The sequence below is a fragment of the Streptomyces sp. NPDC045846 genome (genome assembly GCF_056431605.1).
In genome coordinates this window covers 1-53,940 of record NZ_JBWKKJ010000006.1, presented here as the reverse complement: position 1 = coordinate 53,940, position 53,940 = coordinate 1, and the positions used below count along the sequence as shown (strand labels likewise).

Below are 53,940 nucleotides of genomic sequence, written 5' to 3'. Positions count from 1 at the left end.
CCCGTGTTGCGGACGGTGAAGCCCACCGCGAGCCCGTCGCCGTCGGGCCGCACGCTCAGGCCCGTGTACGCGAAGGCCGTGTAGGACAGGCCGTGGCCGAAGGGGAAGAGCGGGTCCACGTCCTCGGCGTCGTACCAGCGGTAGCCGAGGTGGATGCCCTCGGAGTACTCCTCGGTGCCGTTCACGCCGGGGTAGCGGCGCGGGTCCCCGGCCATCGGGTGCCGGTCGTCGGAGACCGGGAAGGTCTGGGTGAGCCGGCCGCCGGGATCGCAGTCCCCGAACAGGACGGCGGCGGTGGCCTCGGCGCCCTCCTGGCCGGGGTAGTACATCTGCAGGACGGCGCCGACGCGGTCCAGCCACGGCATGGTGGTGCACGAGGAGGTGTTGAGCACCACCGTGGTGCGGGAGTTGGCGGCGGCCACCGCCTCGATGAGCTCGTTCTGGTGGCCGGGCAGCGCGAGAGCCGTTCGGTCGGCGCCCTCGGTGGCGTCCTCGTACGCGAACAGCACGACACTCCGGGCCGAGCGTGCGGCGCGTACGGCCTCGGCGACGTCGGCGGCGCGGGTGGCTCCGGTGGTGCGGCGCAGCCGGAAGAGCTGGCCCTTGTCGCGGCCCTTCGCGGTGACGGCGAGCCGGTGGGTTCCGGCGGCCAGGCGCAGCGTGGCGCGCCGGACGGTGAGCCCGTCGGGGGCGGCGCCGACGAGTCCCCCGGCGAAGAACTCGCCGAGGCCGGGGGCGGGCGGGAAGAGTTCGGTGCCGTCGAGGTGCACCTTGGGCCGGTCGCCGGAGTAGTGGACGCAGAAGGTCCACTCGTCGGCCTCGGTCACGGTGAGCGTGCCGTCGTAGGTCCAGGTGGCGCGGGGTTCGACGTGCTGCCCCTCGAAGTCGGCGCCGGGAGAGGTGCCGGGGAGGGGCTTGCCGTAGAGGTCCTCGCCGAGCGCGTGAACGACCCGGGCACCGTCGCCGGCCCGGGCTCTGAGGGCGTCGAGCGGGCTGTCCGCACGGGCGGGCACGACGTGGGCGCTGCCGCCGCCGCTCACGAACGGGATGGCTCCGGTGGGGCCGATCACCGCGATGGCGTGGGCGGCACGGCCGGTGAGGGGGAGAGTGGCGTGCCGGTTGTGGAGCAGGGTGGCGCCCGCCTTGGCGACGTCGAGGGCGATGCGCGCCCCGGCCCGCGGGTCGCGGTCGGGACGTGCGGGAGCGCTCCCGTCGAGCAGCCCGAAGCGGTCCATGACGGACAGGAGACGGCGCACCGAACGGTCGACGAGCTCCTCCGGGACGCTGCCGTCGAGCACGGCCCGCCGCAGGGCGTCGGCGAGGTAGTTCCCGCTCGGCATCTCCATGTCGAGTCCGGCGGTGAGGGCCGCGACGGTGCTGTGGGCGGCGAACCAGTCCGTCATCACCCAGCCCTCGAAGCCCCAGTCACCGCGCAGGACGTCGTCGAGAATTGGCTTGTTCTCGCAGGCGAAGACCCCGTTGACCTTGTTGTACGCCCCCATCACGGCGCCCGCTCCGGCGGCGACGGCCGCTTCGAAGCCGCGGAGTTCGAGTTCGCGCAGGGGCTGTTCGGCGATCCGCACGTCGATCGACATGCGGTCCTTCTCCTGGTTGTTCAGCGCGAAGTGCTTGACGGTGGCGATGAGCCCCTGGCTCTGGATGCCGCGGATCTCCGCTTCGACCAGGTCGGCGCCGAGCAGCGGATCCTCGGAGAAGGTCTCGAAGTTGCGTCCGGCGTACGGGGTCCTGATCAGGTTGACCATCGGCGACAGGAGGACGTCCTGGCCGAGCGCGCGGCCCTCGCGGCCGATCACCTCGCCGTACGCGCGGGCCAGCGCGGGATCGAAGGCGGAGGCGAGCAGCACGGGGGCGGGCAGGGCGGTGGCGTGCGCGGTGACCCGCACACCGGCCGGGCCGTCGGCGAGTCTGAGCGGAGGGATCGCCAGGCGCGGCACACCGGGGACGTAGCCGGCCTGGCCGAGGCCGTGCGGATCGTCGGCGCCGTGCAGGAGGCCGATCTTCTCGTCCAGGGTGAGACGGACGAGCAGGACCTCCACCCGGCGCGGGGCCGGGGCCGCGGGAAGGGCGCGCGCGGGGGCGGTGAGGGTTCCGGTCGCGGCCGCAGCGACCGTGACGGCGCCGCCGAGCAGGCGCAGGGCTGACCTTCGGGACACGGTCTCGGACATGGACCGTCACTCCTTTGTGTGCGGGCACGAGGTGGTGGACCGCGGCACAGCAGGCGGCGGGCCAGCGTTCGACCTGTGAACGCACTATGCGTCACGATCGAGTTGACAACCCGTCAGGCGCCACGAGGCGCCGGGAAACGTAGGACCGTCCGGTGGAAGAGTCAATGAAGGGGAGCGGAAGGGAGAGAAGTGGGAGCGGGCGGCGGTCGGGACGGGAAAAGGCGCCCCGGCCGTTGCCGGGGCGCCTTCGGATTCCGTGGTCCGCGCTGGGGCGGTCAGGAGTGGGGACGCAGGGTCCACACGACGGTCATCTCGCCGGTCACGGCGCCGTCCGCGCGCTGGATCTCGATGAACACCGGGAACTCGGGGCGCTGCCCCGCGTCGAGCTCGGCCACCACGTCGGCGATCGGGCGGCCCAGCGTCGCGGTCGCGGTGACCACGCCCATGGCGAGCTTCTTGTAGCCGATCTCGGCCTTCACGGCGAGCGGCACGGCGCGGTTCATCTGGTCGCCGAAGGCGGCGATGACGATGGCGCCACTGGCGGACTCGGCGAGCGTGAACATCGCTCCGGCGTGCGGGCCGCCGACGTGGTTGTGGTACGCGGCCTGGTCCGGCAGTCGCACCACGGCCCGCTCGGGGGTGGTCTCCAGGAACTCGAGGTCGAGGGTGCGGGCCATGGGAACGGTCGCGGTGAGCATCTCGCCCACGGTCATCTGATCAGCGCTCATGGCGTGATGTTACCCATGGGTAGCGACCGTTGGCCATCCCCTGCCGGGGGCGGCCGTAGCAGCGGCACGAAGGCACCTCTATGGTTACTGGCCATGTGGCCAGGACAGCAGCCGCCCGGGGGCGAGCAGAACCCGCAGGATCCGAATCAGAACCCGTACCAGCAGCCGGGGTACCAGCAGCCGAATCCCTACCAGCAGCCGGGGCAGCAGCCCTCGCAGCCCGGGTATCCGCCGCAGGGTTACCAGACGCCCAACCCGTACCAGCAGCCGACGGTGCCGCAGTACCCGGTGGGGAGCCCGCTCGGGGCGCCGCAGCCGCCGGACGACCCGGGTGGCAAGGACAAGAAGAAGACCACCCTCATCGCCATCGTCGCGGCCACCGCCGTGGTCGTGGCCGCCGCCGTGACCGGCGTGCTGGTCCTCAAGGACGACGGCAAGAGCACCAACCAGGCCGACAAGGACAAGAAGTCGCCGTCGGCCCAGGCCTCCGGCTCGGACGCGCCGTCCTCCCCCGCTCCCAACCCGAGGGGCGCGGGCACCCAGGTCCAGCCGGTGATCGCGGGCTGGAAGGTCGTGGTGAACCCGACCAAGGGCGACGCCTTCGACGTACCGCCGGACTGGGAGGTCGACAGCCCCGGCATGAGCGTGGGCTGGTCCGACAAGGCGGACCCCAACGGGTTCGGCGGCATGATGATGTCCGCCCCCGCCTACTACAAGTCCAAGTGGTGCACCGCCAAGAACTCCAGCGGCCGCGACGAGAACACCGCGCTGGCCAGCGTCGGGACCAAGGGTGCCAACGGCGCCAAGTCCACCGACGACGCGGCCGAGCAGGCCGACGACTGGCTGTACTACGCCTACACCCAGCCTGACAAGAACCACATCACCTCCGAGAAACCGGTCCCCTACACCACCAAGTCCGGCCTCCAGGGCAGCGTGGTGCGCGCCAAGACGACGGGCGTGAAGAAGACGGACAAGTGCTCCACCGAGGGCCAGTCCGTGCTGTTCGGCTTCAAGACCGCCAAGGGCGACCTCGCCGCCTGGAGCTTCATCGCCAACACCGGCGTGCCCGACGCGGTCCCCGAGGACACCATCCAGAAGATCCTCAGCACCATCCGTCTGGTGCCGGTCACCGGCTCCGGATCCTGACGGAGCCGCGGCTCGGGCGCGAGCCGGTGCACAAACGGTTTGGCGCCACGGGGTGGCGGCGGCGATAGTCCCTGGGTGACCTCCGCCGCCGCCCTTCCCTCGCCCGCGCGCCGCCCTTCCTGGGCGGGACGCAACTACACCCTGCTGACCGCGGCCGCCGTGGTGACGAACCTGGGCAGCCAGGGCGCGCTGATCGCCGCCGCGTTCGCGGTGTTGCAGTCCGGCGGCAGCGGGGGCGACGTGGGCCTGGTCGCGGCGGCCCGCACCGTGCCGCTCGTCCTGTTCCTCCTGGTCGGCGGCGCGCTCGCCGACCGGCTGCCGCGGCACCGGGTCATGGTCGCCGCCAACGCCCTCAACTTCCTTTCCCAGGGCGCCTTCGCGCTCCTTGTCCTGACCGGTGATCCCCGGCTGTGGCAGATGATGGTGCTCACCGCGCTCGGCGGCGTGGGCCAGGCCTTCTTCGGCCCGGCCTCCGAGGGCATGCTGATGTCCAGCGTGAGCGGCCCGGAGGCGGGACGCGCCTTCGCGCTCTACCGGATGGCGATGCACGGCGCGGGCATCGGCGGGGCCGCCCTCGGCGGTGCGCTGATCGCCGTGTTCGGCGCGGGCTGGGTGCTCGCCGTCGACGCCGCGGCCTTCGCGGTGGCGGGCGCGCTGCGCGCCTTCCTCGACGTCGCCCACATACCGGCGCGCGCGGCCGGCGGCGGCCTGGTCTCCGATCTCCGCGACGGCTGGCGGGAGTTCGTCTCGCGGCCCTGGCTGTGGGCGATCGTGGTGCAGTTCGCGGTGGTCAACGCCGTGGTCGCGGCGGCCGAGGCGGTGTACGGGCCGCTGGTGGCCCGCGACGAACTGGGCGGGCCGGGACCCTGGGGAATGGCGCTCGCCGCGTTCGGCGTCGGCACCGTCGCGGGCGCCCTCCTGATGACGCGCTGGAAGCCCCGCCGCCTGCTGCTCGCGGGCACCCTGTGCGTCTTCCCGCTGGCCCTGCCCTCGGCGGCGCTCGCGGTGCCGCTGCCGGTGGCCGCGCTCTCGGCGGTCATGCTCCTGACGGGCGTCTCGATCGAGGTCTTCGGCGTCTCCTGGATGACCGCCCTCAACCAGGAGATCCCGGAGGAGAAGCTCTCGCGCGTCTCCGCCTACGACTGGCTCGGCTCGATCGCCATGGTGCCGCTGGCCACCGCGCTGGCCGGCCCGGCCGAGAGCGCGGTCGGCCGCACGTCCGCGCTGTGGTGCTGCTCGGCGCTGATCGTGCTGCTCACCGCCGCGGTCCTGTGCGTGCCCGACGTACGCCGTCTGACCCGGCGCACCGAGACGGTGGCCGGGCGCGGGAGCGGGGTGTCAGCCGATGCCGAAGGCGCCGTCGGGCGGCTCGGGTGACGGCCGCGCGTCCGCGTCGCAGGCGGGCTCGGCGTCCTTGACGAAGCGGCGCAGCGCGTCGCCGTGCTCGACCCGCGCCGGGAAGGCGTCGCCCGCCGTGCGCCGGGCCAGCGCACCGACGTCCAGCGGGTGCGCCGAGGCGACCAGCACCGCGTTCCCGAAGCGCCGCCCGCGCAGCACGGACGGTTCGGCGATGAGCGCGACCTCCGCGAACACCGCCTGGAACGTGGCGAGTTGGGAGCGCAGGAACGCGAAGGGCGCGCCGTCCGCGAGATTGGCCGCGTAGACGCCGCCGGGCCTCAGGACCCGCCGGGCGACCCGGGCGTACTCGATCGAGGTGAGGTGCGCGGGCACGCGTGAGCCACCGAAGACGTCCGCGACGAGCAGGTCCACCGAGGCGGCGGGTGCTTCCTCGGCCCAGGCCCGGGCGTCCGCCGCGTGCACGGCGATCCCCAGTCCTTCGGGCACCGGCAGGTGTTCCAGGACGAGTCGGACCAGCGCGCGGTCGGCGTCCACCACGTCCTGGCGGGAGCCGGGCCGGGTCGCCGCCACGTAGCGGGGCAGGGTGAGCGCTCCGCCGCCGAGGTGCAGCACGTCGAGCGGGGCGCCCTCGTCGGCCGCGCAGTCCACGACATGGGCGAGCCTGCGGGCGTACTCGAACTCGATGTACGTCGGGTCGTCGAGGTCCACGTAGGACTGCGGGGCGCCGTCCACGGTCAGCAGCCAGGCCCGCTCGCGGTCGATGTCGGGCAGCAGCTTGGCGGTGCCCCAGTCGACCTCCCGGACGACGGGTATCGGCTCGGCGCGCTGGTCGTCGTTCACGGTCCCATTGTGCGCCCGGCGTCCGGGTCCGGACCGCCGGGCCGTGCGAGGGCCCCGGCCCGGCGCCGGGGAACGCCAACGGCCCGCCCCTCCCCGGGCGGTGGGGAGGGACGGGCCCGCCGGTCACAGGACCGAGGTGACCGTTCCGGCGCCGATGGTGCGGCCGCCCTCGCGGATGGCGAAGCCGAGGCCCGGCTCCAGGGGCGTGTCGCGGCCCAGCTCGACGGTCATGGTGACCCGGTCGCCGGGCCGCGCGAGGGCCGCCTCTCCGAGGTCCACGTCACCGACCACGTCCGCGGTACGGAGGTAGAACTGCGGCCGGTAGCCGGTGGTGATCGGCGTGGAGCGGCCGCCCTCGCGCGTGGAGAGGACGTACACCTGGGCGGTGAACCTGCGGCTCGGTGTCACGCTGCCGGGCGCGGCGACCACGTGCCCGCGGCGGACCGCGTCGCGGGGCACCCCGCGCAGCAGCAGCGCCACGTTGTCGCCGGCCTGCGCCGACTCCATGGGCTTGCCGAAGGTCTCCAGGCCGGTGACCACCGACTCGACGTCCGCGCCGAGCACCTGGACCCGGTCGCCGACCCGCACCGTGCCGCGCTCGACGGCTCCGGTGACAACGGTGCCGCGGCCCGTGATGGTGAGCACGTTCTCGACCGGCAGCAGGAACGGCGCGTCCACGTACCGCTCGGGCATCGGCACATAGGTGTCCACGGCGTCGAGCAGCGCGCCGATCGCCTCGGTCCAACGCGGCTCGCCCTCCAGGGCCTTGAGCCCGGAGACTCGCACGACGGGCACGCTGTCGCCTCCGTAGCCGTGTGCGGACAGCAGCTCGCGCACCTCCAGCTCGACCAGGTCCGCCAGCTCCTCGTCACCGGCGTCGGCCTTGTTGAGCGCGACGACGATGTGGTCGACGCCCACCTGCCGGGCGAGCAGGACGTGCTCGGCGGTCTGCGGCATGATCCCGTCCAGCGCCGAGACGACGAGGATCGCCCCGTCGAGCTGGGCCGCGCCGGTGACCATGTTCTTGACGTAGTCGGCGTGACCCGGCATGTCGACGTGCGCGTAGTGGCGGGTGTCGGTCTCGTACTCGACGTGCGCGATGTTGATGGTGATGCCGCGGGCGGCCTCCTCCGGGGCCCGGTCGATCCGGTCGAACGGCACGAACGTGCCGCCGCCGCGCTCGGCGAGCACCTTGGTGATGGCGGCGGTCAGGGTCGTCTTGCCGTGGTCGACATGGCCCATGGTGCCGATGTTGAGGTGGGGCTTGGTGCGTACGTATGCCGTCTTGGGCATGGCTGAATGTCCCTCGCGTGGTCGCGGAGCTGAGCTGGGACCCCTGCGTCGGGCCGACCCTCCCCCTGCGGGGTCCGCCGGACTTTCCGGGAAGGGTCAGCTTCGGGCGCCGCCGATGGGCGCCGCGGCCGCACAGGCCGCTGTGACGACGGCAGCCTTCGGCGCGTCCGCGGCTGCGGACGGCTCTGCGGGGAAGGCGTACCTGGACATGCCGCCGATCATCCCCGCCGGCCGCGGGCGCGTCGAATGGTTTTCGGCGGGCGGAAGTTGGGGGCGGCCCGGTGCGTCGGCGGGTCCCGCCGCGCCCCCGTTACGGCGATCACATCGCCGCGTCGGTTAGTCTCCCCGGATGTTCGAGCCCGCCGTCCGCCCGTCCTCCGGCCTCGCCGCCCGCTGTGCGCGAGCCGTGCTCTCGCCGTGGGCGCGGCTCGCGCTGCTCGTGGTGGTGCTCGCGGCCGCCGGGACCGCCGTCCTGGTGCTCCAGCCGCAGCGGCTGCTCGCCGACGGCTGGCCGCCGCAGGTGGGCGGGGCCGGAGCGGTCGCGCTGTTCGCGGTGGCCTACGGGCTGTGCACGGCGGCGTTCGTGCCGCGCCCGATCCTCAATCTGGCGGCCGGGGCCCTCTTCGCCACTTCGGCCGGACTGGTGTCCTCGCTCGCGGGCACGGTGCTCGGGGCGGGCATCTCCTTCGGGCTCGGCCGGGTGCTCGGGCAGGACGCGCTGCGGCCCCTGCTGCGCGGGCGCTGGCTGAAGGCGGCGGACGGCCAGCTGTCGCGGCACGGCTTCCGCTCGATGATGGCGATCCGGCTGTTCCCCGGTGTGCCCTTCGCCGCCGCCAACTACTGCGCGGCGGTCTCCCGCATGGGGTGGGCGCCGTTCCTGCTCGCGACGGGTCTCGGCTCGGTGCCCAACACCCTCGCGTACGTCGTCGCGGGCAGCACCGCCTCGTCGCCGACCTCCCCCGCCTTCCTGATCTCGATGGGCTTCATCGTGCTGAGCGGGGCCGCGGCCGCCGCGGTGGCCTGGCGCAAGCGGCACCGCCTGCGGGCGCGGTAGCGGGCGGCCGGGCTTCCCCTCCGGCCGGTCGGCCGCGCTTCCTTCGGGCCGCACGGCGTCAACCATCCGTTAACCCATGGTCGTTACGGTGCCGCTCACCGAGCAAGATCACCGGTGCGGCCGCGCCGCCCCGGTGCTCCGGCCGGTCCCCCTCGTGCCGACCGGCCGCGGCCTCGACCCCCTTGGATGGCGCAGTACCCCATGTCCTGGTTCGAATCGTTCATACTCGGGCTCGTGCAGGGGCTCACCGAGTTCCTGCCCATCTCCTCCAGCGCGCATCTGCGGCTGACCGCCGCCTTCGCGGGCTGGCAGGACCCGGGCCCCGCGTTCACCGCGATCACGCAGATCGGCACCGAGACGGCCGTCCTCATCTACTTCCGCGCCGACATCGCGCGGATCGTCTCGGCCTGGTTCCGCTCGCTCACCGACCGCTCCCTGCGTGGTGATCACGACGCGCGGATGGGCTGGCTGGTGATCGTCGGATCGCTGCCGATCGGGGTGCTCGGCCTCGTCCTGAAGCACCAGATCGACACCTCCTTCCGCGATCTGCGGGTGATCGCCACGACGCTCGTCGTGATGGGCGTCGTGCTCGGCGTGGCCGACCGCCTGGCGGCCCGCGACGAGTCGGGGGGCCGCCACCGGGCCGCCCGGGAACGCAAGTCGCTGCGCGAACTCAGCACCAGGGACGGCCTGGTCTACGGCGTCTGCCAGGCCATGGCCCTCATCCCGGGCGTCTCGCGCTCCGGCGCCACCATCAGCGGCGGCCTGCTCATGGGCTACACCCGCGAGGCGGCGGCCCGTTACTCCTTCCTGCTCGCCGTCCCGGCGGTCCTCGCCTCCGGGGTCTTCGAGCTCAAGGACGCGGGCGGCCCGGGGCAGGCGCCGATGGTGGCGACGCTGTTCGCCGCCGTCATCGCGTTCGCCGTGGGGTACGCGGTCATCGCCTGGTTCATGAAGTTCATCTCCAGCAGGAGCTTCATGCCGTTCGTGGCCTACCGCATCGTCCTCGGCATCGCCCTGTTCGCCCTCGTCGCGGCCGGATCCCTCGACCCGAACGCGGGCGGAGGGCTCTGACCGCCGTGCCCGGGGCGGCAATTGGCGTACTCAGCCTGCCGCCGGGCCGGGGCCGCCCTTCCCCTTCAGCTCCTCCGCGCGCAGGGCCAGGTCCTGGAGCACATCGGCCGACGAGGCGTCCCGCTCACCGGAGTCGTGGACCTCGGCGAGCGCCACGAAGGCCAGACTGAAGGCGGCGACCAGCTGCCGGATGGCTCCGCCGACCTCCCGGGCCACCAGGGTGGCCACCTCCTGCGGGGTGGCGTCGGCGGGGATCTCCATGCGCGGCATCGTCTCATTGAGCAGAGCCGTGACGATGCCGATCTCCCGGTCCCCGACGCCCCGTTCGCCGTCCTCCTCCAGGCGGCGGCGGTAGTCCCCGGCCTCGGTGAGAATGCCGATCACTCGCTTGAGAACCTCGCTCTGCTCCATGCCGCGAGGATAGGCGCAGGCGCAGGCCGCGGCCCGGACAACGCCCGGGCCGCGCCCGTCAGTTGCCGCACCGCTGCCGCGCCCCGGCCGGTTCCCGCCGTCCGGATCACGCCGCCGGACCGATGCGTTCCGGCCGTCCCTCCCTCCTCAACCGCCTCATGTTGGCTGAGAGTTCCCACTCCGTGGCGGTGGGTCACCTCCTGGCCGTAGGGTTGTCCCCATGCCCCCGACTCACGACCGCCGCTCCCTTCGCCCTGCCGACGTGGTGAACGCGGAGATCCGCTCCCTGTGGGAGCGGTCCGACGGACGCCTCTCGCCCGAGGAGGAGGAGCGCTACCACTGGCTCCTGGTCGAGTGGGCCGCCGCCGTACGCACGGACGCCGTCCAGGCGGCCTGACCCGGCCCGGCCCCAAACCTCCCGAAACCTGTGACCTTGACCACCTCGGACCGCTCCCACCTGGGCTTCGGCCTGTTCGGCGGGGCCGGCTGTCCGACCGGACCCGTAGCCTGGTGCCATGTCCTCCTCTCCCGAACGGCCCGGCCCGGCGCCGACCGACGCGGATGCCGCCAACGACGCCATCCGCGCGCTCGTCGACGGCGCGGACGGGCACTGGCCCGCGGAGGAGTACGAGCGGCTGCTCGCCGAGTGGGCCGCGGCCGTGGGTGACGGCGCCCCGCTCACCGCGGGAGCCGCCGCCGAGCCGCAGGCCTGAGCCGCGCGAATTCTGAATTCCAGTTGTCGTGGTCCTTGTCACGGTGTTCAAGTGACCGCCATGGACACTCACGCGCCGAACGGCGACACCGCTGACGAACTGCTGGCGGTCTTCGACAGGCAACTGCGCCAAAACGCCCTGCCCGACGGGCCCCGGGCCACCGTCGAGCGGACCGCCCGGGTCGTACGGCAGGCGGGTCCCGCCCCGGTGTGGAACGGCATCCTCTGGTCGGACCTGACGGCGGACACCGCCGACGCGGAGATCGCGGCGCAGGTGCGCCACTTCGCCTCGCTCGGCCAGGAGTGGGAGTGGAAGCTGTATGCCCACGACCGCCCCGCCGACCTCGGGCAGCGGCTGCGGGCGGCCGGTTTCGAGGCCGAGCCCGAGGAGACCGTCATGGTGGCCCGGGTCGCGGACCTCCCCCTCGACGTCGCTCCCGCGGACGGCATCATCCTGCGTCCGGTCACCGACGAGGCCGGGGTCGACCTCATGGCGCACGTCCACGACCGGGCCTTCGGCAACGACGGCTCCGGTTTCCGGGCGCGGCTGCTCGCCCAGTTCGCCGAGGCCCCCGAGACCGTCACGGCGGTCGTCGCGATGGCCGGGGACACCCCGGTGAGCGCGGCCCGCATGGACTTCCACCCCGGCACGGACTTCGCCGGCCTGTGGGGCGGCGGCACCCTGCCGGAGTGGCGCGGCAAGGGCATCTACCGCGCCCTGGTCGCCTACCGTGCCCGCATCGCCGCCGAGCGCGGCTACCGCTACCTCCAGGTCGACGCGTCCGACCAGAGCCGCCCCATCCTGCGACGCCTCGGCTTCACCCCGCTGACCGTGACGACGCCGTACCTGCGCAAGCCGTAGGCACCCTCAGCCCTGGCCCTCGAAGGCTCCGTGCCGCCCGGCTCCGGCGGCGAACCGCGCCGCGCCCTCGGCCGCCTCGCCCAGCGCGTGCGCACCGTGCCGCACCTCGTTGAGCAGGGCCTCCGCCTCGCCGAGGCCCTCCTGTTCGAGCAGCGACATCCGGTCGTGGCGCAGGCAGACCGCCGGGAAGCCGGCGATCTCCGCGGCGAGCCGCTCCGCCGCCGCGCGGGCGGTGCCGTTCGGGACGACGCGATCGGCGAGGCCGATGGCCTTCGCCTCCACCGCGTCCACCGGCCGGCCGGTGAGGACGAGGTCCATCGCGCGGCCCGCCCCGATCAGCCGGGGAAGACGCACGGTCCCGCCGTCGATCAGGGGCACGCCCCAGCGCCGGCAGAAGACCCCGAACACGGCGTCCTCCTCCATCACGCGCAGGTCGCACCAGAGCGCGAGTTCGAGGCCGCCCGCCACCGCGTGCCCGGCCACGGCCGCGATCACCGGCTTGGAGAGCCTGAGCCGGGTCGGGCCCATCGGCCCGTCGCCGTCCTCGGTCACGGTGCTGCCGCGTTCGGTGCCGATCGCCTTGAGGTCGGCGCCCGCGCAGAACGTGCCGCCCTCGCCCCAGAGGACCGCCACCGCGGCCTCCTCGTCGGCCTCGAAGGCGCGGAAGGCGTCGGCGAGCAGGCGCGCGGTGGGGCCGTCCACCGCGTTGCGGACGCCGGGGCGCGACAGGATCACCGTGGTGACCGGGCCGCGCCGTTCGACGCGTACCGGGGGAAGGGTCTCGTCGGTCATGGCGCCAGCGGTAGCACGGGGCGCCAACGGGCCACAAGTGCAGGGCTCTTGGCGTTCGGGGCCGGCTGCCGGAGACTGAGCCGATGACGCAGCGCGTGGATCTCGGCACCCTCCTTGACCGCTTGGCCATCGACGAACTCATCACCGGATACGCCGCGGCCGTCGACGACGGGGACTGGACCGCCTACCGCGCCCTGTTCTGCGCCGACGGCCGCGCGGACTACCGCCCGGCGGGCGGCATCGAGGGCCCGGCCGAGGAGGTGGCCCGCTGGCTCGCCGAGACCATGCGGCTCTTCCCGGTCCGCCAGCACCTGATCACCAACCGTCTCGTGACGCTCCAGGACCTCGGTGGCTATCCGGGCGACCGGGCCGAGCTGCGCGCCGACTACCTCAACCCGATGTGCTTCGGCGGTGACGGCGACGGTACGCCCTCCGCGCCCGACTTCGAGTCCGGTGGGCGCTACGCGTTCTCGCTGGTCCGCACGGACACCGGCTGGGGGCTGCGGTCGGTGACCGTGCACGAGAAGTGGCGGCGGATGTCGGGGGCGCTCGCCGGGGGCTGAGCGGCGGACGGGACGCGCCGGGCGCCCCGCCGTCTGTGCGCGCGGGCGCCGCTCCCCCACACTGGTCAGTGCGGGGGCCACTGATCACGGGGGTGGCGAGGAGGCGCGGTATGCGGATTCCGGTCGGCCGTCATGCACCACGACTGACGTCGGCCTGGTGGCGCGGCACGGCCGCGGTGCTGGCCGGGGCGCTGCCCGCGCTCGCCTTCCCGGCGCCCTCACTGTGGTGGTTCGCGTACGTCGCGCTCGTGCCCTGGCTGCTTCTGGTCCGCTCCGCGGGCAGTGCACGGCGGGCCGCGCTCGACGGCTGGCTCGGCGGCACCGGGTTCATGCTGGCCGTGCACCACTGGCTGCTGCCCAGCCTCAGCGTCTTCATCGTGGTGCTCGCGGCGCTGCTCGGGCTGTTGTGGGCGCCCTGGGGCGTGCTCGTGCGCTCGACCCTGGGCGGCCGCCCGAGCACCCCGCGCGCGCTGACGGCCGTCGTGGTGGTGCCCTCGGGATGGCTGATGGTCGAGCTCGTCCGGTCGTGGCAGGGGCTCGGCGGACCGTGGGGGCTGCTCGGCGCGAGCCAGTGGGAGGTCACGCCCGCGCTGCGGCTGATGTCGGTGGGCGGGGTGTGGCTGGTCAGCCTGCTCGTGGTGGCGGTGAACACCGCCGTCACCCTGGGTGTGGCGCTCCCCCACGTGCGGACCGCGATGGTGTCGGCTCTGGTGGTGTGCGCCCTCACGACCGGTGCCGTGTGGATGTGGGCTCCGCACATGGAGCGGGACGGACACCTCCGGGTCGCCGTCGTGCAGCCGGGTGTGATCGAGAACGGCGACGCCCGCTTCGCCCGCAGCGAGGCGCTGACCCGGGCCCTGGCGGGCCGGCACGTGGACCTCGTCGTATGGGGCGAGAGCAGTGTCGGGCAGGACCTGACCGCCCGCCCGGACCTGGCCGCGCGGATCGCGGCGCTCTCCCGGGACCTGAACGCGGACGTCCTGGTGAACGTGGACGCGCGCAGGTCGGACAAGCCGGGGATCTTCAAGAGTTCGGTCCTCGTCGGCCCCCACGGCCCGACCGGGCAGCGCTACGACAAGATGCGGCTCGTGCCGTTCGGCGAGTACATCCCGGCCCGTTCGCTGCTCGGCTGGGCCACCTCGGTCGGCAAGGCGGCGGGCGAGGACCGGCAGCGCGGCACCACCCCGGTGGTGATGACGCTGCCGGACGCGGTGCGGGTGGGGCCGCTGGTGTGCTTCGAGTCGGCGTTCCCCGACATGAGCCGCCATCTGGTGCGCGGCGGCGCCCAGTTGCTCATCGCGCAGTCGTCCACCTCGACGTTCCAGGACACCTGGGCACCCGCCCAGCACGCCTCGCTGGGCGCGCTGCGCGCAGCCGAGACGGGACGCCCGATGGTCCATGCGACCCTGACCGGCATCAGCGCGGTCTACGGCCCGGACGGCGGCCGGATCGGAACGTGGCTGCCCACTTCGGCCAGCACCTCCGCCGTGTACGACGTCCCGCTGGCCACCGGCACCACGCCCTATGTGCGCCTGGGCGACTGGGCCGTGTACGGGGCGCTCGTCGCGCTCGCCGGGTTCTGCGCGGCCGAGGGCGCCCGTGCGTTCAGGAGGCCTGCTCCCACGCCTCCCGCACCACCCGCTCGCACAGCTCGTGCGTCGCAAGGGCGTCCTGTGCGCTGAGCGTCTTGCCCGCCCGTACGGCGTCGAGGAAGGCGAGGACCGCCTGCTCGATGCCGCGCTGGCGGGCCACCGGCACCCAGTCGCCGCGGCGGCGCACCGTCGGCTGCCCCTTGTGGTCGACCACCTCGGCGAGGTTGAGGACCTGGCGCTTGGTGTCCTGGCCGGAGACCTCCAGGATCTCCTCGGTGGAGCCGTTCATCCGGTTCATGGTGCCGATCGCGGTGAAGCCGTCGCCGGAGAGCTGGAGCACCACGTGCTCCATCAGTCCCTCGCGGACCCGGGCCCGTACGACGGTGTGCTCGATCGGTCCCGGCGCGAGGAAGCGCAGCGTGTCCACGACGTGGATGAAGTCGTCGAGCACCAGGGTGCGCGGGTCCTCGGGAAGCCCGACGCGGTTCTTCTGCATCAGGATCAACTCGCGCGGATGGTCGGCGCACTGGGCGTAGCCGGGCGCGAGCCGCCGGTTGAAGCCGACGGCGAGGCCGACCCCGCGCTCCTCCGCGAGCGCCACGAGCCGCTCGGAGTCGGCGAGTTCGTACGCCAGCGGCTTGTCGACATACGTCGGTACGCCCGCCTCGATCAGCCGGGTCACGATCTGCGGATGCACCGCGGTCGGCGCGTGCACGAACGCGGCGTCGAGGTCCTGCGCGAGCAGCGAGTCGAGGTCGGTGTGGCAGCGCGCGGCGGGGACGCGGTGCGCGTCGGCCACCTTCGCGAGGGTGGCCGGGGTGCGGGTCTGCAGATGCAGTTCCGTACCGGGCAGCGATGTCAGGACCGGCAGATAGGCCTTCTGCGCGATGTCCCCGAGTCCGATGCAGCCGACCTTCACAGGGTCTCCTGTCGCCGAGCGTTGTCCTGCTTGCTTGCCTGGTCAGCATACGTGCGCCCGGGTGGCCGCCAGGTGGCGATGTCCTTGAACGAGCGGAGCACGAAGGAGGGGCCGCAGCGGGAGAGCGCACCGATGAGGGTGTCGCGGACCGCGAGGGCGGCCGGGTTGCGCATGAGGTCGAGGCGGGCGGTCCGGTCCGCCCGGCGCACGATGCCCAGGGTGCGCGGCGGCCGCTCGGCGCTGTGGCGGGCGAGCCCCTCGGCGGGGCCCGCGGCGACACGTGGTGGGCGAGGACGACGGCGTCCTCGACGGCCTGGCCGCCGCCCTGGCCGAGCGGCCGCGCCGTGGCGTGCGCTGCGTCGCCGACCAGGGCGACCCGGCCCCGGTGGCAGGCGGGCAGCGCCGTGGCCATGCGGTCTCCTGCGCCGCCGGTTCATGCCACGCCGAGGTGCCGTCCGAGCCGGAGATCCGCCGCGGTTTCACCGAGTTGCCGCGCGGCGTGCTCGCCGGGCCGCCGCCATGGCCGGTGCGCCGATATATCCGTTGGCCCCGGTCGTGGCCGTCGGCCAGGATGACGCCATGACGAACTCCGCAGTACCCCCGGCCGCGTCGGCCGAGCGCGCCGAGCCCGCACTCGACGCCCCCGAGCGGGCCATGCTCGACGGCTGGCTGGAGTACCACCGCGAGACGCTGGCCTGGAAGTGTTCCGGGCTCACCGACGAACAGCTCAAGACGGCCGCCGTGCCGACCTCGGAGCTCACCCTGCTCGGCCTGCTGCGCCATCTGTCCGAGGTCGAGAACTGGTGGTTCGCCATCGTGTTCGGCGGCGAGCCCGACAAGGGGGTGTACGGCACCGACGAGGACCCCGACCGCGACTTCCACTTCGGCCCCGAGGACACCTACGCCGAGGCGCTGGCCACCTGGCGCGGCGAGGTCGCGGGCGCGCGGGCCCGGGCGGCCGGGCACGACCTCGACGACCTCAGCGTCGGCACCGCCCGCGGCGGCCGGCACTTCACGCTGCGCTGGATCTACACCCACATGATCGAGGAGTACGCCCGCCACAACGGGCACGCCGACCTGATCCGCGAGGCAATCGACGGCGCGACGGGAGACTGAACGCCCGGCCGGGGGCGGACCGGCACACGGCGGCGACGTCACTCGTGCGGGCCATTGCGGGCCCACACGGTCACTCAACCACCTTCTCCGCCAGCAGAGTTGTCCGATGCACCCAACGATGCACCGAACCCGGAACGCGCTGGGACTCCTGACCGCCGCGGCCGCCCTCACCGTCTGCGGCTGCCTCACGGGCTGCGTATCCGTCGAGGCCCGGCCCGCACCGCCACAGCCGTCGCCCCCGTCGCCCCCGTCAACCCACCGACAGGGCGCGGTCGCCCCGCAGATCGTCCAGGCCCCGGCCCGCGAGGCACTGGACACGATCCTGCCCCCGGACGCCCCCTCTCCCCCGCCTCCCCCCGCCCCGAGGGCGGCCCCGCCGGACCCGGCCCGACACGAGCACCACCGCCGGGCCGAGCGGCCCCACCACCCTTCCGCCGCCCCCAGGAAGCACCGCCCCCACCCCGCGGCGCCTCCCGCGGCGGGCGACGTCTGCGCGCTCGGCCAGAGCTACGGCGGCTGGCGCGACGACAGCCTTGAGGCACGCATCTGCCATGAGGCCTAAGGCAATTGACGGCTCGTCACCGTCGCGTCACACGGCGTCCAGCCGCCGCTCCAGGCGGTGCAGCGCCTCGCGGATGCCGTTGCCGTACGCGTCGTCGGCCAGCGCGTCCAGGGCGGCATGGGCCCGGTCGAGGTGGAGCCGGGCCTCCTCGGGGCGGTGCAGCTTCACGTAGTCGGCCGCCAGGTTGAGGTGGAGCGAGGGGTAGAAGGCGCGCACCGCGAGCGAGGCGTGGTGCTCGGCCAGGCGCTCCTGGCTCAGGCCGTCGGCCGCAGCCAACGCCCGCAGATCCCAGGCCAGTTCGTCCCCCGGGTCGTCCTGGGTGTCCGCCATGTAGTGGGCCAGGGTGCAGCGGTGGAGCGCGTCGCCGTCCTCGCCGATCTGCGACCACAGGGCGCCGAACCGGTTGCGCGCCTCCTCGCGGTCGCCGCCGTGGAGCAGCATCATCGCCTGCCCGATCCGCGTCATCACGACGTCCCCCGGGGCTTCCTGCATGTCCGTCACCGCTGTCTCCACCAGTCGTCACGAAAGTCGAACGACTTCGACGCTAGCCGCCGCCACTGACAATCGGCCTCAGGCTCGGGCGGGGCCCCGGGCCTGTCAGCCGGACGCCGTCACACGCCCGGCCGACGGCCACCCGCCCCTCGGCGAAAGCGCTCAGCCCAGGTTCGGCACGCGCCAGTCGATCGGGGTGTGGCCCTGGGCCGCGACCGCCTCGTTGATCTGGGTGAACGGGTGCGAGCCGAAGAACTTCTTCGCCGACAGCGGCGAGGGGTGCGCGCCCTTGACCACCACGTGCCGCTCCTCGTCGATCAGCGGGAGCTTCTTCTGCGCGTAGTTGCCCCACAGCACGAAGACCGCCGGGTCGGGCCGCGAGGCGACCGCGCGGATCACCGCGTCGGTGAACTTCTCCCAGCCCTTGCCCTTGTGCGAGTTGGCCTCGCCGGAGCGCACCGTCAGCACCGCGTTGAGCAGCAGCACGCCCTGCTCGGCCCACGGCATCAGATAGCCGTTGTCCGGGATCTCCAGACCCAGCTCGTCCCGCATCTCCTTGTAGATGTTGCGCAGCGAGGGCGGCGTCCTGACACCGGGCCGCACCGAGAAGCACAGGCCGTGCCCCTGGCCCTCGCCGTGGTACGGGTCCTGCCCGAGGACGAGCACCTTCACCCGGTCGTACGGCGTCGCCTCCAGGGCCGCGAAGACCTCTTCGCGGGGCGGGTAGACGGGGCCCCTCGCCCGCTCCTCCTCGACGAACGCGGTGAGCTCCTTGAAGTACGGCTTCTGGAGCTCCTCGCCGAGGACGCCCTGCCAGGACTCGGGCAGCATGGCGATATCGGTCACGTCAACAACCTCCGTGGGACATTCGGTTCCCGCACGCTCGCGGTTTCCCGAACCTACCCGCCGCCACTGACAACGCCGCCCGCGCCCACCGCTACCAGCTGGTCTTGCGGTGCAGCTCCCACATCTGCATGACGGTCTGCGGGTCCATGGCGCGCTCGCCGCCCGCGATGTCGTCGCTCGCCGCGATGTAGAGCTTGCCCTGCCACAGCGGAAGGAGCCGTACGTCGTCGACGAGGACGTCCTGGGCCCGCTCGAACTGCTTGCTGACGGCGCCCCGGTCGGAGACCTCACGGGACTGGGGGATCAGCTGCGTGGTGATCTCGCGGGGCTCGTACGGGGTGCCGACCGCGTTCTCCTTGCCGACGAACGGCGCGATGAAGTTGTCCGGGTCGGGGAAGTCGGGGAACCAGCCGCGCCCGAAGACGGGGAAGTCCCCGGCCTGGAAGCCCTCGGTGTAGGTCTTCCAGGGGCGGCTGTTCAAGGTCACCTCGAACAGCCCGGAGGCGTCGAGCTGGCGCTTGAGCTCCTTGAACTCCGCCTCCATGGAGGAGCCGTAGCGGTCGGTGGTGTACCAGAGCTGGAGCGGGACCGGGGCGGTGACGCCGGCCTTGCGCAGGATGTCCTTCGCCTTGGGGACGCTGGGCGAGCCGAAGGCGTCGAAGAAGCTCGTGGTGTGACCGTTCACGCCGGTGGGGACCATCGAGTACAGCGGTTCCGCGGTGCCCTTGTAGACCTTGGCGACCAGCGCGTCGCGGTCGACGAGCTGGGCGACCGCGCGGCGCACCGCCGGGTTCGCGGCCTGCGGGTCCTTCGGGTTGAACACCAGGAAGCGGATCTCGGTGCCAGTGTTCTCGACCAGTTGGAGCGGCTTGCCCGCGGCCTTCTCGTTGCGGACGTCCTCGACCTCGTCGGCCGTGATGCCGCGGTAGGTGACGTCGATCCGCTTGCTCTTGAGGGCGTCGACCATGGCGCCGGAGTCGCGGAAGTAGCGGATGGTGACGCCGTCGTTCTTGGGCTGCGCGAAGCCCTGGTAGTGGTCGTTCTTCTTCAGGACCGCGCGGTCGCCCGCCTTGTACGACTGGAGCGTGTACGGCCCCGAGCCGGTCAGCCCGCCGTCGCCGCGGAGCTTGTCGGCGGGGTAGGCGCGGGGGTCCACGATGGACATGGCGGGCGCTCCGAGCACGTACGGGAAGGTCGCGTCGGGCTTGTTGAGGTGGAAGGTGACGGTCAGCTCGTTGTCGGCGGTGACCTGGTCCAGGCTGCTGAGCAGCCCTTTGGGGCCGGCCTTCACATTGATCTTCACGATCCGGTCGATCGAGTACTTGACGGCGTTCGCGTCGAGCTTCGTGCCGTCGGAGAAGGTCATTCCCTTGCGCAACGTGCAGGTGAAGGTGCGGCTCGACTTGTCCTGGAACTGGCAGGACTGCGCGGCGTCGGGCTGCGGGGCGGTGCTGCCGGTCGGGAAGGCCACCAGGGTCTGGAAGACATTGCGGTACAACTCCCACGATCCGTCCCAGGACGCGGCGGGGTCGAGCGTGCTCGGCTCGCTCGTCGTCCCCACCGTGATCTCCTGCTGGGCCTGCGAACCGCCCCCCGAGAGCAGTCCGCAGCCACCGAGCAGGGATATGGACGCAAGGGCCGCCATGGTGCGCCGGCAGATGGTCCGTTTGAACACGTGCACGCTCCTCGATCGGCCATGGGACCGGCAGACCATACCGCAGTGCCCCGCTGGGTCAACCGACCGTCTCAGCAGGGCACTTGGCATATTCAGGAGCAAATCCGCTCAGGGTTCCCAGGGCCGTCGGGCCCCGCCGTCAGTGCACCCCGGCGTTCAGGAAGAGACCGCCGTCGACGACCAGCGTCTGTCCGGTGACCCAGTCCGACTGGTCGGAGGTGAGGAACGCGGCGGCGCCGCCGATGTCGGCGGGCACCCCGAGCCGGCCCAGCGGGTAGGCCGCGGCGGCCTCCGCCTCGCGGCCCTCGTAGAGCGCCTGGGCGAACTTGGTCTTGACCACGGCCGGGGCGATGGCGTTGACCCGCACGGCCGGAGCGAACTCGTGCGCCAGCTGGAGGGTCAGGTTGACCATGGCCGCCTTGCTCATGCCGTACGCGCCGATGAAGGGCGAGGGGGAGAGCCCGGCGATGGAGGCGATGTTGACGATCGCGCCGCCGTTCTCCTTCTGCCAGGCCTTCCAGGTCTGCTGGGCGAAGCCGAGCGCGGAGATCACGTTCGTCTCGTACACCTTGCGCGCGACGTTCAGGTCGAGCTCGGCGATGGGGCCGAAGACGGGGTTGGTGCCGGCGTTGTTGACCAGGTAGTCGACCCGGCCGAAGGCCTCCATGGTGCGCTCGACGACGGTGGCCTGGTGGGCCTCGTCGGCGGCCTTGCCCGCGACGGCGATGACCCGGTCGGAGCCGAGCCGTTCGACGGCCTCCTTGAGGGCGTCCTCGCCGCGTCCGGTGATGCACACCCGGTCGCCGCGGGCGACGAGCGCCTCGGCGACGCCGTAGCCGATGCCGCGGCTGGCTCCGGTGACCACGGCCACCTTGCCCGACAGTTCAGGAAGTTCAGTCATGTTCCTTGTCCCTGGCCTTAGTTGAGCGGGCCGCCGGCCACGTACATGACCTGGCCGGAGACGAACCCCGCGGCGTCGCCCGAGAAGAAGGCGATCGCGTTGGCGATGTCCTCGGGGAAGCCGACGCGCTGGACGGGGATCTGGGTGGCGGCCGCGGCCTGGAACTCCTCGAAGCCCATGCCGACCCGGGCGGCGGTCTGCGCGGTCATCTCGGTGACGATGAAGCCGGGGGCGACCGCGTTGGCGGTGATGCCGAACTTGCCGAGCTCCTTGGCGAGGGTCTTGGTGAAGCCCTGGAGGCCGGCCTTGACGGCGGAGTAGTTGGCCTGGCCGCGGTTGCCGAGCGCAGAGGACGAGGAGAGCGAGACGATGCGGCCCCACTTGGCGTCCACCATGTGCTTCTGACAGGCCTTGGCCATCAGGAACGCGCCCTTGAGGTGCACGTTCATCACGGTGTCCCAGTCCGACTCGCTCATCTTGAAGAGCAGGTTGTCGCGGAGCACGCCGGCGTTGTTGACGAGGATGGTCGGCGCGCCGAGCTCGGCCGCGACCCGCTCGACGGCCGCCTCCACCTGGGCGCTGTCGGAGACGTCGCAGCCGACGGCGATGGCCCGGCCGCCCGCCGCGGTGATCTTGTCGACGGTGTCCTTGCAGGCCGCCTCGTCGAGGTCGAGTACGGCGACGGCCCGGCCCTCGGCCGCCAGCCGGACGGCGGTCGCGGCGCCAATACCCCGCGCCGCCCCGGTCACGATGGCGACACGCTGCTCGGTGGTGGACATGCTGTTCTCCTCGCCCTGGGATCCGCGGCCCTCAGTCACTGAGCAACCGCTTAGTAGCTTCAGCAGACGAGACGCTAGAAGCCCTGGCACGCGGTGTCAACGGGCCACGGGTCCCCCGGCGCATGTCACACCCCGGCGGGCGCGGGGAATCAGCGCACCAGCAGGTCGAGCAGCCGCTCGGTCTCGGCCTCCGGGTCGGCGGTCAGGCCCGTGTGGACGGGGCCCGGCTGGACCACCGTGGAGCGCGGCGCGATCAGCCAGCGAAACCGCCGGCCCGCGTCGTCGCCCGCCGCCTGCCCGGCCGCCTCGCCGCCCCCGCAGACGCCTTCGACGGCGCGCAGCGCGGCCCGGACGCCCACGACGTCCGCGGCCGGGTCGAGCGCCTTCAGCTTCGCCTCGTCCAGGTGGGTGCGCGCCGCGACGAAGGACCGGGCACGGCAGTAGACCAGTACACCCGCGTTGAAGCACTCACCGCGCTCCACGCGTGGCACCACGCGCAGCAGCGCGTACTCGAAGACATCGCGCTTGCTCAACGGTCGGCGTCCTTCTGGCTGTTCTGGCCGTTCACGGCGGTGCTGTTCTTGGTCGGGTGCGGCCAGGGCCGGGCGTGCTCGGTCAGCCAGCCGGGGGCCTGCGAGGGCTTGGCGGTGGTGGGGGCGTCCAGCGTGATCCGCTCGTGGATCGTCGCGGCGCGGGCGAGCAGCGGCTCCACATACGCGCGGCGCAGCGCGTCGGTCGTCTCGAAGCCGGGCTCGTCGACCAGCCACTCGCAGGGCACCAGGGCCGTGACCTCGGTGAGGAGCTCCTCGGTCACCAGCGGCGCGAGCTCGGCTGCCGCGGCGGCGATGTCGGGTCCGAACGGCGCGAGCGCGTGGTCGGAGGCGTTGTAGGGCTTGGCCGCCGACGCGGCGGCACCGGGCCAGTTGTGGTGCCAGATCATCGTGGCGCCGTGGTCGATCAGCCACAGTTCGCCGTGCCAGACCAGCATGTTGGGGTTGCGCCACGACCGGTCGACGTTGTTGATCAGCGCGTCGAACCAGACGACCTTCCCGGCCTCGGCCGCGTCCACCTGGTAGGCGAGGGGGTCGAAGCCGAGCGAGCCCGGCAGGTAGTCCATCCCGAGGTTCAGCCCGCCGCTCGCCTTCAGCAGCTCCTGCACCTCCTGGTCGGGCTCGGACAGGCCGATGACCGGGTCGAGCTGGATGGTGACCAGTTCCGGGACGCGCAGCCCGAGCCGACGGCCGAGCTCCCCGCAGATGACCTCGGCGACCAGCGTCTTGCGGCCCTGGCCGGCCCCGGTGAACTTCATGACATACGTTCCGAGATCGTCGGCCTCGACGATGCCCGGCAGCGACCCGCCCTCACGCAAGGGCGTGACGTACCGGGTCGCGGTGACTTCAGTGAGCATGGGCACAGGCTACTTCGCGGGCGTCGGGCGCCCGCTCCCGTTTCCTCCCGGCCCCGCCCCGGTTTCCCGAGAAGTCGCCGGATCGCTGAACGCCCCGTCCGTCCCTCGCGTACCCCTCCACGCAGTTACGCGTCGTACGTCGAGAGGACAGTCAGTATGAGCACCGAATCGCAGGCCGGGCCCGTGCGGGTACCGGCGCGCCGCACCGTCATCGCGTGTGCCGGCGCGGCCGGGCTCGCGGCCGCGCTCACCGCGTGCGGGGGCGGCTCGGACAGCGCGGGCGGGAGCGACGACACCAAGCCCGCCGGGGACGGGGGCGGCAAGAACACCGGGAGCGTGCTCGGCAGGACGTCGGACATCCCGCAGGGCGGCGGGAAGATCTTCGCCGCGCAGGGCGTCGTGGTCACCCAGCCGGCCGCGGGCCAGTTCAAGGCGTTCTCGGCGAAGTGCACCCACCAGGGCTGCGCCGTGTCGTCCGTCTCGGGCGGCACCATCAACTGCCCCTGTCACGGCAGCAGGTTCGACGTCGCGGACGGCAGCGTCAAGGGCGGCCCCGCGCCCTCCCCGCTGCCCGCCGCCGCGATCTCCGTCGAGGGCGGTTCGATCAAGCTCGCGTGACGCGGCGGCCCGCGCCGAGGCAGCCCAGGATGTCGTCGGTGGCGGCCACCGTGGCGACCAGGGCGAGGGTGTTGCGGATCATCGCGGGGGTGTAGTCGGCCGGCACCCCCGCGATGGCGTCGGCCGCCACCACCACGGTGTAGCCGAGGTTGACGGCGTCGAAGACCGCGTTGGGGATCGCCACGTTCGCGGAGACTCCGGTCACGATCAGGGTGCGGCAGCCGAGGTTGCGCAGGAGCGCGTCCACGTCCGTGCCGGCCACCGGCGACAGGCCGTGCAGGCGGCGTACGACGATGTCCTCGTCGGCCACCTCGATCGGTTCGGCGATCCGCACCGCCCGCGAGCCGGAGTACTGCTGCACCGGCAGCCGTTCGGCGGCACGGAACAGGCGCGCGTTGCGGTTGGCGCCGCGGCCGTCGGGGCGCCGCTCGGCGACCGCGTGCAGCACCTGGACGCCCGCCTCGTGCGCGCCCGCCACCAAGCGGGCCACGTTGTGCAGCGCGCCCGACTCCCGTGCCGCCTTGGCGAGTTCGGGCAGTGCGCTGTCGGTGCCGACCACGCCCTGCTGGCATTCGACGGTCATGAGGACCGTGGAGGCGGGGACGAGCTGTTCCGCGAGAAGTTCCTTCGTCGCCATGGCGCGGGAGGCTAACCGCCATTGCGCGATGAGGGAAGAGCACGCCATGCTTCCTGACGCAGCGTCAGATCGCTGGCGCGCGTGGAGCCTTGGAAAGGGGAGGCGCAGATGACCGCCACACAGCGCCGGGGTCGCCGGATCATGATGAGCGACGAGGAGCGCGACGCCTTCCTCGGCGAGCAGCACACCTGCCGCGTCGCCACCGTCTCGGCGGACGGCGCCCCCCACGTCGCCCCGCTCTGGTACGTCTGGGACGGCGCCTCGCTCTGGCTGTACTCGATCACCCGCAGCCGTCGCTGGGCCCAGCTCGGCAAGGATCCGCGGGTCGCGGTGGTGGTGGACGACGGCACGGAGTACGGGGAGCTGCGGGGGGTGGAGCTGAGCGGCCGCGTCGTCCCGGTCGGCGAGGCCCCGCGCACCGGTCTGCCGTGCCCCGAACTCATCGCGGTGGAGCGGCGGTTCGCGGCCAAGAACTTCGGCCTGGAGGAGATGGTCCACGACGGGCGGCACGCCTGGCTGCGGCTGACGCCGGACACCGTCGTGTCGTGGGACTTCCGCAAGCTCGGCGGCGGGTTCGGCCGGTAGCGGGGCGCGGCTAGGCGAGCCGCTCCCCCGCCGCGGCCAGCGCGTCGACCGCGGCCCGGATCGAGGGCCGTCGGTCGGCGTCGGCGCGCCACACCGCGTACACATGGCGGCTCATCGCATCGCGCACCGGCACCACCCGCACCCCGTCGGGGATCGGGCCCCGGCCCAGGCGCGGGGCGATGCTGACACCCAACCCGGCCTCCACGAGGGCGAGTTGGGTGGCGTGCTCGCGGGCCACATGCGCGGTCCTCGGCTCGATGCCCTTGCCGCGCAGGGTGAACATGAGCCACTCGTTGCAGAACTCGCCCTCCGGCCAGGTGATCCACTCGTCCTCGGCGAACTCCTCCAGCTCCACCACCTCGCGCCCGGCCAGCGGGTGGTCGGCGCTGAGCGCGACGTCGGCGAGGTCGTCGAGGACCGCGCGCTTGGCGAGCCCGTCGGGCAGCGGCAACGGCTTGTTGTACCAGTCGAGTACGAGCGCGAGGTCGAGGTCGCCGAGCAGCACGCCCCGCACCGACTCCTCGGCCTCCATCTCCTCGGAGCGCACGGCGAGCCGCGGGTGCTCGGCGCGCAGCGCGGCGAGCGCGGCCGGGAAGAGGCCGCGGGCCGCGGTGGCGAAGCCCGCGATCCTCAGCTCGCCGACCACTCGGCCCCGCTGGGCCTCCAACTCGGCCTGGGCGACCTGCACTTGGGAGAGGATGCGGGCGGCGTGCCCGGCGAGGAGCCGCCCGGCGTCGGTGAGCCGCACGCCGCGCCCGTTCTTGGCGAGCAGCGGCTGCCCGGCCTCCCGCTCCAGCTTGGCGAGCTGCTGGGAGACCGCGGAAGTGGTCACGTGCAGGGTGTCGGCCGCGCCGCCCACCGAGCCGTGCCGGGCCACCGCGTCGAGGGTGCGCAGGCGCTCCAGATTCAACATATAAGCGATGCTAACCGGTAGCCTGCATGATTTCTCGCTTGTGCTACGCGATGCCGCGCCTCATCGTGGGGGCATGAGCACCGCCGCCCCGTCCCGGGCCACCTCCTGCGCACCCACCTCCACCGCGTCCCCGGCGGCCGCGCGCCGCCCCGCCCTCGACTGGCGTCTCCGCTTCGCGGCGCTCTCCCTGATCTGGGGCTTCAGCTTTCTGCTGATCAAGGTGGGCACCGAGGGCTACGCCCCCTTCCAGGTCACCTTCGGGCGGCTGCTCTTCGGCACCCTGGTGCTCGCCGTGGCGATGGCCGTCAAGCGCGAGCGGCTGCCGCGCGGCCGCCGCACCTGGCTGCACCTCACCGTGGCCGCCCTGCTCCTGAACGCGGCGCCCTTCTCCCTGTTCGCGTACGCGGAACTGACGATCCCCTCCACGCTGGCCGGCATCTGCAACGCGACCTCACCGCTGTGGGGCATGGCCCTGTCGCTGGTCGCGCTCTCGGAGGACCGGCCGAACCGGCGGCGGGTCGCCGGGCTCGGGCTCGGCTTCCTCGGGGTGCTCACGGTGCTCGGCGCCTGGCAGGGCTTCCACGGCCTGGACGTCACGGGTACGGCGATGGCGCTGCTCGCCTCGCTCTGCTACCCGGTCGGCTGGATCTACGTCCGCCGCACGCTGGCAGGCAGCGGCCACTCCAACCTGTCCCTGATCGGCTCCCAGCTCGGCATCGCGACGCTCCAACTGGCCCTGGTCACCCCGCTGTTCGCGGGCCTCCCGAGGTCGTTCCCGCTCGTCCCGCTGCTGGCTGTCGCGGCGCTCGGCGCGCTCGGGACCGGTCTCGCGGTGCTCGTCCAGTACGGGCTCGTCGGCGAGGTGGGTCCGACCACGGCGCAGATGGTCACCTACTTCATCCCGGTGATCGCCACGGCCGCCGGGGTCGCGGTGCTCGGCGAGAGCCTCAGCTGGAACACCCCCGTGGGCGCGGTCATCGTGCTCGCGGGCGCGGCCCTGACCCAGAGCCGGGCGCGGGTGAAGCCCCGCGCTCAGTAGGCGTAGCGGGTGCCGGGGCCCGGTCCGGTCGCGGAGGCGATGGCATCCGCGAGGGGCTCGATCTCGTCCCGCTTCAGGCTCGACACGGTCAGCCGCACCCCGGGCGCGGAGGCCATCCGGAAGCGGGCGCCGGGCGCCACCGCCCAGCCCGCGTGCAGCAGCCGGGAGACCGCTCCCGTCTCGTCGGGCACCGGCACCCAGATCGAGAAGCCGCTGCGCCCGTGGGCCTCGACCCCCCGCGCGCGCAGCGCCCGCAGCAGGCCCTCGCGCCGTTCGCGGTAGGAGCGGGCGACCTTCGCGGGGTCGACCGCGCCGGACGTCCACAGCTCGACGACGGCCCGCTGGAGCAGCCGGCTGACCCATCCGGGCCCGAGCCGCTGGCGGCCCCGCACCCGGTCCAGGGTCACGGCGTCCCCGGTCAGCACGGCGAGCCGCAGGTCGGGCCCGTACGCCTTGGCCACGGACCGGACGAACGCCCAGTGCTCGGTGACCGGGGCGACCGGATGCAGCGGCAGGTCCACCATGCCGTGGCCGTGGTCGTCCTCGATGAGCAGCACGTTGGGATGCGCGGCGAGCACGCCCCGCAGGGCCCGGGCGCGGGCCGCGCTCACGGCGGCGCCCGTCGGGTTCTGCGCGCGACAGGTGATGACGACGGCTCGGGCGCCCGCCGCCAGGGCGCCTTCGAGCGCGCCGGGCAACGGGCCCTCGTCGTCAAGCGCCATGGGTTCGGGCCGCAGCCCGAGCGCCGGTACGAGATCGAGCAGCGCGCCCCAGCCGGGGTCCTCGATCGCCACCGCGTCGCCCGGCCGCAGGTGGGCGGTGAGCACGCGCTCGATGGCGTCGAGCGAACCCGAGAGCACCCCGACCGGCCCGTGCGGCACGCCCGCCGCGTCGAAGCCCGCGCGGGCGAGTCGGGCGAGCTCGGCGTCCACGGGCTCCTGGCCGTACATGAAGCGGCCGGGGTGTTCGGCATTGCCGCGCGCGGCGGCGGCCAGCGCCTCGCCGAGCGGCGGCAGGAGCGCCGGGTCCGGGTTGCCGTCGGCGATGTTGCGCACCCCTTCGGGCACGTCCACCCGGATGAGGTCACGGGCGGTGCTGGCGGGCCGCGGCCGCACGCGGCTGCCGCGTCGGCCCGCCGTCTCGATCACCCCGCGGTCGCGCAGCAGCCGGTAGGCGGCCGCCACGGTATTCGGATTCACCCCGAGATCGGTCGCCAACTCCCTGAGCGGCGGCAGGAGTTGACCCGGTTCGAGCCCGCCGGAACCCACCGCGCGCTCCACGCTCTCGGCAATCTCCGATGCGCGCCGCCCCACAATCCGATATTCTCCTAGCACAAACCACAGTATGCACTAGTGCAATGGAGAACGCAATGTCGGACACCGCGACCGCAGCCCCCTACCAGGCGACCGCCCGCACCGTGCCGACCCGGTCGCGCGAGCGGGCCTCCTACGACCGCGAGCTGGTGCACGGCATCCTCGACACGGCGTACGTCTGCCACCTCGGCTTCGTCCGCGACGGGGCGCCCGTCGTGCTGCCCACGCTCTACGCCCGGGTCGGCGAACGGCTCTACATACACGGCTCCACCGGCTCCCGCCCGCTGCGCGCGGCGGGCCAGGCGGACCCCGGGCTCCCGGTGTGCCTGACCGTCACCCACGTCGACGGCCTGGTCCTGGCCAAGTCGGCCTTCCACCACTCGATCAACTACCGCTCGGTGGTGGTGCACGGCATCGCCCACGAGGTGACCGACCCCGAGGAGAAGCGCACCGCGCTGGACGCGCTGGTGGACCACGTGGTCCCCGGCCGCTCCCTCGACTCCCGCCCGGCGAACGCGAAGGAGCTCGCCGCCACCGCGGTCATCAGCCTCGATCTGAACGAGGTCTCGGCCAAGCTCCGCACCGGCGGCCCGAACGACGACCCCGAGGACCTCGCCCTGCCCCACTGGGCCGGCGTCCTGCCGCTCGCCCCGGCCTACGGCGCGCCCCTCCCGGCGGACGGCCCCTACCCGGAGCGGGCCCTGCCCGACTACCTCACCGCGCTCTGAGGGGCCGGATCCCGTACGGGCGCGTTGTCTCCGGGCCGCGCGGCATCCGGCTCGAAGTCCTGGACGCGCGGGCCCCGTTCACGTACAGCGGCCGCGAGTCGGCGTACGGGAAGGACCGCACGGCGGCCGGGACCACGGACTCGCCGCACCAGCGGCACCGCTGACCTGCGGCGGGCCCCCGTCCGGCGGAGGCCCGCCGCCCTCTACAGCACCGGTGCCTCGCGACGGGTCCTGGCGGCCTGCCGGGTCTCGGCCGCCGCGAGCCCGACCACCGCGAGCAGCAGCAGGGCCGTACCCGCCGCGGTGGCCACGGTGATCCGTTCACCGAGCACCGACACGGCGATCACGGCGGCGCTGACCGGCTCCAGGAGCATGATCACGGAGACGGTCGCGGCGCGCACGACGGCGGCGCCCGCGAAGTAGAGGGCGTAGGCGAGCGCGGTGGGCACGGCGGCCACGTACAGCAGCAGGACGAGCACGCGCACCGGCTCCCCCGTGTGCGGCAGCAGGCCCTCCGTCCCCGCGAACGGCAGCAGGCACAGGGCGGCGATGCCGAAGGCCCAGGCCGTGGTCGCCGACGGATCACCGGCACCGCCGTCGCGCCCCAGCCACCTGGTCAGCAGGGTGATGGCCGCGTATCCGGCGGCCGACACCAGGGCGAGGACGATCCCGGCGGGCCGCACCGTGCCGCCGCCGTTGCCGATGCACAGCACCGCGAGCCCCGCGAGCGCGCCGGCGACGGCCGCGGTACCGGCCCAGCCGATCCGCTCGCCCAGGGCGACGCGGGCGCCGAGGGCGATGAGGACGGGGCCCGCGCCCAGCGTCACCACGGTCGCGACCGCGAGCCCGGTCGCCTCGACGGCCGCGAAGTACGCGCTCTGGAAGATCATCAGGCCGATGCCGTTGCCGAGGATGCGCAGCAGCCGTCGGCGGCGCGGTTCTGGAGACGTCCGGGCGGGACGGCGGCGCAGCGCCATCGCGCCGAGCAGCAGGACGAGTCCTCCCGCACAGCGCCAGAAGGACAGCGCGAGCGGCCCGAGGTCGCTGGCCCCGAAGACCAGGGCCGCGGCACCGCCCGCGGTGCCCCAGGCGAATCCGGCGAAGGCGAGGTAGAGCAGACCTCGCCCCACGGGCAGGGTGGTGGAAGGGCCCACGGCGAGGCCCGTTGAAGCGTTCGACACGTACGTACTCCGAAGAGGAAGACAGCTGACTGGTCGCAGGCGTTGAACGCGGGCAGCGACGAGCCGCTCGGGGACTGCCCGAGCCGGGTCTTCGTCAGGAGTGCGGCCGCCCGCGTTACGCGGCGGGAGGCGGCAGTACGGTCGCGTGCATGATCGCCACCTTAGGCGGCCGGGTGTCCGGCCGACAACTCCCCTTCGGCGGGGGCCGGTCCGCCCGAGGCGATCGGCCCCGACGACGCCTTGGGCGCCGAGGACTGGGCGATGAACGCGCCGGTCAGGACCACCGCGCCGCCGATGATCTGGGGCGCGGAGAGGTGTTCGCCGAGCAGGACCCAGGCGAAGACGGTCGCGAGCACCGCCTCCAGGCAGGCGACCACCCCGGCCACCTGGGGGGAGAGCCTGCGCACGGAGATGACCCCGGTGACGTACGCGACCACGGTGGCGATCAGCACGATCCAGCACAGCAGCAGCACGGCCGGGACCCGGGTGCCGTCCATGTCGGCGCTGCCGCCGAGCACCGACCACCTCATGCCCCAGGGCCGGGCCACGGCGGTCAGGACGAGCGAGCCGATCAGCAGCCCGTAGGCGATCACGCCGAGCGGGTCGACCGCGTCCTCGCCCTCGCCGCCCTGGTCGGACAGGACGAAGTAACCGACCTGGCAGCATGCGGCGCCGAGCGCGAGCAGCAGCCCGACCGCGTCGAAGCTCAGGCCGGACCAGACCTCGACGACACTGGCGAGCCCGCCCACGGCGAGCACCACGCCGACCGCGGCGGCCCGGCTCACCGGCCTGCGCTGGACGAACCGGACCCAGCCGAGGACGAGCGCGGGCGCCAGATACTCCACGAGCAGCGCGACGCCGACGGGTATGCGCGATATGGAGGCGAAGTAGCAGGCCTGGACGCCCGCCACGGCCAGCAGTCCGAACCCGGCGAGCAGCGCGGGCTTGCGCAGCACCAGGCGGCGGTGGCGCCAGGCCACCGGAAGCATGACGAGCGCGGCACCGGTCACCCGCAGCCACACCACGTGCAGCGGGTCGAGGCCCGCCTCGATGAGCGGCTTGGCCGCCACCCCTGAACCACCGAACGCGAAGGCCGACACCAGGGCGAGTCCCAGGCCGACGCTTCTTCCCTGAGACGCGTGCATCGGCACATCATGGCAGCCCGCGTCAGCACCGTCATCCGCGTGACACCTGTCGAGACGGCGGGGTCGCGGACGGCTCGTCGAGGGCCTTCGGCGAGCCCGGCGACGAGGCCCTCAGGCCTGCCGGGAGGGCTCTCCCGTGTGGTGGGCGCGGCCGCGGCCGGAGGGCTCGATCAGTTCCTCGGGCAGCCCTGGTCCGCACGGCTCGGCCGGACTCGCGGGCCCCGTACCGGACGGTTCCCCCGGCCAGTGGTCCGCCCCGTGGCCGGACCGCTCCCCCAGCCGTTCCGCCAGTGCGGCCGCATCCACCCCCGCGTGCCGCAGGACCTGGACGGCCCGGCATTCCGGGTCGGCGGCCAGGGCCGCGAGGAGGTCCCGCCCGGTGACCCGCTCGCCGCCGCGGGCGCCCGCCCTGCGCAGCGCGTACTCCATCGCCGTCAGGGCGCTCGGCGACCATCCCGGCTGCGTCATCAGCGGGACCGCCCCGGAGTCCTCGACGGATCCCTGCCAGCGCAGGCCGTAGCCGATGCTGCGCTGCACCAGGTAGCCGAGCACGCGCGCGACCTGCGGACCGTCCTCGAACGCGGCCCGCACCTCGGGATCGCTCTCCATCAGCGAGTGCAGCAGATGCGCGGTGTCCAGCTGCCGGTCCCCGTCGCGCAGCGCACGCCTGCGGGCTCCCGCGACCACCGAGGCCAGCTCCGCGGTGAGTCGGGCTTCGATGTCTGCGGGAACCGGGGCCTGGTGAGGGGCGCCATGAGGAGGACTGTGCACCCGTCAACCTCATCATCCGATGACTGGGGGGAACATCCCCGCCGGGGAGCATTCGCCCCTCCCACAGAAGTTGGGCACGGATGACCGGGTTCTCCTCCTTATGGATGAGATCTCGGAAATCTCCCCCGCGAGGGCAACCCGGGGCGCGAGGCGTCGCAACCCGCGCCCCTGACGCAACCGCGCCGCCCTCCGGGCTCGTCCTTCGCGTATGACACAGCCGTCCCCGCCGCTAAGGGAGCCGCCGATGTGCTGGATGGTCGCCCTCCTGGCCCAGGACGGGCTTCAGTACGTGTACCGGGTGTACGCGCCGCGCGACGCGCTCCCCGGCGACCTGTTCTGGGCGGCGTTCCACTGCCACGACGAGTCGGCTCGGCCGCGCGCCTGTGACCTCTTCGACTCGGCGCTGATCTGGGCGCTGGAGACCCAGAAGATCTGAGCGGAGGGGGCAGCGGGCGTCCAAGAATCTGACGGTTCATCAGTATTGAATGTTCGCCCGGCCCCCGCTACGTTCCGCGACACGTCCCCGTCACCGTCCCCGAAGGAGTGGTCGCATGGCCGAGGTCAGCGCGGAGGCACGTATCGAGGCTCCGGCCGAGAAGGTCTGGGCACAGCTCACCGACTTCTCCTCGTACGGCGAGTGGAACGCCACGCACACCAGCTTCCCCGCGGGCGGCCCGGACAAGCTGGAGCTGGGGGCGACGTACGCGGAGAACATGAAGCTCATGGGCTTCCCCGCCGAAGTGGCCTGGACGGTGGACGAGTTCGAGGCCGGCCGGGTGTTCGGGGTCCGGGGCAAGGGCCCGATGGGGGTGAACGTGGCCAACCGCTACACCGTCATCGCCGACGGCGCGGCCTCCACGGTCCGCATCGACGGCGAGTTCACCGGGGCCGCGGTCTCGCTCATGGCGGGCAAGCTCAAGGACTCGGCGACGGCCGCGCTCAACGAGTCGCTGCGCAAGCTCGGGGGCCTGTGCGTCTGAGCACGCGAAAGCCCCGCGGCCGGTGGCCGCGGGGCTTTGCTCTGCGCGAGGGTCAGTCCTCGTCGGCAAGGATCAGATAGAGCTTCTTACGGGCGTCGTTGATGACGGCGAGTGCCTTCTGGCGCTGATCGGCGGAGCCGGTCTTCCAGACCTGGCCGAACGCCTCCATGAGCCCGACACCGGCCTGCCGGATCTCGTGCATGGCCTCCCAGTCGACTCCGCGCCCGGCGTCCTCCCAGGGGGCGTCGGCCCCCGACTCGGCCTCCGTGCGCCCGGCGTCGGTGAGCGTGAACAGCTTCTTGCCGCCCTCGCTCTCGCTGGTGATCAGACCCTCGTCCTCCAGGAGCTGGAGGGTGGGATACACCGAGCCCGGGCTGGGCTTCCAGGCCCCGCCGCTGCGCTCGCCGATCTCCTGGATCATCTCGTAGCCGTGCATCGGCCGGTCCCTCAGGAGGGCCAGGATCGACGCGCGGACGTCGCCGCGCCGCGCCCTGCCCCGGGGACCGCCCCGGCCGCCACGGCCGCCGGGACCGAACGGCCCGCCCCACGGTCCCCCGCCGAAGCCGGGACCGAACGGCCCGAAGGCGGCACGCCGCCCCTCGAAGTCGCCCCGACCGCGATGGCCGGGTCCTTGCTGTCCGTATCCATGTGAACGCATGGTTTCGCTTCCTTCCATCGTTGATCTGTCGCGATGCGTCAACGATATATCGGTGACTTACGCTTGGCAACCCCCTCCTCCGACGGGGCGTGCCGTCGGGTCCGGTCCGGGGCGGCCTTTCCCGCTCGCCGACGCGGCCGTGGGGGCGCACGATGGAGGAAGCGGCGCCGGAGCTGGGGCCGACCGACCCGCCGACTCCAACCGCCCCGGTGCGGAACGTCGAAAGGGGGTGTGACGTCATGTCGCAGTTCATGGACGTCCACCACGGGATGACGGGCATCACGGCCGACCAGCTGAAGCAGGCACACCAGGCGGACCTCGCCATCGAGAAGGAGGAAGGCGTCCACTTCCAGCAGGCCTGGGCCGACCCGAAGTCGGGCACGGTCTACTGCCTGTCGGAGGCGCCCTCGGCGGAGGCGGTGCAGCGCATCCACGAACGGGCCGGTCACCCGGCCGACGAGGTCCATCCGGTCCCGCTGATCGTGTGAACCCCCCGGGCCCGGGGCACCGAGCCGTGGCGGACGCCCCGCCACCTCGGCCGGGCCCGGACATCCCGACGCGGTACGAACGCCCCGAGGTGGCCGGCGCACGGCACCGGAAACCGGTCCAGCCACCGGCGATTGGCCTTGGCCTGCGGGTTCTTCCCTCCCGTACGGTGCCGCCATGCGCATTCGAATCGTCGACGCCTTCACCGACCGCCCCTTCGCCGGCAATCCGGCCGGCGTGCTGCTGCTCGACGCCTTCCCGGCCGACGCCTGGTTGCAGGACGTGGCCCGCGAGGTCAACCACGCCGAGACCGCCTTCGCGCACCCGCTGCCGCCGGGCCACGACGCCGACTGGGCGCTGCGCTGGTTCACCCCGGCCACCGAGGTCGACATGTGCGGCCACGCCACGCTGGCCACCGCGCACGTCCTGCATGCGACGGGGGCCGCGACCGGCACGGTGCGGTTCGCCGCCCGCTGCGGCCTCCTCACGGCGAGCACCGCCGAGGACGGCACCATCACCCTGGACTTCCCCACCTCCTCCCTGGAGGAGGAGCCGGTCCCGCCGGGCCTCGCCGAGGCGCTGGGCGCCCCGGTCCTCTCGGCCCACGGCACCTCCGCCGACATCGGCGACCTCCTGGTGGAGCTGCCCGACGAGACGGCCGTACGCGCGCTGGCGCCCGACACCCGCGCGCTGGGGCGGCACTCCCGGCGCGGCATCATCGCCACGGCGGCGGCCGCGGACCCCGGCTCCGGGTACGACTACGTCTCGCGCTGCTTCTTCCCCAACGTCGGCGTCGACGAGGACCCGGTGACCGGCAGCGCCCACACCGCGCTCGCGCCCTTCTGGTCGGCGCGCCTGGGCCGCGCTGAGCTGACCGGCCTCCAGGCCTCGGCCCGCTCCGGGCTCGTCCGCACCCAGGTGCGCGGCGAGCGCACCCTGCTCACCGGCCGCGCGGTGACGGTCATCGACGGCGACCTGCTGACCGCTCCGTAGGGCCGCGCCTCAACGGCGTAAGGGGCATACGCCATGGGCGTACGCCCCTTACCGCGGTCACCCCCGCACGGCTCACATCGTCGGCAGCCAGCTCACCTTCCCCGCGAGCAGCGCGTACCCCACGAAGGCGCCGATGTCGAGCAGGGAATGCGCCACCACGAGCGGCCCGACCCGCTGCCAGCGCCGGTAGAGCAGGACGAAGACCACGCCCATCACCATGTTCCCGATGAAGCCGCCGATGCCCTGGTAGAGGTGGTACGAGCCGCGCAGGACCGAGCTCGCGACGAGCGCGGCCATCGGCGTCCAGCCCAACTGGCCGAGCCTGCGCAGCAGATATCCGACCACGATCACCTCCTCCAGCACGGAGTTCTGCAACGCCGAGAGGACGAGCACCGGGTACTTCCACCACACGTCGGGAAGCGACTCGGGGACCACGGTCAGATTGCCGCCCGCCGCCCGCGCCACCAGATAGAAGGCGAGCCCGGCGCTGCCGATCCCGGCGGCGATCAGGACGCCCCGGCCGAGGTCGGACCAGGGCCGCGTCCGGTCGAAACCGATCACCCGCAGACCACCGGCCCGCTCGCGCAGCAGCAGGTGCGCCACCAGCGCGACGGGTACGAGCGCGGTCGCGATGCCGAAGAGCTGCCAGGCGAGATCGAGCCACGGCCGCCCGGGGGCCAGCGAGCTGTTGAGGTGCGCCGCCTGATGCTTGAGGCCACCCGGCCTGGTGAGCGATCCGATGAAGCTGATCAGCGCCGACACTCCGCTCGCGCCGAGCGAGAGCGCCAGCACGAGCACCGTCTCGGACCGCAGGATCCGCGGTGAACTCCCCTGTTCGGGAAGAGAATCAGCCACACGCCCGGCCTCCACCTGCACACCTGCCTCCAGTTGACGAATCCCGTCCCCACCCCACCGCCGCCCCGCCAGGGTCTCGAAGGAAATTACGAAGATCGCGCGCGACAGGCCGGGGCAGGCGCCCATTGCGTTGGTGCGGTCCCCATTTCCTTGTTCAGGGTTCAAAGAGGGGCACCACCGCCACGGGAGGTCACAGCTTGCCCGACGACGCCGCGACCGGGAGCACCGGGGAGGGCGGGACCACCCCGCGGCGGCGCACGATCGCCCTCACCACCGCTCTCGTCCTGGTGGCCGGGGGCACGGCCGTCTCCGCGCAGCGCGGACTGCTCACCTTCCGCCACTCCTGTACGGCTTCGGCCGTGCGGCCGGATCTGGCAGCCGAGACCGGCCAGGCGCGCCGCAAGCAGGCGGTGTCCTGTCCGAACAGGTGGCCTTCGCGTACAACGCCTCGCACGGACCCGACCGGAGAGTGCGGCTATGCCAGGTGAACGACCCGCCCGGCATCCAGGCCCTGATCCTCAGGGCGATCGTGAACCTGGGCCGGGCCCAGCACCACGGCTAGCGCCCCGACGGCCCGGGGAAGCCCGTCGGCCAGGTGTGTACCGGCTCGCCCCCCAGCATCAGCTCCCGGTAGCGCCGCGTGGTGGCCGCGAGCGCCGCCTCCCGGCCCAGGCCCGCGGTCAGCGCCCGGTGGTAGGTGTCGACCTGCCAGGACGCGCCGTTGACGCGGCGTCGGCACCGCTCCTCGATGATGCCGAGGTAGTGGTCCCGGTCGGCCGGTGCGATCCCCCACGCGTCGAGCCCGGACGCCGCCAGCGGCAGCAGCTCCTCGCGCACGAGCTTGACGGCCGGCACCCGGGCGAGGCTCCCGCCGCGCCGGGGCGCAGGCCACAGCAGCTCGGCGTCGATGCCGTACCGGCAGGCGGTGTCGAAGTTGGCGGCCGCCGACTCGAACGGCAGCCGCGTCCACACCGGCCGGGCGTCCTCCGCCAGGGCACGCACCAGGCCGTAGTAGAACGCCGCGTTGGCGAGGACGTCGGTGACGGTGGGCCCGGCCGGGAGCACCCGGTTCTCGACCCGCAGGTGCGGGACGCCGTCGGCGATGCCGTACACCGGCCGGTTCCAGCGGTAGATCGTGCCGTTGTGCAGCACCAGTTCCTTCAGGCGCGGCACCCCGCCCTCCGCGATGACCCGCAGCGGCTCCTCCTCGTCGCAGATGGGCAGCAGCGGCGGGAAGAAACGCAGGTTCTCCTCGAAGAGCTCGTACGCCGAACTCACCCAGCGCTCGCCGAACCAGGTGCGCGGTCGCACCCCCTGGGCCCGCAGCTCGGCCGGTCGGGTGTCGGTGGCCTGCTCGAAGAGCGGCGGGCGCGACTCGCGCCACAGCTCCCGCCCGAACAGGAAGGGCGCGTTGGCGCCCACCGCGATCTGCACGGCGGTGACCACCTGCGCCGCGTTCCACACCGCGGCGAAGCGCGCGGGCGTCACCTGGAGGTGCAGCTGCACGGAGGTGCACGCCGCTTCGGGGGTGATCGACGCGGAGGTGCACACGAGCCGTTCCACCCCCTGGATGTCGAGCGTGAAATCCTCCCCGCGGGCCGCCACGATCTGGTCGTTCAGCAGGGTGTAGCGATCGACGTCGGAAAGGTTCCCGGATACGAGATCGTCCTGGCTCAGGGTCGGCAGAATTCCGATCATGATGATGCCCGCATCGACCTCGGCGGCTTTGCGATCGGCGTAACCGAGCCCGGTCCTCAACTCCTCGGCGAGTTGGTCGAATACCCGCCCGCCGAGCCGGTGCGGGGCAATGTTGACCTCCAGGTTGAACATTCCGAGTTCGGTCTGGAAATCCCGGCTCGCGATGCGCTCAAGCACCTCGGCATTCATCATGCGCGGCATACCGTCGGGACCCGCGAGATTCAGTTCCAGCTCCAGCCCCATCAGGTTCCTTGGACGGTCGAACCGCTTCTGGTCCAGCAGCTTCCCCAGCCCCTCCAGGCACTGGTGCAGCTTGTCCCGGTAGCGGTGCCGATCGGACAGGTCGAACCCGCCTGCCTCGACCTTCTCCCCCATCGAAGGGTCCCTCCTCGAATGGGCAGCCAGCGACACCGGCCGCTCGCGTCATGGTCGATAATGCCCAGGCAGACTGATCCATAACGCCAGCGCGGGCGACGCCACCGGAGTAGCGTCAGGGCCAGGGCCCGCGGCACATTCAGCGGGCATACGGCAACGTGCAGTTACCGCCCGCTCGGAAATGGTGAAAAACACCGACGAGATTCGGCCGACCCCCGGCGGGAAGGCTTTCCAGGTGGAGGGCCCGCGCCGGACATTCCCCCGGGTGAATCGCCTGCACGGAAGGTCCGGATACCGACTTGCGGGCAATATCCGCGACAGCTAGACGAAACACTGCGTGAACACGTGTCGTATAAACTCCGCAAACGAGGCAGAGAGTTGGCGCCCCGGCCATCGCTCGACGGCCCCCCTCTGACCCCGCACCGCAGACAGCGCCGTCCGCACTGCCCACGCATCACCGTGTCTCCGAAGTGAGAGGCGACCCACCATGCCGCTGCATGTCCCCCCGGCCCCCGCGCCCGCCCTGCGCAGCGTACTCGCGGCACTCGGTTCCCCCACCGCCGTACGCGAGGCCCGCACCCCGGCCCTCCGCTCCGCCGAAGGTCCGCTCACCCCCGAACTCCCGCTCCCGCTCCACGTCCTGGACGGGATCACCCCGGGCGGCCGGACCCCGCGCACCCACCTGGCCGGCTGGCGCTTCCTCATCAGCGACCCCGAGCATCCGGTCGCCGCCGCGGACACCCGCCTCACCCCGGACGGCTGGGCCTTCTCCCACTTCTTCGAGGGCCCCTACATCGCCTCGACCCAGCGCGCCCTGCGCCAGGCCGAACCGCTCACCGGGCACTACCAGCCCCGGCTGCTCTCGGTCCCCGAGCTGTACATGCTGACGCTGTGGCTGCACTCCGACGCCACCGCCGACGGCGCCTCGGGCTCCCCCGCCCCGCACGACCTGCTGGTGCCGCTGGCGCCCGCGCCGCCCGGCATCTGCGCGCACCGTCCGCTGCGGGTGAGCGAACTGCTGCCGGTCCTGACCCTGCGCCTGGCCCCCGCGCCCCTGCTCGGCCAGCCCGTCTGACCTCGCCCTCGGCGATGCGCGAAAAAAAGTGCCCCGCGACCGGTGTGGTGGCGGGGCACTGGTGTGTCTATGCTGCGTACGCGCCGCCTCGGCCATACGGGCTAGTCCCGCCGGGCCACTGCGAACCACCCGAAAAGACAGGCCAGTTGAGCTGAACCGTCCGCACGGGTGATACGTCATTAAGCAGTAGGAAGCGCTGCCGCGAAATCCCTGCGGATTGACGCCCGTGGGGCAACACTGGGATCGGACCGACCGACTGACTACGGGGGGCGGCCATGAACAACGCATCGAGCCGCAGCACACTCACCACGACGCAGCGAAAGAACGCATCCATGTGCCAGCACCAGCCAGCCTGCCCTACAGCCTTCTCCGCCGACCGGGAAGCCGCGAAGCCCGTGGCACACCACCCGGAGCAGGGGTGGAGCCTGCTGTGCAACGGTGTCCTGCTCTTCGAGGACACCGGTGAGCTGCTGCCGGACGGGCAGATCATCGCCCCGCACCGGTCGCTCACGGCGGAGCAGGTGGCGACGGCCGCCTGACGCGGCCTCGTTCGGCAGTTCTCGTACGGACCCGTCCCCGCGGACGCGTTCCGTACGGACAACACAAGGGCCGGCCCGGGGAACATCCCCCGAACCGGCCCTTACGCATGTCCGGTCAGTTGTCGTACTCGTCCAGGGGCGGGCAGGAGCAGACCAGGTTGCGGTCGCCGAAGGCGCCGTCGATGCGGCGGACCGGCGGCCAGTACTTGTCGGCGGCCGAGACACCGGCCGGGAAGACGGCCTCCTCGCGGCTGTAGGCGTGGTTCCACTCGCCGCCGAGCGCCGCCGCGGTGTGCGGGGCGTTGGCCAGCGGGTTGTCGTCGGCCGGCCAGGCGCCGGAGGCGACCTTCTCGATCTCGCCGCGGATCGCGATCATCGTGTCGCAGAACCGGTCGATCTCGTTCAGGTCCTCGGACTCGGTGGGCTCGATCATCAGCGTGCCGGCCACCGGGAACGACATGGTCGGCGCGTGGAAGCCGTAGTCGATCAGGCGCTTGGCGATGTCGTCGACGCTGACGCCGGTCGCCTTGGACAGCGGCCGCAGGTCCACGATGCACTCGTGCGCGACGAGCCCGTTCGGGCCCGTGTAGAGCACCGGGTAGTGCGGCTCGAGGCGCTTGGCGATGTAGTTGGCGGCGAGCACGGCGACCTGGGTCGCGCGCTTGAGGCCCTCGCCGCCCATGAGACGTACGTACGCCCACGAGATGGGCAGGATGCCCGCGGAGCCCCACGGCGCGGCCGAGATCGGGCCGACGCCCGTCTCGGGACCGGCGGACGGCTGGAGCGGGTGGTTCGGCAGGTACGGCGCGAGGTGCGCGCGCACGCCGACCGGGCCGACGCCGGGGCCACCGCCGCCGTGCGGGATGCAGAACGTCTTGTGCAGGTTCAGGTGCGAGACGTCGCCGCCGAACTTGCCCGGCTTGGCGAGGCCCACCAGGGCGTTGAGGTTGGCACCGTCGACGTACACCTGGCCGCCGGCCTCGTGGACCAGACCGCAGATCTCCGCGACGTGCTCCTCGAACACCCCGTGCGTGGACGGGTAGGTGATCATCAGCACCGACAGTTCGTCGCGGTACTGCTCGATCTTGGCGCGCAGGTCGTCCGCGTCGACCTCGCCGTCGTCGGCGGTCTTGACGACGACGACCTTCATGCCGGCCATCACGGCGCTCGCGGCGTTGGTGCCGTGCGCGGAGGACGGGATGAGGCAGATGGTGCGCTGGGTGTCGCCGTTGGCGCGGTGGTAGGCGCGGACCGCGAGCAGGCCCGCGAGCTCGCCCTGCGAACCGGCGTTGGGCTGGATGGACACCGCGTCGTACCCGGTGACCTCGGCGAGCCGCTCCTCCAGCTCACGGATGAGCGTCAGGTAGCCGGCGGCCTGCTCGACCGGCGCGAAGGGGTGCATCTGCCCGAACTCGGGCCAGGTCACCGGCTCCATCTCGGTGGTCGCGTTCAGCTTCATGGTGCAGGAGCCGAGCGGGATCATGCCGCGGTCCAGCGCGTAGTCGCGGTCGGCGAGCTTGCGCAGGTAGCGCAGCATCGCGGTCTCGGAGCGGTGCTGGTGGAAGACCGGGTGGGTCAGGAAGTCATCGGTACGCAGCAGGGCGTCGGGCAGCGTGTCGGCGGCCGTCTCGTCCAGCGCCTCCACATCGGCGTCGACCCCGAACGCGGCCCAGACGGCGGCGAGTTGGGCCCGCGTGGTGGTCTCGTCGCAGGCGAGGGAGACGGTGTCCGCGTCGACCAGGTGCAGGTTGACCCCGCCCTCGCGGGCGGCGGCGACGGCCTCGGCGGCCTTGCCCGGCACCCGCACGGTCAGCGTGTCGAAGTAGGCGCCGTGCACGACGTCGACCCCGGCGGCCCTCAGGCCCTCGGCGAGCAGGACGGCGTAGCGGTGGGTGCGCCGGGCGATCTGCCGCAGCCCGTCCGGGCCGTGGTAGACGGCGTACATCCCGGCCATGACGGCCAGCAGCACCTGCGCGGTGCAGATGTTGCTGGTGGCCTTCTCGCGGCGGATGTGCTGCTCACGGGTCTGCAGGGCCAGCCGGTAGGCCTTGTTGCCGTCCGCGTCGACGGAGACGCCGACCAGGCGGCCGGGCAGGCTGCGGGCGAACTTCTCCTGGACCGCCATGAATCCGGCGTGCGGGCCGCCGAAGCCCATCGGGACGCCGAAGCGCTGGGTCGTGCCGACGGCGATGTCGGCGCCGAGCGAGCCGGGCGAGGCGAGCAGCGTGAGCGCGAGCAGGTCGGCGGCGACGGTGACGATCGCGCCGAGCTCGTGGGCCGCGTCGATGACGGGCTTGAGGTCGCGGACCTGGCCGGAGGCGCCGGGGTACTGGAGCAGCACGCCGAAGACGCCGCGCTCGGCGATCTCGGCGGGGATGCCCTCGCTCAGGTCGGCGACGACGACCTCGACGCCGGTCGGCTCGGCGCGCGTCTGAATCACGGCGACGGTCTGCGGCAGGGTGTCGGCGTCGACCAGGAAGACCCCGCCCTTGACCTTGCCCACGCGCCGGGACAGGGCGAGCGCCTCGGCGGCGGCGGTGCCCTCGTCGAGCAGCGAGGCGCCCGAGGTGGGCAGGCCGGTCAGCTCGGCGACCATGGTCTGGAAGTTGAGCAGCGCCTCCAGGCGGCCCTGCGAGATCTCCGGCTGGTAGGGCGTGTACGCCGTGTACCAGGCCGGGTTCTCCATGACGTTGCGCAGGATCACCGGCGGCGTGAAGGTGCCGTAGTAGCCAAGACCGATCATGGGGGCGAGCACCTGGTTGCGGTCGGCGAGCCGGCGCAGCTCGGCGAGCACCTCGGCCTCGGTCCGCGCCTCGGGCAGCCCCAGCGCCCCGGCGCTCTTGATGACGTCGGGAACGGCGGCGGCGGTCAGCTCGTCGAGCGAGCCGTAGCCGACCTGCGCGAGCATCTTCGCCTGGGCCCCGGCATCGGGCCCGATGTGGCGCTGCTCGAACGGGATGCCACGCTCAAGGCTGCTGAGCGGAATGCGGTTGGCGGTCATTACGGAGGCCTCCTGGTCGCACGACCTGCGAGGGGCACCACGGCGCGGGTGCCCGGACGGCCTCCCCCTCTGTCATCTCAACCTGAGAGCTTCACCGGGCGCGTGGCAGCGACCCGGTTTTCACCGTCGGTGAGGAAAGGTTCCGCCCGGGCCGGAGTGCCCGTGCTTCCCCCGTCCTGCTTTCCAGAGTGACCTCGTCCGTGCGGTCCGTGGGCCTGAGAGATTCCGGGGAGGAGTTGCTCCTTCGGCGCCCGCCGCGAACTCAGGGAGCTCGCCGGAGGGCTCTCCCGCACGGGGTCAGCAGCCGTTTGCCAGCCTACCAGCGAGGTCCGAGCCCGATTCTTTGTTCCATGTCTCAAGTGGCCAACACTCACGATGTGCACTTTCGTAGTGCTTATGGAGCAGTTGTAACCGGTTGCGACCAGTTGGAGGGACCGTGCAGACCGATATCGATCCGCGCAGCCTGATCGGCCGCAAGGCGTACGACCGCAGTGGACGCAAGATCGGAACGGTGGACGAGGTCTACCTCGACGACGCGACGGGCGCACCCGAGTGGGCCGCGGTGCGCACCGGCCTGTTCAGCCGGGACGCCTTCGTCCCCCTGGAACCCAGCACCCTGGTCGAGGAGGCCCTGCACGTCCCGTACGACCGTGCCCTGATCAAGGACGCGCCCGACTTCGGCGTGGGCCGCCACCTCTCCCCGGACCAGGAGCTCCAGCTCTACCACCACTACGGTCTGGACATCGCGGCCCCCGACCCCGGCCCGCCGCCGTCCGACCGCGACTTCGGCCGGCTCGCGGGCGGCGACATCTGACCCCCGACGACAGCCTCCCCGGCCTCACCCTCGCCCTCGCCCCTCGCCGCGTCCGTTCCCTCGACGAGCGGCAGCGGCTCCGAGACCGTGAGGCCGGGATCGTCCACCCGGAAGGTGCGCACCCGGCCGGGCCCCGCTGACGTCGGCGTCTCGAAGCGCACGGTGACCCGGCCGACCCCGCTGCCCTGCACCCACCCCGGCCCGTACTCGGCATGGCGCACGTCGTGCCCGGCCAGCCACCGCCGCTGCGCCGGATCCGGTTCGGGCTCCGCCTCCACGGGCTCCGCCGGGCCCTGCTCGCCCTCGGGCTCCTCCTCCGCCCGCTCCCCCGCTGCCTGAGCGAACAGGTCCTCCTGCGTGAAGTCGGCGAGCCCGCTGACCCCCACGCCGAGCAGCCGGACACCACCGGTGGTGTCCACGGAGTCGAGCAGGCGCCCGGCGGCCTCGCGCACCACCGCCGGGTCGTCCGTGGGACCGCGCAGCGTCTCGGACCGGGTCAGCGTCGAGAAGTCGTAGCGGCGGACCTTCAGCACGATGGTCCGGCCCGAGTGCCCGGACCCGCGCAGCCGCTGCACGCACCGGTCCGCGAGCCGCCCCACCTCGGTCGTGATCCGCACCCGGTCGTGGAGGTCGATGTCGAAGGTGTCCTCCACCGACACCGACTTGGCGTCCCGCTCGGCCACCACCGGCCGGTCGTCGTACCCCGCCGCCATCCGGTACAGCGACGCCCCGTGCGACTTCCCCAGCAGCCGTACGAGCTCGTCCTCGCCCGCCTCGACGAGGTCGGCGACCGTGGCCATCCCGGCCCGCCGCAGATGCTCCCCGGTGGCCGGCCCGACGCCCGGCAGGGTGCGCACCGTCATCGGCGCGAGGAGCTCCCGCTCGGTGCCCGGTTCTATCAGCACGAGCCCGTCCGGCTTCGCCTGCTCGGAGGCGATCTTGGCGAGCATCTTGGATCCGGCGAGCCCGACCGATCCGCTCAGCCCGGTGACCGCCCTGATGTCCCTGCGCAGCCGCTCACCGGCCTCCCGGGCCGAGGCCGACCCGAAGGCCACCCCGCCCGCCTCCAGGTCCACGAAGGCCTCGTCCAGGCTCAACGGCTCGACCAGCGGGGACAGCCGCCCGAGCAGCTCCATCACCTGCTCGCTGATCGTGCGGTACAGCTGGAAGCGCGGCACCAGATAGGCCGCGTTCGGACAGAGCCTGCGGGCCTGCGCCATTGGCATCGCCGAGCGCACCCCGAACCGTCTGGCCTCGTACGACGCCGTCGAGACCACCCCGCGCGGCCCGAGCCCGCCCACGATGACCGGCTTTCCGCGCAGGCTCGGCTTCGACGCCTGCTCCGCGGCGGCGAAGAAGGCATCCATGTCCAGATGCAGGATGGTCGGCGCGGCTCTCACACGACCGATGCTGCCGTACGCCACTGACAATCGGCCCGGCGGCGCCGCCGGAGGGGTCAGACAGCGCGGTTGCGCCGTCTGGCCAGCTCGTCGGCCGGGTTGTGCCCGACGAGGGTCTCGCCGGTGTCCACGCGCTCGCCGTGCAGCTGCGACAGGGCCGCCTCGACGTCCCGCCACACCACGCCCACGGCGATCCCGAAGATGCCCTGGCCGCCCTGGAGCAGGTTCACGACCTCGTCCGGGGACGAGCACTCGTACACCGTGGCCCCGTCGCTCATCAGCGTCATCCGCTCCAGGTCGCGAAAGCCGCGCTCCCGCAGGTGCTGTACGGCCGCGCGGATGTTCTGGAGGGCTACGCCGGTGTCCAGGAAGCGCTTGACGATCTTCAGGACGACGACGTCCCGGAAGCTGTAGAGACGCTGGGTGCCCGATCCGTACGCCGGACGGACACTGGGCTCGACCAGGCCGGTGCGGGCCCAGTAGTCGAGCTGTCGGTAGGTGATCCCCGCCGCCGCGCACGCGGTCGGCCCCCGGTATCCGATCGTTTCGGTACTCGGGTCGGCCGCACTGCTGTGGAGCGGGTACGGCCCGCCCTCCCCCGGACTACGTCCGGGAGCGCCCCCTGCCGTACCGTCGCCGCTCATTCTCACGCCGACCCTCCGTCCTTGACCTGCCCACTCGACGGTAGGCAGTCACTCGGGGTGCGTCAACGATCGCCACACTCGGCACGCCGAGTGATAATCACCCTGAGAGTGGTTTCCCGTGACTCTCGACGGGAAAGGCTACTCGAATGCGCCGAAACACCCCCGGCGCACGCACCGCGCACGCCGTCCTCGCGAGGGCCGCCGGATCACGCGTATCCGGAGCTCACTGGCTGTTGGTGCCGAAGTCCTCGGGCGAGATCTGGTCGAGGAACTCGCGGAACTTCTCCACCTCGTCCTCCTGCTCGTCCGGGATGGCGATGCCCGCGTCGTCGAGGACACCGTCACTGCCGTAGATCGGCGTTCCGGTGCGCAGGGCCAGCGCTATGGCATCGGACGGCCGGGCGCTCACCTCGACCCCACTGGCAAAGACCAGCTCCGCGTAGAAGACGCCTTCGCGCAGGTCCGTGATGCGGACCTCGGTCAGCTCCTGGCCCACGGCCTCCAGCACGTCCTTGAAAAGGTCGTGCGTCAAGGGCCGCGCCGGCGCCATCCCCTGCTGGGCGAAGGCGATCGCGGTCGCCTCCCCCGGACCGATCCAGATGGGGAGGTACCGATCGCCTCCCACTTCACGCAGGAGCACGATCGGTTGGTTGGAGGGCATTTCCACCCGGACACCCACGACGTCGAGCTCGTTCACACAGCAACCCTAGGACGTGCTCGGCAGGTTTGGGTAGTCGGGCACCTACAAGATCAGTGAAGCCGGACACCCAGAGCGGTCTGCACCAGGGCCGCGTGGAGCCGCACGGAGAGGGCCGCGAGCTCCTTCGTGGTGGCCTCCGCATGGGCCCTGGTCTGCGGATTGCGGTGCAGCCGCAAGGGTGCGACCACCTGCTCGATCAGCCCCGCCTCGCGGTCCGCGGCGGCCTTCACCGCACGCAGATGGCGCGGTTCCAGACCGAACCGCCCCAGATCCGCCACAAGACGTGCCACATTCACCGACTCCGCGTCGAAGCCGCCCTCGGGACCCGGCGTGACCAGCCCGTACGACTCCCACTCGGCCAGCTCCGCCTCGGTGACCTCGGCGGCCGCCATCAGCTCGGCCCGGCCCACCCGGGCGGCCGTGGGACGGTCGGCGTCGGGCTCGCCGAGGCCGTCGAGCAGCTCCCGGGACCCGCCCGGTGCGGGCAGGGAAGGCTGCTCACCGCGGCCCAGGGCGTCCAGGTGCTCGCGGATGACCCGGAGCGGCAGATAGTGGTCCCGCTGCATCCGCAGCACCTGGGCCAGCCGCTCGACGTCCTCGGCACTGAATTTGCGGTACCCGGACGGCGTACGCCGCGGCTCCACCAGGCCCTCGGACTCCAAGAACCGGATCTTGGAGATCGTCACCTCGGGAAATTCGTCCCGCAGCTGGTTGAGCACCCCGCCGATGCTCATCAGCCGGCCGCCCGCGGCGGCGGTGCCGGATCCGGCACCGCCCGTCGGTGTCTGCAGCATGGAACCTTCCCTGGCCGGTGCTCAGAGCGCGCGCTGGCTCGCGTAGAAGACCAGCCGGTACTTCCCGATCTGGACCTCGTCGCCGTTGGCCAGGTCGACGGAGTCGATCCGCTCGCGGTTCACGTACGTGCCGTTGAGGCTGCCGACGTCGGAGACGGTGAAGCGCCCGTCAGGACCGCGCCGGAACTCCACGTGGCGGCGCGAGACCGTCACGTCGTCCAGGAAGATGTCGCTCTGCGGGTGGCGGCCCGCCGTGGTCAGCTCGCCGTCCAGGAGGAAGCGGCTTCCCGAGTTCGGCCCGCGGCGCACCACCAGGAGCGCCGAGCCCTGCGGCAGGGCGTCGACGGCGGCCTGCGCCTCCGGGGAGAGCGAGGGCAGCTGCGTCTGGCCCGTCACCTCGGCGTCGTACGCCTCGAGACCGGAGATCGAGATGGTCGAGGTGGTCTCGGAGGCGCGCTCCGGAACGACACCCGGCCGCAGCGGGGCACCGCAGTTGGAGCAGAAACGGCTGGCGGCAGCATTGCTGTGCCCGCACCTCGTACAAACAGGCATGCCCGACATCGACGGATCCTCCTGCCGCGGCGGCACCGCGTGGGCACTGGTGGCATACGGGTCGGAGCCAAACCCTCCACCCGTACCTGAGGTTGACGGTTCCCCGAAACCTATGCGCCCTGCACCCGCAGGGTCAACAGACGACGCGCCCGGAATGTCACCACCGGAACCAGCCACCTCATCGCGGAACAGCGGGCGCTCCCCGCCCTGCTCCTCCGGCCCACCGGGGCGCTGAGCACGGTGCCTGGCGGCGTTGCCGCCGTCCTGGCGTGCGCTCTTGCCGAACAACTTCGCAAACAACTTCACGGGCGATTCCCCTTGACCGAAATAGACCCGCCCGTGGGGCAGGACGAACCCAGAATCAACACACCTGCCGACCCGGACATCCTCACAACGTCCGTATCCGCCAAACAGTTTCCACCACGCACCACTGTTACGGAGCGGCGACCCCCCGCAACCTCCTGCCCTTGTGCGGCAGGTCTCACGCCCGCCCTCATCAGTGCGAGGACGACTGAGCGTAGTCAGGCCGCTTCGCGGCTCGCAAGGCGCTCACAACGATCTTCTCCGCGCGGGCCACTGTGGCGGTGGCCTGCTCCTTCTCCAGAGTCTGCACGACCCCGCCGGGAATGTTGAGCGCCGGCTCCAGGTCCTGCGGCTTGCCGATCACCTTGAAGACGTACGGCGCGGTGACCTTCTTGCCGTCGACGCCGATCCCCCCGGTCTCGTCCGAGAAGTACGTGTTGGCCACCACGCGGACGTCGTTGACCTGGATCGCCTCCGCCCCCGCCGCGCGCAGTTCCTGCACCGTGTCAAGCACCTTGTCGGCCTCGACGGCGCCCTTGGGGTCGCTGATCGTCAACGTGATGCCGGGCCCCTGCGCCGCCACCGTGCCGGCCAGGATGCCGAGCTGCTGCTCCTTCTCCACGGTCTGCTTGCGCGCCTCCTCCGCCTGGTTCGAGCTGGTCTCCAGCTCGGTGCGCTGGCCCTCCAGACGCTGCTTCTCATCCTCAAGACGCTTCGTACGCGAATCCAGTTCATCCAGGATGCGCACCAGATCCTCCTGGCGGGCGCCGCGCAGCGCGCTGTTGTCGCTGTTGGAGCGGACCTGGATGGCCAGACCGAGGCCGAGGACGAAGAGCAGCAGCGCCACGATCAGCTGCGCCCGGCTGACCCGCGGCGGCCAGAGCCCGGCGGCGAGTCGCTGACGTCCCGTCAGTTCGGTCTTCGCCTCGCCGGATTCACCCGGAGCGTCGACGGGCCGCTCCTCGCCGCCGTCACCCTGATCGGTGTTCTTCACGTCGCTCACCGGCCTCAGGCCCTGAAGACGTGCCGACGGATGGCGGCCGCGTTGGAGAAGATCCGGATGCCGAGCACCACGACGACACCGGTCGACAGCTGCGCGCCGACACCCAACTTGTCACCGAGGAACACGATCAGGGCCGCGACCACCACGTTGGAAAGGAAGGAGACCACGAAGACCTTGTCGACAAAGATGCCGTCGAGCATGGCACGGAGCCCGCCGAAGACCGCGTCGAGTGCCGCGACGACGGCGATCGGCAGATACGGCTCGACCACCGCAGGCACCTCGGGCCGGACGAAAAGTCCGACCACGACTCCCACGACGAGGCCAAGTACGGCGATCACGATGTGCCCTTCCCTGTGTCGGCCGCGCCCTTGCCGGCGCCCGTGGCCATTGGCTTTGCTGTGCGTACGGTCAGGCTCGGCGCCGCGGGCAGACGCACGTCGGCCTCGGCCGAAATGCTCGCCCTGATCCCGTAGTTCTGTTCCAGCACGTGCAGGTACTGACCGTCCGCGCTGTCCTGGAAGTCCGTACTCAGCTTCTTGCCGTCCCCCACCGCGAGGACCGTGTACGGCGGCACCAGAGGCCGGTTGTCGACCAGTATGGCGTCGCCCGCGGCCCGGATCGCCGAAAACGATGTCAGCCGCTGCCCGTTGATGGCGATGGCCTCCGCGCCCGACTGCCACAGCCCGTTGACCACGCGCTGCATGTCCCGGTCCCGTACCCGGCCGGTGTCCGCGAAGGTCGTACTCTCGCGCGGGCGGCTGCCGTCACCCTGGCTGGTGTCCTTGGCGTCGTCGACGACCAGTTTCACGCCCGGCCCGTGCACCTCGGTCGCCCCGGACAGCAGCGCCACCAGTTCGCCCTGGTCGCCGCCGTGCTTCTCGAGCGCCTTGCGCTGGCGGTCCCCGACCTCGGTCCGCAACCCGTCCACATCGTCCTGCAGCTTGTCGGCGGCCTTGGTCTCCGACTCGACCCGGTCGATCAGCTCCTGGCGCTCCTTGGCGACCACAGGAGCGGTGATGCGGGCCTGCGCGGCCCCGACCGTCACCACCAGAGCGGCGAGCACCAGACCACCCGCGAGAGCGAGCTTGGCCCGCAGCGTGCGCGGCATCCCCGCTGCGCCCTCGGCCTCGCGGCGGGCGGTGGCCTCCGCGTAGCCGTCGTCGAGCGCGTGGTCCATGACATTGGTCAGCAGCGACATCGACGCGTCGGGACGCGGGGGCGGAGACGGCGTGCTCCGAACGGGGGGCTGCTGCGACATGCCGCACATCGTCGCACGTCGGCACCGCTGCCACCGAATGGCCCCACCGGTGTGCCGGGCCGGGCCCGCAAGGCCGGCCCGGCACACCCTCACGACATCAGTGACCTGCGCTGTCGACCACCGCGGCCCACTCGTCGAGCAACGCCTGAGCCGATACGTCGTCCGGCCCCTCGGCCCACAGATGGGTGACGGCCTCGGCGGGATCGGGCAGCACCATCACCCAGCGGCCGTCGGCCTCGACCACCCGAACGCCGTCGGTCGTGTCCACGGACCGGCTCCCGGCCGCCTCCACGACCCGGCGCATCACCATGCCCTTGACCGCCCACGGAGTCGGAATGTCCCGCCGCAGCACGTGCGCCTGCGGTATCCGCGCGTCGATCTGGCTGAGCGTGAGCTGGGTGCGCGCCACCAGCCCGATGAGCCGCACGAACGCGGCCGCTCCGTCGAAGACGCTGCTGAACTCGGGCACGATGAACCCGCCGCGCCCGTCTCCGCCGAAGATCGTGGACTCCTCGCGGCCCACCCGGGTCAGGTCGTCCGGCGACGTGGTCGTCCACTCCACCTGGGTGCCGTGGTACGCGGCGACCTGCTCGGCGATCCTGGTGGTCGTCACCGGCAGCGCCACCCGCCCGCTGCGCCGCTCGGCCGCGACCAGGTCCAGCATGACCAGGAGCGCCCGGTCGTCCTCGACGATCCGGCCCCGCTCGTCAACCAGCGAGAGCCGCTCGCCCACCGGGTCGAACCGCACCCCGAACGCGGCCCGCGCCGAGGCGACGATCTCCCCGAGTCGTACGAGCCCGGCCCGCCGGCTCTCGGCGGACTCGGTGGGCCTGGACTCGTCCAGACCCGGGTTGATCGTCAGCGAGTCGACCTTGAGCCGACCGAGCAGACTCGGCAGCACCAGACCGGCGCTTCCGTTGGACGCGTCGACGACGACCTTGAGCCCCGCCTCCGCGATGCCCGTCGTGTCGGCCGTGCGCAGCAGCGACCCGGTGTAGGAGTCGAAGACGCTGGAGGGGAACTGGAGGTCTCCGATCTCTCCCGGGAACGCGCGCCGGTACTCCTGACGTGCGTAGACCCGGTCGAGCTTGCGCTGCCCGGCCTGCGACAGGTCCGCGCCCCGCTCGTCGAAGAACATGATGTCGACAGAGTCCGGAACCCCCGGCGACGTACGGATCATGATCCCGCCCGCGCTGCCGCGCGCGGTCTGCTGCCGCGCGACCGGCAGCGGCACGTTCTCCAGATCCCGTACGTCTATGGCGCTGGCCTGCAGCGCCGAGATGACGGCTCGCTTGAGCGCACGCGCACCACGCGAGTGGTCACGTGCGGTGGTGACCGTCGAGCCCTTCTTCAGCGTGGTGGCGTACGCGCCCGCGAGGCGGACGGCGAGCTCCGGGGTGATCTCGACGTTGAGGATCCCGGAGACGCCCCGGGCTCCGAAGAGATGGGCCTGCCCCCTCGACTCCCAGATCACCGACGTGTTCACGAAGGCGCCGGCCTCGATGGTCTTGAACGGGTAGACCCTGACGTTTCCCTGGACGATCGACTCCTCGCCGACCAGGCACTCGTCCCCGATGACGGCGCCGTCCTCGATCCGGGCCGCCCGCATGATGTCGGTGTTCTTGCCGATCACACAGCCACGCAGATTGCTGTGCTGGCCGATGTAGACGTTGTCGTGGACGACGGCCTTGTGCAGGAAGGCGCCGCTCTTGACGACCACGTTCGAGCCCACGACGGTGTGCTCGCGGATCTCCACATCCGCTTCGACCTTCGCGTAGTCCCCCACATAGAGGGGCCCTCTGAGCACCGCGTCCGGATGCACCTCGGCGCCTTCCGCGACCCATACGCCCGGGGAGATCTCGAACCCGTCGATCTCGACATCGACCTTGCCTTCGAGCACGTCGGCCTGCGCCTTGACGTAACTCTCGTGCGTGCCGACGTCCTCCCAGTAGCCCTCGGCGACGTAGCCGTAGATCGGCTTGCCTTCCTTCATCAGCTGCGGGAAGACGTCACCGGACCAGTCGACGGACTTGTCCGCCTCGACGTAGTCGAATACCTCGGGCTCCATCACGTAGATGCCCGTGTTGACGGTGTCGGAGAAGACCTGTCCCCATGTCGGCTTCTCCAGGAACCGCTCTACCTTGCCCTCTTCGTCGACGATCGTGATGCCGAATTCCAGGGGATTGGGCACACGGGTCAGGCACACCGTGACAAGGGCGCCCTTCTCCTTGTGGAAATTGATGAGATCGGTCAGATCGAAATCGGTGAGGGCATCACCCGAGATGACCAGAAAGGCATCGTCCTTGAGGGCTTCCTCGGCATTCTTCACGCTGCCCGCGGTACCGAGGGGCTTCTCTTCGTTGGCATAGGTGAGCTCCATCCCGAGCTCTTCCCCGTCACCGAAATAGTTCCTGACGAGCGACGCCAGGAACTGCACGGTCACAACCGTCTCATTGAGCCCATGCCGCTTGAGCAGCCGCAGCACATGCTCCATGATCGGCCGGTTCACCACCGGCAGGAGCGGCTTGGGCATGCTCGAAGTCATGGGGCGAAGGCGTGTGCCCTCGCCGCCAGCCATCACGACGGCCTTCATGTCGGAAACGTCCTCCTAGCAGAGACGACGGTCTGGCCGACTTCACCCGCACGTGCAGGCCTCTGGCGTCACACATGGCTTCCGGCACGACACCGGGCCCGCGATCACCGAGCTCAATCGGCCGCTACGTCCGCCTTCACCAACCGGCGGACCTGAACCACATACAAGATTCCTGCCCACCAATACAGAGTTGTACCCCATCCAGCGAACGCCCATCCGAAAATCGCCGCGAGGGAGGCCAGCCAACCGCTTCCGTCACTGAGCAGCAGGAGCGGGAACGCATACATCAGGTTGAAGGTCGCGGCCTTGCCCAGGAAGTTCACCTGGGGCGGCGGATAGCCGTGCCGGCGAAGGATGCCCACCATCACCAGAAGCATCAACTCGCGGGCCACCAGGGCAGCGGTCAGCCAAATCGGCAGAATCTCCCGCCAGGTGAGACCAACCAGCGTGGAAAGGATGTACAGGCGGTCGGCGGCCGGGTCGAGCAGTCGGCCGAGACTGCTGATCTGGTTCCACCGCCGGGCGAGCTTTCCGTCCAAGTAGTCACTGACACCGCTCAGCGCCAACACCAGCAGAGCCCAGCCATCACTGTTCGGGCCGCCGAAGACGGGGCGGAGAATCAGCCACAGGAAGAGCGGTACGCCGACAAGGCGCGCCATGCTGAGAATATTGGGGATGGTGAGCACCCGGTCCGTCTGAACGCGAGTCTCCTGGACCTCCACCCGGGGGCCTCCTGTGGGAAACGTGCCAACGATGCCCCCTGACCCTACCGTCAGCGAGGGCCCCGGATGCACCGGGGGTACGAGCGCTCCTCCTGGACCCGCAACCGCATCCCCGAAAACGCCCGCAAACGCGAAAAAGCCCCGCACCATGGACCCGTATTTCTACGGGTCTGGTGCGGGGCTTTCCCCACAATTTGTTCGGCGGCGTCCTACTCTCCCACAGGGTCCCCCCTGCAGTACCATCGGCGCTGAAAGGC

The 53,940-nt window shown here is 72.1% G+C and carries 58 protein-coding genes, 1 pseudogene and 1 riboswitch (1 of these 60 only partly in view); of the genes and pseudogenes, 24 read left to right on the top strand and 35 right to left on the bottom strand.

Annotated elements, in window-relative coordinates; genetic code table 11:
- Both AC07F3_RS17740 and AC07F3_RS17735 read right to left on the bottom strand, forming a co-directional pair.
- Positions 1–2,186, bottom strand: partial view of a beta-glucosidase gene (locus AC07F3_RS17740; protein ID WP_479115030.1) — the 5' portion only. It extends 295 nt beyond the left edge of the window; the window shows 2,186 of its 2,481 coding nt (coding positions 1–2,186); it begins with the start codon at positions 2,184–2,186; its stop codon lies beyond the left edge, outside the window.
- Positions 2,187–2,461: 275 nt separating this feature from the next.
- The gene (locus AC07F3_RS17735; RefSeq protein WP_114035182.1) at positions 2,462–2,899 is read right to left on the bottom strand and encodes a DUF4442 domain-containing protein; all 438 of its coding nucleotides are present in this window, start codon (positions 2,897–2,899) and stop codon (positions 2,462–2,464) included.
- 108 nt (positions 2,900–3,007) lie between these two features.
- Between AC07F3_RS17735 and AC07F3_RS17730 the strand changes: the two genes are divergently transcribed.
- A complete protein-coding gene (locus AC07F3_RS17730) occupies positions 3,008–4,060 on the top strand; it encodes a DUF8017 domain-containing protein (RefSeq protein ID WP_479115028.1) in 1,053 nt (350 codons plus the stop codon).
- Between the two features lie 75 nt (positions 4,061–4,135).
- Positions 4,136–5,437, top strand: coding sequence for an MFS transporter (locus AC07F3_RS17725; protein WP_479115026.1), 1,302 nt, complete (start codon positions 4,136–4,138; stop codon positions 5,435–5,437).
- Here AC07F3_RS17725 and AC07F3_RS17720 read toward each other — a convergent pair.
- Both AC07F3_RS17720 and tuf read right to left on the bottom strand, forming a co-directional pair.
- Complete coding sequence (locus tag AC07F3_RS17720) at positions 5,399–6,259, bottom strand: spermidine synthase (RefSeq protein WP_479115024.1); 861 nt, start codon at positions 6,257–6,259, stop codon at positions 5,399–5,401. The genes AC07F3_RS17725 and AC07F3_RS17720 overlap by 39 nt on opposite strands.
- A 123-nt stretch (positions 6,260–6,382) precedes the next feature.
- Positions 6,383–7,552 carry an elongation factor Tu gene (gene tuf / locus AC07F3_RS17715; protein ID WP_479115022.1) on the bottom strand — a complete coding sequence of 390 codons (1,170 nt, stop codon included), beginning with the start codon at positions 7,550–7,552 and terminating at the stop codon, positions 6,383–6,385.
- A 349-nt stretch (positions 7,553–7,901) separates the two neighbouring features.
- On the opposite strand from tuf, the gene AC07F3_RS17710 reads away from it, so the two are divergent.
- Together AC07F3_RS17710 and AC07F3_RS17705 are read left to right on the top strand one after the other, a co-directional pair.
- A complete protein-coding gene (locus tag AC07F3_RS17710) occupies positions 7,902–8,606 on the top strand; it encodes a TVP38/TMEM64 family protein (RefSeq protein ID WP_479115020.1) in 705 nt (234 codons plus the stop codon).
- A gap of 201 nt (positions 8,607–8,807) precedes the next feature.
- On the top strand, positions 8,808–9,680 hold the full coding sequence (locus AC07F3_RS17705) for an undecaprenyl-diphosphate phosphatase (RefSeq protein WP_479115847.1): 873 nt from the start codon (positions 8,808–8,810) through the stop codon (positions 9,678–9,680).
- 30 nt (positions 9,681–9,710) lie between these two features.
- On the opposite strand, the gene AC07F3_RS17700 is transcribed toward AC07F3_RS17705, so the two are convergent.
- Positions 9,711–10,091, bottom strand: coding sequence for a hypothetical protein (locus AC07F3_RS17700; protein WP_479115018.1), 381 nt, complete (start codon positions 10,089–10,091; stop codon positions 9,711–9,713).
- A gap of 220 nt (positions 10,092–10,311) precedes the next feature.
- On the opposite strand from AC07F3_RS17700, the gene AC07F3_RS17695 reads away from it, so the two are divergent.
- The 3 genes from AC07F3_RS17695 (at position 10,312) to AC07F3_RS17685 (ending at position 11,665) form a co-directional block, all read left to right on the top strand.
- Positions 10,312–10,488: a hypothetical protein gene (locus AC07F3_RS17695; RefSeq protein WP_189389117.1), complete on the top strand. Its 177-nt coding sequence runs from the start codon at positions 10,312–10,314 to the stop codon at positions 10,486–10,488.
- A 118-nt stretch (positions 10,489–10,606) separates the two neighbouring features.
- Positions 10,607–10,804, top strand: coding sequence for a hypothetical protein (locus AC07F3_RS17690; RefSeq protein ID WP_479115016.1), 198 nt, complete (start codon positions 10,607–10,609; stop codon positions 10,802–10,804).
- 60 nt (positions 10,805–10,864) lie between these two features.
- The gene (locus AC07F3_RS17685; protein WP_479115014.1) at positions 10,865–11,665 is read left to right on the top strand and encodes a GNAT family N-acetyltransferase; all 801 of its coding nucleotides are present in this window, start codon (positions 10,865–10,867) and stop codon (positions 11,663–11,665) included.
- Between the two features lie 6 nt (positions 11,666–11,671).
- On the opposite strand, the gene AC07F3_RS17680 is transcribed toward AC07F3_RS17685, so the two are convergent.
- Positions 11,672–12,457 carry a crotonase/enoyl-CoA hydratase family protein gene (locus AC07F3_RS17680; protein ID WP_479115012.1) on the bottom strand — a complete coding sequence of 262 codons (786 nt, stop codon included), beginning with the start codon at positions 12,455–12,457 and terminating at the stop codon, positions 11,672–11,674.
- Positions 12,458–12,540: 83 nt separating this feature from the next.
- On the opposite strand from AC07F3_RS17680, the gene AC07F3_RS17675 reads away from it, so the two are divergent.
- Both AC07F3_RS17675 and lnt read left to right on the top strand, forming a co-directional pair.
- Complete coding sequence (locus AC07F3_RS17675) at positions 12,541–13,020, top strand: nuclear transport factor 2 family protein (RefSeq protein WP_479115010.1); 480 nt, start codon at positions 12,541–12,543, stop codon at positions 13,018–13,020.
- A 110-nt stretch (positions 13,021–13,130) separates the two neighbouring features.
- Positions 13,131–14,702, top strand: coding sequence for an apolipoprotein N-acyltransferase (lnt, locus tag AC07F3_RS17670; RefSeq protein WP_479115009.1), 1,572 nt, complete (start codon positions 13,131–13,133; stop codon positions 14,700–14,702).
- On the opposite strand, the gene AC07F3_RS17665 is transcribed toward lnt, so the two are convergent.
- On the bottom strand, positions 14,626–15,531 hold the full coding sequence (locus AC07F3_RS17665) for a Gfo/Idh/MocA family protein (protein WP_479115007.1): 906 nt from the start codon (positions 15,529–15,531) through the stop codon (positions 14,626–14,628). The two genes, lnt and AC07F3_RS17665, sit on opposite strands and share 77 nt — an antisense overlap.
- Entirely contained in the window at positions 15,528–15,740 is a 213-nt protein-coding gene (locus tag AC07F3_RS17660) for a hypothetical protein (protein ID WP_479115005.1), read from the bottom strand. The genes AC07F3_RS17665 and AC07F3_RS17660 overlap by 4 nt, the downstream gene beginning before the upstream one ends.
- 74 nt (positions 15,741–15,814) lie before the next feature.
- Between AC07F3_RS17660 and AC07F3_RS17655 the strand changes: the two genes are divergently transcribed.
- From AC07F3_RS17655 to AC07F3_RS17645, 3 genes are all read left to right on the top strand, one after another.
- The gene (locus AC07F3_RS17655) at positions 15,815–16,114 is read left to right on the top strand and encodes a hypothetical protein (RefSeq protein ID WP_479115003.1); all 300 of its coding nucleotides are present in this window, start codon (positions 15,815–15,817) and stop codon (positions 16,112–16,114) included.
- Positions 16,111–16,647, top strand: a complete 537-nt coding sequence (locus AC07F3_RS17650; RefSeq protein ID WP_479115001.1) for a DinB family protein — start codon at positions 16,111–16,113, stop codon at positions 16,645–16,647. Before AC07F3_RS17655 ends, AC07F3_RS17650 begins: the two co-directional genes overlap by 4 nt.
- Before the next feature lie 118 nt (positions 16,648–16,765).
- Positions 16,766–17,209, top strand: a complete 444-nt coding sequence (locus AC07F3_RS17645) for a hypothetical protein (RefSeq protein WP_479114999.1) — start codon at positions 16,766–16,768, stop codon at positions 17,207–17,209.
- 27 nt (positions 17,210–17,236) lie between these two features.
- On the opposite strand, the gene AC07F3_RS17640 is transcribed toward AC07F3_RS17645, so the two are convergent.
- From AC07F3_RS17640 to AC07F3_RS17610, 7 genes are all read right to left on the bottom strand, one after another.
- On the bottom strand, positions 17,237–17,701 hold the full coding sequence (locus AC07F3_RS17640; protein WP_479115846.1) for a hypothetical protein: 465 nt from the start codon (positions 17,699–17,701) through the stop codon (positions 17,237–17,239).
- A gap of 162 nt (positions 17,702–17,863) precedes the next feature.
- Positions 17,864–18,547: a uracil-DNA glycosylase gene (locus AC07F3_RS17635; RefSeq protein ID WP_479114997.1), complete on the bottom strand. Its 684-nt coding sequence runs from the start codon at positions 18,545–18,547 to the stop codon at positions 17,864–17,866.
- A gap of 91 nt (positions 18,548–18,638) precedes the next feature.
- Positions 18,639–20,192, bottom strand: coding sequence for an ABC transporter substrate-binding protein (locus AC07F3_RS17630; protein WP_479115845.1), 1,554 nt, complete (start codon positions 20,190–20,192; stop codon positions 18,639–18,641).
- 169 nt (positions 20,193–20,361) lie between these two features.
- Complete coding sequence (locus AC07F3_RS17625; RefSeq protein ID WP_469836887.1) at positions 20,362–21,123, bottom strand: SDR family oxidoreductase; 762 nt, start codon at positions 21,121–21,123, stop codon at positions 20,362–20,364.
- A 17-nt stretch (positions 21,124–21,140) separates the two neighbouring features.
- A complete protein-coding gene (gene fabG / locus AC07F3_RS17620) occupies positions 21,141–21,902 on the bottom strand; it encodes a 3-oxoacyl-ACP reductase FabG (RefSeq protein WP_344373359.1) in 762 nt (253 codons plus the stop codon).
- A gap of 149 nt (positions 21,903–22,051) precedes the next feature.
- Positions 22,052–22,435, bottom strand: coding sequence for a DUF3037 domain-containing protein (locus tag AC07F3_RS17615; RefSeq protein WP_479114994.1), 384 nt, complete (start codon positions 22,433–22,435; stop codon positions 22,052–22,054).
- Positions 22,432–23,310 carry a HipA family kinase gene (locus AC07F3_RS17610; protein ID WP_479114993.1) on the bottom strand — a complete coding sequence of 293 codons (879 nt, stop codon included), beginning with the start codon at positions 23,308–23,310 and terminating at the stop codon, positions 22,432–22,434. Before AC07F3_RS17610 ends, AC07F3_RS17615 begins: the two co-directional genes overlap by 4 nt.
- 156 nt (positions 23,311–23,466) lie before the next feature.
- On the opposite strand from AC07F3_RS17610, the gene AC07F3_RS17605 reads away from it, so the two are divergent.
- Positions 23,467–23,928, top strand: coding sequence for a Rieske (2Fe-2S) protein (locus tag AC07F3_RS17605; protein WP_479114991.1), 462 nt, complete (start codon positions 23,467–23,469; stop codon positions 23,926–23,928).
- Here AC07F3_RS17605 and AC07F3_RS17600 read toward each other — a convergent pair.
- Positions 23,915–24,565 carry an isochorismatase family protein gene (locus AC07F3_RS17600; protein WP_479114989.1) on the bottom strand — a complete coding sequence of 217 codons (651 nt, stop codon included), beginning with the start codon at positions 24,563–24,565 and terminating at the stop codon, positions 23,915–23,917. The genes AC07F3_RS17605 and AC07F3_RS17600 overlap by 14 nt on opposite strands.
- A gap of 108 nt (positions 24,566–24,673) precedes the next feature.
- On the opposite strand from AC07F3_RS17600, the gene AC07F3_RS17595 reads away from it, so the two are divergent.
- Positions 24,674–25,150, top strand: coding sequence for a pyridoxamine 5'-phosphate oxidase family protein (locus AC07F3_RS17595; RefSeq protein WP_479114987.1), 477 nt, complete (start codon positions 24,674–24,676; stop codon positions 25,148–25,150).
- A 10-nt stretch (positions 25,151–25,160) separates the two neighbouring features.
- On the opposite strand, the gene AC07F3_RS17590 is transcribed toward AC07F3_RS17595, so the two are convergent.
- Positions 25,161–26,063 (bottom strand): LysR family transcriptional regulator, encoded by a 903-nt coding sequence (locus AC07F3_RS17590; RefSeq protein ID WP_479114985.1) that lies wholly within the window; start codon positions 26,061–26,063, stop codon positions 25,161–25,163.
- A gap of 73 nt (positions 26,064–26,136) precedes the next feature.
- On the opposite strand from AC07F3_RS17590, the gene AC07F3_RS17585 reads away from it, so the two are divergent.
- Positions 26,137–27,102: a DMT family transporter gene (locus AC07F3_RS17585; protein ID WP_479114983.1), complete on the top strand. Its 966-nt coding sequence runs from the start codon at positions 26,137–26,139 to the stop codon at positions 27,100–27,102.
- Here the strand turns inward: AC07F3_RS17585 and AC07F3_RS17580 are convergent.
- On the bottom strand, positions 27,096–28,436 hold the full coding sequence (locus AC07F3_RS17580) for an aminotransferase class I/II-fold pyridoxal phosphate-dependent enzyme (RefSeq protein ID WP_479114981.1): 1,341 nt from the start codon (positions 28,434–28,436) through the stop codon (positions 27,096–27,098). The two genes, AC07F3_RS17585 and AC07F3_RS17580, sit on opposite strands and share 7 nt — an antisense overlap.
- Positions 28,437–28,459: 23 nt before the next feature.
- On the opposite strand from AC07F3_RS17580, the gene AC07F3_RS17575 reads away from it, so the two are divergent.
- Complete coding sequence (locus AC07F3_RS17575) at positions 28,460–29,143, top strand: pyridoxamine 5'-phosphate oxidase family protein (protein ID WP_479114979.1); 684 nt, start codon at positions 28,460–28,462, stop codon at positions 29,141–29,143.
- Between the two features lie 203 nt (positions 29,144–29,346).
- Here AC07F3_RS17575 and AC07F3_RS17570 read toward each other — a convergent pair whose 3' ends face one another.
- The 3 genes and pseudogenes from AC07F3_RS17570 to AC07F3_RS17560 all read right to left on the bottom strand — a co-directional run.
- Positions 29,347–30,324 carry a DMT family transporter gene (locus AC07F3_RS17570; protein ID WP_479114977.1) on the bottom strand — a complete coding sequence of 326 codons (978 nt, stop codon included), beginning with the start codon at positions 30,322–30,324 and terminating at the stop codon, positions 29,347–29,349.
- A 161-nt stretch (positions 30,325–30,485) separates the two neighbouring features.
- On the bottom strand, positions 30,486–31,469 hold the full coding sequence (locus tag AC07F3_RS17565) for an EamA family transporter (RefSeq protein ID WP_479114975.1): 984 nt from the start codon (positions 31,467–31,469) through the stop codon (positions 30,486–30,488).
- Between the two features lie 252 nt (positions 31,470–31,721).
- Positions 31,722–32,240 (bottom strand): annotated as a pseudogene (locus AC07F3_RS17560) (peptidase); the annotation flags it as partial.
- 244 nt (positions 32,241–32,484) lie between these two features.
- Here AC07F3_RS17560 and AC07F3_RS17555 point away from each other — a divergent pair.
- Positions 32,485–32,676, top strand: coding sequence for a hypothetical protein (locus tag AC07F3_RS17555; RefSeq protein WP_479115844.1), 192 nt, complete (start codon positions 32,485–32,487; stop codon positions 32,674–32,676).
- Positions 32,677–32,791: 115 nt separating this feature from the next.
- The gene (locus tag AC07F3_RS17550) at positions 32,792–33,220 is read left to right on the top strand and encodes a type II toxin-antitoxin system Rv0910 family toxin (protein WP_479114973.1); all 429 of its coding nucleotides are present in this window, start codon (positions 32,792–32,794) and stop codon (positions 33,218–33,220) included.
- A gap of 52 nt (positions 33,221–33,272) precedes the next feature.
- Here AC07F3_RS17550 and AC07F3_RS17545 read toward each other — a convergent pair whose 3' ends face one another.
- A complete protein-coding gene (locus AC07F3_RS17545; RefSeq protein ID WP_479114971.1) occupies positions 33,273–33,878 on the bottom strand; it encodes a PadR family transcriptional regulator in 606 nt (201 codons plus the stop codon).
- Between the two features lie 239 nt (positions 33,879–34,117).
- Between AC07F3_RS17545 and AC07F3_RS17540 the strand changes: the two genes are divergently transcribed.
- Positions 34,118–34,366 carry an SCO4226 family nickel-binding protein gene (locus AC07F3_RS17540; protein ID WP_479114969.1) on the top strand — a complete coding sequence of 83 codons (249 nt, stop codon included), beginning with the start codon at positions 34,118–34,120 and terminating at the stop codon, positions 34,364–34,366.
- Between the two features lie 175 nt (positions 34,367–34,541).
- Positions 34,542–35,357: a PhzF family phenazine biosynthesis protein gene (locus tag AC07F3_RS17535; RefSeq protein WP_479114967.1), complete on the top strand. Its 816-nt coding sequence runs from the start codon at positions 34,542–34,544 to the stop codon at positions 35,355–35,357.
- A 72-nt stretch (positions 35,358–35,429) separates the two neighbouring features.
- Here AC07F3_RS17535 and AC07F3_RS17530 read toward each other — a convergent pair whose 3' ends face one another.
- Entirely contained in the window at positions 35,430–36,233 is an 804-nt protein-coding gene (locus tag AC07F3_RS17530; protein WP_479114965.1) for a CPBP family intramembrane glutamic endopeptidase, read from the bottom strand.
- Between the two features lie 176 nt (positions 36,234–36,409).
- Here AC07F3_RS17530 and AC07F3_RS17525 point away from each other — a divergent pair, with 176 nt between their 5' ends.
- On the top strand, positions 36,410–36,700 hold the full coding sequence (locus AC07F3_RS17525) for a hypothetical protein (protein WP_479114963.1): 291 nt from the start codon (positions 36,410–36,412) through the stop codon (positions 36,698–36,700).
- Positions 36,701–36,770: 70 nt separating this feature from the next.
- Here AC07F3_RS17525 and AC07F3_RS17520 read toward each other — a convergent pair whose 3' ends face one another.
- Positions 36,771–38,285: a glutamate-cysteine ligase family protein gene (locus AC07F3_RS17520; protein WP_479114961.1), complete on the bottom strand. Its 1,515-nt coding sequence runs from the start codon at positions 38,283–38,285 to the stop codon at positions 36,771–36,773.
- Positions 38,286–38,772: 487 nt separating this feature from the next.
- Between AC07F3_RS17520 and AC07F3_RS17515 the strand changes: the two genes are divergently transcribed.
- Positions 38,773–39,360 (top strand): hypothetical protein, encoded by a 588-nt coding sequence (locus AC07F3_RS17515; RefSeq protein WP_479114959.1) that lies wholly within the window; start codon positions 38,773–38,775, stop codon positions 39,358–39,360.
- Positions 39,361–39,692: 332 nt separating this feature from the next.
- Positions 39,693–39,899: a DUF5999 family protein gene (locus AC07F3_RS17510; RefSeq protein WP_053729707.1), complete on the top strand. Its 207-nt coding sequence runs from the start codon at positions 39,693–39,695 to the stop codon at positions 39,897–39,899.
- Positions 39,900–40,014: 115 nt separating this feature from the next.
- On the opposite strand, the gene gcvP is transcribed toward AC07F3_RS17510, so the two are convergent.
- Positions 40,015–42,900: an aminomethyl-transferring glycine dehydrogenase gene (gene gcvP, locus AC07F3_RS17505; protein WP_479114957.1), complete on the bottom strand. Its 2,886-nt coding sequence runs from the start codon at positions 42,898–42,900 to the stop codon at positions 40,015–40,017.
- A 193-nt stretch (positions 42,901–43,093) separates the two neighbouring features.
- Positions 43,094–43,200: riboswitch (glycine riboswitch) on the bottom strand.
- A gap of 136 nt (positions 43,201–43,336) precedes the next feature.
- On the opposite strand from gcvP, the gene AC07F3_RS17500 reads away from it, so the two are divergent.
- A complete protein-coding gene (locus AC07F3_RS17500; RefSeq protein ID WP_479114955.1) occupies positions 43,337–43,714 on the top strand; it encodes a PRC-barrel domain-containing protein in 378 nt (125 codons plus the stop codon).
- On the opposite strand, the gene AC07F3_RS17495 is transcribed toward AC07F3_RS17500, so the two are convergent.
- The 10 genes from AC07F3_RS17495 to clsA all read right to left on the bottom strand — a co-directional run bounded on the left by AC07F3_RS17495 (position 43,630) and on the right by clsA (position 53,683).
- Entirely contained in the window at positions 43,630–45,114 is a 1,485-nt protein-coding gene (locus tag AC07F3_RS17495; protein ID WP_479114953.1) for a DNA polymerase IV, read from the bottom strand. The two genes, AC07F3_RS17500 and AC07F3_RS17495, sit on opposite strands and share 85 nt — an antisense overlap.
- A 56-nt stretch (positions 45,115–45,170) precedes the next feature.
- Entirely contained in the window at positions 45,171–45,758 is a 588-nt protein-coding gene (locus AC07F3_RS17490) for a MerR family transcriptional regulator (RefSeq protein WP_479114951.1), read from the bottom strand.
- 223 nt (positions 45,759–45,981) lie between these two features.
- Positions 45,982–46,455 (bottom strand): bifunctional nuclease family protein, encoded by a 474-nt coding sequence (locus AC07F3_RS17485; RefSeq protein WP_006123076.1) that lies wholly within the window; start codon positions 46,453–46,455, stop codon positions 45,982–45,984.
- 53 nt (positions 46,456–46,508) lie between these two features.
- Positions 46,509–47,252 carry a transcriptional regulator FtsR gene (ftsR, locus tag AC07F3_RS17480; protein WP_479114949.1) on the bottom strand — a complete coding sequence of 248 codons (744 nt, stop codon included), beginning with the start codon at positions 47,250–47,252 and terminating at the stop codon, positions 46,509–46,511.
- A gap of 21 nt (positions 47,253–47,273) precedes the next feature.
- Positions 47,274–48,218, bottom strand: coding sequence for an FHA domain-containing protein (locus AC07F3_RS17475; RefSeq protein ID WP_114035228.1), 945 nt, complete (start codon positions 48,216–48,218; stop codon positions 47,274–47,276).
- Between the two features lie 82 nt (positions 48,219–48,300).
- Positions 48,301–49,110 (bottom strand): DUF881 domain-containing protein, encoded by an 810-nt coding sequence (locus tag AC07F3_RS17470; RefSeq protein ID WP_479114947.1) that lies wholly within the window; start codon positions 49,108–49,110, stop codon positions 48,301–48,303.
- Between the two features lie 5 nt (positions 49,111–49,115).
- Positions 49,116–49,448 (bottom strand): small basic family protein, encoded by a 333-nt coding sequence (locus AC07F3_RS17465; protein WP_031069011.1) that lies wholly within the window; start codon positions 49,446–49,448, stop codon positions 49,116–49,118.
- On the bottom strand, positions 49,445–50,377 hold the full coding sequence (locus AC07F3_RS17460; protein WP_479114946.1) for a DUF881 domain-containing protein: 933 nt from the start codon (positions 50,375–50,377) through the stop codon (positions 49,445–49,447). Before AC07F3_RS17460 ends, AC07F3_RS17465 begins: the two co-directional genes overlap by 4 nt.
- Positions 50,378–50,465: 88 nt before the next feature.
- The gene (locus AC07F3_RS17455) at positions 50,466–52,961 is read right to left on the bottom strand and encodes a sugar phosphate nucleotidyltransferase (RefSeq protein ID WP_469836846.1); all 2,496 of its coding nucleotides are present in this window, start codon (positions 52,959–52,961) and stop codon (positions 50,466–50,468) included.
- Between the two features lie 113 nt (positions 52,962–53,074).
- Positions 53,075–53,683 carry a cardiolipin synthase ClsA gene (gene clsA / locus AC07F3_RS17450; protein ID WP_114035232.1) on the bottom strand — a complete coding sequence of 203 codons (609 nt, stop codon included), beginning with the start codon at positions 53,681–53,683 and terminating at the stop codon, positions 53,075–53,077.
- Positions 53,684–53,940 lie beyond the last annotated feature (257 nt).

Excerpts from the sequence above, each read along its gene's own strand:
- AC07F3_RS17735 (WP_114035182.1), bottom strand. The coding sequence starts at position 2,899 with ATGACCGTGGGCGAGATGCTCACCGCGACCGTTCCCATGGCCCGCACC.
- AC07F3_RS17730 (WP_479115028.1), top strand. The coding sequence starts at position 3,008 with ATGTGGCCAGGACAGCAGCCGCCCGGGGGCGAGCAGAACCCGCAGGAT.
- tuf (WP_479115022.1), bottom strand. The coding sequence starts at position 7,552 with ATGCCCAAGACGGCATACGTACGCACCAAGCCCCACCTCAACATCGGC.
- AC07F3_RS17710 (WP_479115020.1), top strand. The coding sequence starts at position 7,902 with ATGTTCGAGCCCGCCGTCCGCCCGTCCTCCGGCCTCGCCGCCCGCTGT.
- AC07F3_RS17705 (WP_479115847.1), top strand. The coding sequence starts at position 8,808 with ATGTCCTGGTTCGAATCGTTCATACTCGGGCTCGTGCAGGGGCTCACC.
- AC07F3_RS17700 (WP_479115018.1), bottom strand. The coding sequence starts at position 10,091 with ATGGAGCAGAGCGAGGTTCTCAAGCGAGTGATCGGCATTCTCACCGAG.
- AC07F3_RS17695 (WP_189389117.1), top strand. The coding sequence starts at position 10,312 with ATGCCCCCGACTCACGACCGCCGCTCCCTTCGCCCTGCCGACGTGGTG.
- AC07F3_RS17690 (WP_479115016.1), top strand. The coding sequence starts at position 10,607 with ATGTCCTCCTCTCCCGAACGGCCCGGCCCGGCGCCGACCGACGCGGAT.
- AC07F3_RS17685 (WP_479115014.1), top strand. The coding sequence starts at position 10,865 with ATGGACACTCACGCGCCGAACGGCGACACCGCTGACGAACTGCTGGCG.
- AC07F3_RS17680 (WP_479115012.1), bottom strand. The coding sequence starts at position 12,457 with ATGACCGACGAGACCCTTCCCCCGGTACGCGTCGAACGGCGCGGCCCG.
- AC07F3_RS17675 (WP_479115010.1), top strand. The coding sequence starts at position 12,541 with ATGACGCAGCGCGTGGATCTCGGCACCCTCCTTGACCGCTTGGCCATC.
- lnt (WP_479115009.1), top strand. The coding sequence starts at position 13,131 with ATGCGGATTCCGGTCGGCCGTCATGCACCACGACTGACGTCGGCCTGG.
- AC07F3_RS17650 (WP_479115001.1), top strand. The coding sequence starts at position 16,111 with ATGACGAACTCCGCAGTACCCCCGGCCGCGTCGGCCGAGCGCGCCGAG.
- AC07F3_RS17645 (WP_479114999.1), top strand. The coding sequence starts at position 16,766 with ATGCACCGAACCCGGAACGCGCTGGGACTCCTGACCGCCGCGGCCGCC.
- AC07F3_RS17640 (WP_479115846.1), bottom strand. The coding sequence starts at position 17,701 with ATGCAGGAAGCCCCGGGGGACGTCGTGATGACGCGGATCGGGCAGGCG.
- AC07F3_RS17630 (WP_479115845.1), bottom strand. The coding sequence starts at position 20,192 with ATGGCGGCCCTTGCGTCCATATCCCTGCTCGGTGGCTGCGGACTGCTC.
- AC07F3_RS17625 (WP_469836887.1), bottom strand. The coding sequence starts at position 21,123 with ATGACTGAACTTCCTGAACTGTCGGGCAAGGTGGCCGTGGTCACCGGA.
- fabG (WP_344373359.1), bottom strand. The coding sequence starts at position 21,902 with ATGTCCACCACCGAGCAGCGTGTCGCCATCGTGACCGGGGCGGCGCGG.
- AC07F3_RS17610 (WP_479114993.1), bottom strand. The coding sequence starts at position 23,310 with ATGCTCACTGAAGTCACCGCGACCCGGTACGTCACGCCCTTGCGTGAG.
- AC07F3_RS17605 (WP_479114991.1), top strand. The coding sequence starts at position 23,467 with ATGAGCACCGAATCGCAGGCCGGGCCCGTGCGGGTACCGGCGCGCCGC.
- AC07F3_RS17600 (WP_479114989.1), bottom strand. The coding sequence starts at position 24,565 with ATGGCGACGAAGGAACTTCTCGCGGAACAGCTCGTCCCCGCCTCCACG.
- AC07F3_RS17595 (WP_479114987.1), top strand. The coding sequence starts at position 24,674 with ATGACCGCCACACAGCGCCGGGGTCGCCGGATCATGATGAGCGACGAG.
- AC07F3_RS17590 (WP_479114985.1), bottom strand. The coding sequence starts at position 26,063 with ATGTTGAATCTGGAGCGCCTGCGCACCCTCGACGCGGTGGCCCGGCAC.
- AC07F3_RS17585 (WP_479114983.1), top strand. The coding sequence starts at position 26,137 with ATGAGCACCGCCGCCCCGTCCCGGGCCACCTCCTGCGCACCCACCTCC.
- AC07F3_RS17575 (WP_479114979.1), top strand. The coding sequence starts at position 28,460 with ATGGAGAACGCAATGTCGGACACCGCGACCGCAGCCCCCTACCAGGCG.
- AC07F3_RS17565 (WP_479114975.1), bottom strand. The coding sequence starts at position 31,469 with ATGCACGCGTCTCAGGGAAGAAGCGTCGGCCTGGGACTCGCCCTGGTG.
- AC07F3_RS17555 (WP_479115844.1), top strand. The coding sequence starts at position 32,485 with ATGTGCTGGATGGTCGCCCTCCTGGCCCAGGACGGGCTTCAGTACGTG.
- AC07F3_RS17550 (WP_479114973.1), top strand. The coding sequence starts at position 32,792 with ATGGCCGAGGTCAGCGCGGAGGCACGTATCGAGGCTCCGGCCGAGAAG.
- AC07F3_RS17545 (WP_479114971.1), bottom strand. The coding sequence starts at position 33,878 with ATGCGTTCACATGGATACGGACAGCAAGGACCCGGCCATCGCGGTCGG.
- AC07F3_RS17540 (WP_479114969.1), top strand. The coding sequence starts at position 34,118 with ATGTCGCAGTTCATGGACGTCCACCACGGGATGACGGGCATCACGGCC.
- AC07F3_RS17535 (WP_479114967.1), top strand. The coding sequence starts at position 34,542 with ATGCGCATTCGAATCGTCGACGCCTTCACCGACCGCCCCTTCGCCGGC.
- AC07F3_RS17520 (WP_479114961.1), bottom strand. The coding sequence starts at position 38,285 with ATGGGGGAGAAGGTCGAGGCAGGCGGGTTCGACCTGTCCGATCGGCAC.
- AC07F3_RS17515 (WP_479114959.1), top strand. The coding sequence starts at position 38,773 with ATGCCGCTGCATGTCCCCCCGGCCCCCGCGCCCGCCCTGCGCAGCGTA.
- AC07F3_RS17510 (WP_053729707.1), top strand. The coding sequence starts at position 39,693 with ATGTGCCAGCACCAGCCAGCCTGCCCTACAGCCTTCTCCGCCGACCGG.
- gcvP (WP_479114957.1), bottom strand. The coding sequence starts at position 42,900 with ATGACCGCCAACCGCATTCCGCTCAGCAGCCTTGAGCGTGGCATCCCG.
- AC07F3_RS17490 (WP_479114951.1), bottom strand. The coding sequence starts at position 45,758 with ATGAGCGGCGACGGTACGGCAGGGGGCGCTCCCGGACGTAGTCCGGGG.
- ftsR (WP_479114949.1), bottom strand. The coding sequence starts at position 47,252 with ATGCTGCAGACACCGACGGGCGGTGCCGGATCCGGCACCGCCGCCGCG.
- AC07F3_RS17460 (WP_479114946.1), bottom strand. The coding sequence starts at position 50,377 with ATGTGCGGCATGTCGCAGCAGCCCCCCGTTCGGAGCACGCCGTCTCCG.
- AC07F3_RS17455 (WP_469836846.1), bottom strand. The coding sequence starts at position 52,961 with ATGAAGGCCGTCGTGATGGCTGGCGGCGAGGGCACACGCCTTCGCCCC.